A 56944-nucleotide genomic window follows, 5' to 3' on the forward strand; every position below is an offset into this window, starting at 1 on the left:
TTGCATGTATTAGGCACGCCGCCAGCGTTCGTCCTGAGCCAGGATCAAACTCTCCAAGAAAGTTGATAGCTCATTTTGAAACTGACGAGATGTAATGAAATTTTGAATTAAGCAATGCTAATCAAAATATTCATTAATGTTAATCTCATTTGTGCTCAATCATCGATTCAGACAAGAAGTCTTGAACCCGATGATCTCGCGTTTCGGCTTTGCAAGCAAAGCCTGTATCTCACTCGTTGTTCAGTTTTCAAAGATCAAATTCTTTCTCGTTTCCGCTTCAACATTTTGTATCAGCAGCAACTCTTATAATATATCACGCTGACCATCATTTCGTCAAGCACTTTTTTTCGAGCTTTTTTTCAGCTCAACTTTCGAGCTTGTCGAATCCTCAGTTTCGAAAAAATCAGAGGTTTAATGGGGCGAGTTATAATTTAACACATAAAACAACACAGAGTCAACCTTAAATTGAAAGTTACCGCAACCTCTATACGTTACCCTGAAATACCGCATCTATACATTAAAAGGGAAGGTGTCCTTCCCTTTTGTTTGTGCTGCATTTAACACGGAGCTACCCAGCGGTATATCGTATCCCTTGACTCCCATAACCGGAAAACTCCGACCACCCGACGGTTTCCTTCACTAATGATCTGTTGACCAGTTTGCGCATGACCAGAGGCAGTTCATTTCTCACCATAATCAGTTCCGGATGATGAATCAGTTCTTCAATGCTCCATGGTTTAGGTCTGCTTCTCAATATCTGCAGCAGAAGGACGGAGCATTCGGCCATTTTTGACATAACAGAGAATTCACAAGCAAGCAGCACCAGTTCGACACGCTGCTGGATGGTTTCCGTACTCTGGGTCAATTCCTCATATAGCTTATGAATAGCCGTATTCAGCTCTTTCACTTGCTCCCAAACGGCCTTATCAGGCAGGACACCACGTTCAATGAGCTCAATTCTAGCCCAGTGTTTCAACGAGTCCAGAACACATTGATATGCATCAATGACGTAGCCGGACTGCATATTGCGCTTGGCCTCAACATAAATGCAAAGGAACTGCGAAAACTCGTACAGCATTTTACGATCCCGAAGTGGTTGTTCAAATTCTATATACTCCCGGCGCAGCATAGCCAGTCTGTCACCATGGTCCTGGACAAGTTCACCTTCCATAAAACAGCGGACCAAATCCCCCTTCTCACCTGCAATAAGCCAGCATTGAAGCGATTCAGTCGTGACATGAAGCACCTGACAAGGCAGATCGCCAATCAGCGTATGCTCAACAGTCAATTCCTCTTCCTGCTCTTCATGGACAACAAGAACGATGAAATCGAAGTCATGAAGCAAAGATCCATCAAATTTATGGGCTTCCTGACGATAAACAATAGTACCTATGGCATCGACATCAACCGACTCTCCATAAAAAAAAGACAAATTGGACAAATCCATGTCTCCCTCCATGCATTCCTTGGCGAAAAGCAGCCAATTCAGTTATAATATACTTCTACATGTCCATGTAAGTTCCTTCTTTTTCGAATACAACTAATTGATGATAGGAGCTAGTAATCCATGATCTTTAAAACAGCAAAAATCAATGCCTTCCGCACTTGGGGTCTGCTGCTTACGATGATTGGCATGGGACTTATGGTCCTCGGCACGGCAGGAATTGTCTTCTGGGGACAAGCCGGAAAAATCGTAGCGGCCATTGGTCTCGTCATTGGACTCATTTCCATGATGGGCAGCCTCGGTATTTATTTTTGGGCTGGAATGCTCTCCACCAGCGTTAAATCAATCGAATGTCCGGAATGTCATAAACCGACGAAATTGCTCGGGAAGACAGACCGCTGCATGTTCTGTCGAACCATTCTGACAACAGATATTCAACAGGCGAACATTACAGATGATGAACTGGAGGAAGCCCAGAAGCTTCAGGAAACACAACCCGCTCCGCAGTCGGTAACTCATCATCACTAGGCAATCAAAAAAGAACCGGTCACCTTTTAAAGGATGACCGGTTCTTTTGTTCCGTATGAGTGCAGTATGCATTAAGATGAAATATCTTTGAGCACGTTCCAAGCTTCTTCTGTCCCAAAGCTGCGGGTCCATGCGGCAACTCCGCCCAAATTAAGCTCCTTCGCCAGCTTTACTCTTTCCTTAAGAGAAGTCTTATCTTCAATCCATATCTTCTTCACTACGCCGTCCTCGGTATACTCGACATAGTTTTGTTTAACATCCTCCAGATACTTCGGTTTCAGCTTCTTTTCGGTAAGAATATCATTTACGGTTTTCATACCAACCGCCTTCGATGAAACCTTCGTTTTCCCGTCCTTAAGTTCCTCGGACCAGATCCGGGTATACAGCGGCACAGCCAAAATGAGCTTCTCGGAAGGAACCGCATCCTCCTCCAGTATCTTGCGGACAGCTGCTTCCGACCAAGGCAGGGATGAGACGGATCCGGCTTTCGGGCTGGCTGCCCAGTGCTCATCGTATGCCATCAATACTATAAAGTCCGCCGTTTCTCCAAGCGAGCGCCGGTCCAAAAAACGCGACCACATTTCACTACCTGACTTCGGGGTAACATCGACTGATACAATCAATCCCGCGGCCCGGGCGAGCGGTTTCAGCTCACGGACAAACTGCGATACGTTTTCACCGTCTTTGGTTTTCACATTTTCAAAATCCAAATTGATGCCGTCCAAATGATACATTTTCGCGAACTGCAGCGTCTGGTTAATCGTATTTAATCTCGTTTCGTAGGTAGCCATCGCGCTTGTGGTCAGGTCAGGGTCGAAGCTGTTGTTTAAAAGCCCCCATACCTCCATCCCTCGGGCATGGGCTTTCGTGACATAGGCGGTATCCGCATTGCTGCGAACATTCCCCTCGCCATCTATGATGCTAAACCATGTAGGACTAACCACGTTTACCCCGGATAGCTTATCAATCACTGAAGGATCCGGCTTTTTCTGATAAACAGCTTCCCACGCCAAATTCACCGGCTTGCCTTTCCAGCTGCGTTCCGCCTGAGTAGGCTGCTGCGGTACTGCATCCACCGTTTTCCTTTCGCCCAGCGTCACCTTAGACTTTGGCACATAACCGGCATATCCGTTATCCATTTGTACAAAATACCATGATTCATCGGTTTCCCAGACTCTAATGGATGTGCCGCCAGGCATGTCTGCCAAAATAGGTTCATGCTTGGACGGGCCCTTGCGAAGAGATGTTTTGGAATCCGCTGCCCCGTTAACCCTGCCCATCTGTATGGTGTCTCCGGCTTTCATCAACAGCACAGCACCTGTATCCGAATCCTCGTGAATGGCTATGCCATATAGCTCCTTAAGCGGCTGAACCGGCATATACAGCAGGCTATTCTTTTCTTCTGGCGCAAACCGCAGCTGTACCTGCTTGTTATTCAATCGTGCTTCCGTCTCTCCTGTCTGCAAATGCATGACTTGCACAGGTGTCGTGAGAATCAGCGACTGTGTACCCTTTTCATAACGAATATTCGGATCTACTGCCTCCTGAAGGACAGGGAGCGGCAGCTTCAGCTGTTCACCGGAACCGGCGGCAGACTGGTCAAGCAGTTTTCCTTTTACAAAAATGGGCTTGTCCAGCCCCTTCCAATCCGGCTTCTCATGCAATGGATTCGGAAGAACCTGGGTTACTGTTATATATGCACCGGCCACGATCAAACACAATCCCAGCACGATGGCAAAACGCCTTTTTGCCGTGGAACGGTGCCTGCGTCTTCTTCTAGTCAAAAGCAAATCCTCCGTTATCGTATTGTGTCATTTTTCCTTGCGATATTTAGGATGCAAATTTTTTCGGTTCCATGCATTCTTAACTCTTAAGCAAAAAAACGCGAGGAGTCCATTACAGGAATCCGCACGTTTTATCAAAACAGACCGCATGAAACGGATGCTTTACTTATTTTTGCAACTGCTGCAAATCCCGTACAATTCCATACGCAGCCCCTGAATCTGAAAGCCCGTGCTCTTCTCAGCCGTGTGCTCCACATCCTCCAGGGAAGGATAACTGAAATCCTCAATCTTACCGCATTTCTGACAAATGACATGAAAGTGATCAGACACATTCGCATCAAAACGGCTTGAATTATCTCCATAGGTCAGCTCATGAACCATTCCGGCTTCAATCAGCATCTTCAAATTATTATATACAGTTGCTACACTCATGCTCGGAAATTTAGGCTCGAGCGCACGATAGATCTCATCCGCAGTCGGATGACTCATGGAATCCATGAGATAAGCCAGTATCGCATGACGCTGGGGCGTAATCCGAACACCACTCGTTTTCAATTGTTCCAATGCATGCTCGACTCGCGTAGCCATCTTACCCACCGCCTTATTATTTAAGCAAAATTTCTTATTACTTTATTTTACGTTCATCGTTTCAACTTTGTCAACGAAAGGCCGCCTCTTGAAAAAACTTGGAATTCGAAAAGATATCGATTCAATACTTATTCACTTTCAGATCACTGTTGCCTTCAATATGAACCGTGTATTCTCCAAGACCTATTGTACCCGTTATATTCTTTTTATCCACCGTAAATTCCGGGAATTGGTTGCGAATATCGCCATAGCTGATCGTACCGTCCAGGTTATAGCTTCCCGTTTCAGGGAGGCTGACTGTCAGCTCACCTACCGCACTATATATATCCCAGTTGCCCGCTACAAGGCTGGAACGTGCGGTTATACCGCCATTCAGTGATTCTGCCTTGAGTTCGGAACGGATCTCATCCACATAAATATTCCCGTTTTTAGTACGGGCATCAATTTTCCCCAGCGCCCGGATGATGGATAGATTCCCCACCTGGGTTGTGAGTGTAGCGGCATCTGAAATATCAACAGCTTGCATATTTCCCTGGTTCGTGTTGAGGTCAATCGATCCTATGACATTGAAGGCGCTGACTTTTCCGTTTAGCGTACTGCCTTTAATATCCCCGGATACATGATCCAGCTTCAGTTCACCACTCGCTGTCTCCATTGAAATCTGCTTAATGGCGTCCACATGCTGCAGGCTGATACTCCCATTCATGGTCCGCAAGGATAGATCGAATCGCCGATCCTCCGGCAGCGTGATCGTCAGCTCCATCCTCGGCTGTCTTTTTCCGGATTGCCCGTAGGACTTGCCTTTGGTCTGAATCGTAATCGTACTGTCACCGCTGACTTCCAGGGCTGACTCTCTTCCGATTACTTCAGCCTCCGGGCCTGTAATTTGATCGACCCAGATTTCCGCCTGCACCCCGATATCCGTCACGGGTCCGCGCTGCACGATTATATCTCCATTAATGTTGTCCACATTGATATTTTTGGTCTCCATGGTTACCGGATAGGCAATCATATCCTTGGCAACGCTGTTTCCTTCCTGCTCGCCGTAATCCACACCCGCTGCAGTCAGATTCAAGCTCACCTTATTCCATAGATGCAAATAGTGCTTCTGTTCCGTCACGATAAACACAGATGCCGACAAAACGACAGCCAGCAGGATACCGCGCAGATCGAGCTGGAAACGACGGCCCGTCCCCTTCGGCTTCCGCGACACCAGATACAGCACCACGGATTCCAATCCCCAAAGCACAGCTATGAGCGGCCACCATTTCAGCAGCAGCAGCAAATGTTCGGTACCATGCAGCGCATCATCAAGAAGAAGCACTCCTGTTGCTACAAGCAGCAGGACGGCTGTAAACCTCCCCACCCTCATTCTCCGTTTGCGATTCATGATATCCCCCCGTTCACCTTGCGAATATGATCATCCCTCTCTTGTTTAAATCTTTTCGGAACGGCGTTGTCTCCAAAGAATCCAGATTTCACGGGTTCCTGCCCAGAGACCTGCCGCAATCAATACGATGGAAACCGTGATTTTACCGTAGTGTTCCATATAAAACTGCAGCCAGCGAGGCTTTTGATAAAAAGCAAACATCATTGCTCCGCCAATGATCAGCATAATTCCAAAAAAAGCGCTCCGTTCTACAGTAAAAGGATTTCGGTATGCAGCCGGTTCTTCAATGTCTGTCTGACTGGATGTTTTTACTCTGCGATAAATGACATAATCTGCTGCTTGAAGCACATCATACACATTATAAAAATAGGCCACCGGAATAACCAAAGCCAGCAAGATCAGTAAAGGTACATTGATCTGTATGCCGATGGACGAGAAGTACAGGAGCGCCGAAGCATCCAGAAGCAAAGTAAAAATAAAAGCAATGCCTTTACGATATAAACCAAGATAAATATGACCCAGACCCGGGCATAAGGCAGCCAATAATCCGGCAGTGAATTTTCTTTTTCGGGAAAACAGACGCCGGGTGCGGACTTCAGCATCTTTCTCTCTGCGCTTGTTGTGATCACTCTTTGCCGCTTTGTCCGTTCCGCCCGTTCGTTTGACGCTGTGCATCCTCCCAGCTCCTTTCCCTCTCAAAAATGAATCGATCGGCTTACGCTTACTTTTTATATAATCTTAAATAAAATTTATTTGTCGACTTCCCCCATCTTGTATCTCTTTAAAAAGGGTTGCTTTATCTTTTCTTTAGTTCATTTTATTTAGATAGTACCCTATATGATGTGGACAATAACAGGTAAATATCTGGATGTTCGTCCTTTCCAAACAAAAAAACCCCCGATTTTCCGGGAGTTTTCGGATATCACTCTAATCGATTGAGACCATGGAAATCCCTTCAAGCTTACGGATACGGGATGTCAGCATAAGCGGGTCAAAGGCTCGTTTACTCAGTACATTCAATGATATCTCCATCGTGGTTGAAGGCGGCTGAAGCTCACCATACGCCGCGTTGCTCCGTTCATTGACTACGGCCCTTTTCACAGTGATGTCTTCCCCCTCAAGCAAGCCGGATATGGATTCCAGCAGTCCAGGAGCAGAGATCGCATAAATCGTCACCAGATGAAGCTTGCTGCCGCGAATATAACGCTGCTCTAGTTTATTGAACACAACGAGGGTGAGCAGGATCAGAAATGTCGCCGCGATGGAAGCGAAATAAAAACCTGCGCCAATGGAGAGTCCGACTGCTGCAATGACCCACACAGAAGCGGCAGTTGTCAGTCCGGTAATCGATTTCCCCGTAAACAAAATCGTCCCGGCTCCCAAAAATCCAACACCCGTAATGACGGCCGAAGCCAATCTCGCGGGATCAATACGAATGTTAACCTCATGTACAAATTCAGAAAAACCGTAAATGGACAGCATGATGATTAAAGTTGACCCCATACAAACCAAAATGTGAGTTCGGAGTCCAGCTGCATGATTGGAGCGTTCCCGCTCCAATCCTACGAGTCCGCCCAGCAAAACAGACAGCAGCAGTCGCAGCAAAATATGCACATTATCTATATACCATGGATCCGCCAAAAGCATATCTCTCCCTATTATGCAATCTGCAGCCTTAAGGCAGGGTTACTTCCATAATGAAGTGGACTTTTCCGCTTGCCTGTGAAATGTCGTGAGCTCAACGCCCGGGGCGACCTCAAACGTATCGAAAGGTATGAATCCAAATTTTAGATACAAGGCCACTGCCGGTTCATTCTTGGCACCCGTTGACACAATAAACAGCGGAATGTCGGCGTGGTCATCCAGCACATGACGAATCAGATTCCCGGCAATCCCTTTGCGGAAATGATCCGGATGAACCATCATCCGCATCAGTGTCAGTGAATCCGGCGCTTCCTTTTGAGTCGCAACTGCTCCGATGAGTTCTCCATCCTCCGTTAAACAACCATAAAAAATTTCGCCGCAATTTTTCAGCGTCTCATGGGTATCCAGCAGCGGAGGAATATCATAAAACCCGATTTTTTCAGCTTCTAACCGGTAGGCGATATGCTGCAGCCGCCAAATTTGATCCACCATGTCGTTGTCCTGCAATGAAAGCTTGGTGATCATAGGCTTCCCCCTTTTCAAGCTATACGCAGTAATTCAAAAAAAGACCATTGAACGCAAAATAACCACATATAAAAAGGGCCTGTCCGGTGGACAAGCCCCAAGACCCGTACCTCTTGCTTACTGAGCGAGCACTTCTTCCAGCAAATTGTTAACCATCGCCGGATTGGCTTTGCCTCTACTCTCTTTCATCACTTGGCCCACCAGGAATCCGATGGCTTTTTGCTTACCTGCTTTGTAATCCTCTACGGATTGCGGATTGGCAGCAACCACCTGTTCAACGATTGCTTTAATCGCACCCTCATCACTGATTTGAACCAAGCCCTTCTCCTCAACGATTTGCTGTGGAAGCTTGCCGCTTTCGAGCATTTCCTTGAAGACGGTTTTGGCAATTTTCGTGCTGATTGTTCCCTTTTCAATAAGGCCAATCATCTCACCCAGTCCCTGCCCGGTAAGTTTCACTTCCGAGAGTTCCAGGTTGCTGCTGTTCAGATAGCCGAGGAGCTCGCCCATCATCCAGTTGGATACGGTTTTAGCGTCCTTCGTATATTTCAGACTGTCCTCGAACAAATCTGCAAGTGGTTTGGAGGAAGTAATAACCTCCGCATCATAGCTTGGCAGACCGTATTCAGCGGTGTAGCGCTCTTTGCGGGCATCCGGCAGCTCGGGTATCGTCTCACGGATGCGGTCCTTCCATTCCTCATCAATGTATACCTTAACCAGATCCGGGTCCGGGAAATAGCGGTAATCATGCGCTTCTTCCTTGCCGCGCATCGAAAGAGTTTTCCCCTGCGATTCATCCCAGCGGCGTGTTTCCTGTACGACAACACCACCGTCATCCAGAATTTCAGCCTGCCGGTATTCTTCATACTCAAGGCCCTTCAGCACCCCGCGGAAGGAGTTCATGTTTTTCAGCTCGGCGCGTGTCCCTAGTTCCTTCTGTTCGTAGGGACGGATACTGATATTCGCATCGCAGCGCATGGAGCCCTCTTCCATTTTCACATCCGACACTTCACAGTACTGCATAATGGCGCGAAGCTTCTCCAAGTAAGCACGGGCTTCTTCAGGAGAAGAAATATCAGGCTCCGAGACGATTTCCACGAGTGGCGTTCCGACACGGTTAAAGTCCACTAGTGATGCATATCCTCCGTCGACATGCGTCAGCTTGCCCGCATCTTCCTCAAGATGGAGACGGGTAATACCGATCCGTTTGGTTTTACCGTCGATTTCTATGTCGATCCATCCGTTCAGCCCGATAGGCTGATCGAACTGGGAGATTTGATAAGCTTTCGGTGAATCGGGATAAAAATAGTTTTTGCGGTCAAATTTGCTGACATCTGCAATTTCGCAGTTAATGGCCATCGCTGCCTTGATCGCGTACTCCACGGCCTGTTTGTTCAGAACCGGCAAAACACCGGGATGCCCCAGGCAAATCGGACAAGTGTGAGTATTGGGCGGAGCGCCGAACTCGGTTGAACAGCCGCAAAAGATTTTGGAATGGGTGCGCAGTTCAACGTGGACTTCGAGTCCAATCACAGTTTCGTATTTTGATGATGACATGTTTTACGTTCCCTCCTTTTCCAGCCGATTCTACAGGTTTGGCCGCTGTTTATGATATTCGGTGTTTTGTTCGAAGGCCTGAGCCACGCGCAGCACCGTTGCTTCATCAAAGGCTTTGCCGATAATTTGTAATCCGACAGGAAGGCCTTCCGCAAAACCACAAGGTATGCTGATCGCCGGAACACCCGCAAGGCTTACCGGAATGGTCAAAATATCGTTCAGATACATGGTCAGCGGATCATCTACCTGCGCTCCCAGCTTAAATGCTGTTGTTGGCGCCGTTGGTCCGACGATCACATCATATTTTTCAAACACCTGATCGAAATCACGCTTGATCAGGGTGCGTGCCTTCTGAGCTTTCAGATAAAAAGCGTCATAATAGCCGGAGCTTAGAGCATAAGTGCCAAGCATAATCCGGCGTTTTACTTCAGGACCAAAACCTTGGCTGCGGGATTCGAGATACAGATCCAGCAGGTTTCCGGACTGTCCTGCACGTACGCCATAACGCACTCCGTCAAAACGTGCGAGGTTTGAGGATGCCTCGGAAGATGCCAGCAGATAGTAAGCGGCCACCGCATATTCCGTATTGGGTAGTGATACCTCTTCGATCACAGCACCCATGCCTTCCAGCACTTTCAGGGCTGCTTGTACATTCTCTTTGACAGCCGCATCGACGCCTTCTCCCATATATTCCTTAGGAACCGCAACACGCAGTCCTTTCACATCTCCGTTCAGTGCGCTCAGATAATCCGGCACTTCCACGTTGGCAGAGGTTGAGTCCATATGATCATAACCGGCAATCGCCTGCAGAACATAGGCAGCATCCTCTACATTTTTCGTAACCGGACCGATTTGATCCAGCGAAGAAGCAAATGCAACCAGACCGAAACGGGAAACTAGACCGTAGGTTGGTTTCAAGCCTACAACACCGCAGTAAGAGGCTGGCTGGCGGATGGAACCGCCGGTATCCGAACCAAGGGCAAAATAGGCCTCGCCTGCAGCTACCGAAGCCGCAGAACCGCCGCTGGAGCCGCCGGGTACACGTTCGAGATCCCATGGATTATGCACGGGATGGAAGCTTGAATTCTCGTTGGAACCACCCATTGCAAATTCGTCCATGTTCAGTTTTCCGATGGTTACTGCATCCGCATCACGGAGCTTGTGCACAACGGTAGCATCATAAACCGGGTTGAAATTGGAGAGGAATTGACTGGCACAGGTTGTGCGGATCCCCTCCGTCACGATGTTGTCCTTGATTGCGGCGGGAAGGCCGAATAACAATCCGCGCTGCTCACCAGCTGACAACTTGTCATCCAGGCGGCGTGCAGCACTTTTCGCACCCTCTTCATTCAGAGTCAGATAAGCTCCGACGCGGGCATCGCGCTCGGAAATAACACGAAATGTGTCTTCAACAAGCTCCAGTACGGATAGCTCCTTATCATGGAGCTTGCTATGTATCTCTTTCAGGTTTTGATTTAACAGGCTCAATTGCCGCTCCTCCTTTCATCTCAAAAACATTCTATTCAAGTACAGCCGGAACTTTAAATTGTCCGTCTTCTTCTTCCGGTGCGTTCGCCATAACCTTCTCGATCGGCAAACTTTCACGCTCCACGTCCTCACGCATCACATTGCTGACTGGGAGTACATGGGTTGTCGGTTCGATACCATCCGTATCAAGTTCATTCAATTTTTCGGCATATTGTAAAATAGCTTTCAGCTGCTCGGTAAACATCTGTTCTTCATCCGAACTCAAATTAAGCCGGGCAAGCTTGGCCACATGCTGAACGTCTTTATTGGTGATGCTCATAATTCTAATTCCTCCTTATTCCTTCTTATGTTTAAAGGATTAAAGCCTCAGGATAACGTTTCTAATTATATTGTAGAACCTGTGACAATTCAATCCATGGCTGCAAGCTTACAAATAACAAAAAAGAGCCGGCGCTAGGCCGACTCTTCTAAATCCAGGCTCGCAAATTAACTTGCTTGATAAATTCCGCCTGTGAAAGCACCTCAGGTGCAATCTCTTCTTCTTCCTGCTCGAGTTCACCGTTCATAACTTGATGAAACAGCTTCTCGTTATATGTCGCAAGGGCGTAATCGATCAGCGCTTCCCGCGTGGTCATCTCCACTTCATGTTGAATGAGCAGCTCTTCCGGCTGTACATCATCCGCTGGCACGAAAAAGTTCCGGTTAATCTTAGGTATCCGGATCACATAATCAAACGCATTATCCGGATTCCGGTCATAGGCAATCAGATAACCGTATTCCCCTATAGGAAGGTTCTGCTCAAAGGCGTCCGAGACGATTACAATCTTTTCCCCTAGTTGCAGCATCGTCAACCTCCTAGATGTCTGTCATTGTCTGTATAGTCTACTAAAAAAAAATAGGCCTGTCTACGGAAACACATAGAAAACTAAGCAAAAAGACACAAATCCATGATCCCGGTACCTAGAATTTGATAGATCCGGAAAAATCAGAATATGTCGCAAATAAAAAAAACGCCACAGTGGAGCAATAGAATAAAAAGAACGCAAACCGGGATTCATCCACAGCTTGCGTGCTTCGCGAAAGTAAATGTAGCATTAAATTAGCATTATTGTATCAAGGCTGTTACCGCTTGTCCATCCTTTTTTCCCGATTTCTGTCGAGAAAACAAATCATTACGGGGATTCACTCAGGAAATATAAGGATTATGGACACGTTCATATCCGATTGTGGTCTTTGGACCATGCCCTGGGTACACCTTAACCTCATCCTTAAAAGTAAAGAGCTTGTTCTGAATAGAATCAAGCAGATCACGCTCTCTTCCTCCGTAGAGATCTGTTCTGCCGACGCCTAGTTTAAACAAGACATCGCCCGAGAAAAGATCATCCCCACAAAGGAAGCTGACACTACCCGGCGAATGGCCAGGGGTGTGATATACCGTAAAGGTATGGCCGATAAGCTCCAGCTTCTGCCCTTCATCGAGACTGTACTCGGCAGGAGCTGTCATGAGCGGAGGAGAAGCCTGCGGCCAATTCTGCGATCCGTTCAGCTTCGGGTTTTCAAGCCAATCCGCTTCAAGATCATGCAGATAGACCGGACAGTTCTTCAGCTTCCGAATTTCATCCACGCCCCCCATATGGTCGAAATGGGCATGGGTCAGCAGGATGGCTTCAATCTCAAGCGGCTGTATTTTTTTGATCAGGGAACCGGGATTCATCCCCGGATCAATAATCACCGCACGGCCGGGGTCCGCTCCTGTAAGCAGGTAAGCATTCGTCTGGAGTGGGCCAAGACAGAAGGTTTGTATATTCAGCATAAACGATCAAAATCCCGAAATCAGTTCACGCAGTTCCTTGATGATAACGGCATGATGATCGGTTCCTTCCCCATAAGCTGCAATCAGTTCCTTCCGGCATACGGCCATCTTCTCCTGGTAATCTGAAGCCTCACGGTCGGGATTCTCCTGCTTGAACCGGACCATAATCTGCTGGACATGGTCTGGACGCGGTCCCCACTTGCCAAGCACATAGCCGCCTGTGTCCGTAAAAATCACCACAGGCACGCTGCGGCCGCCCATGGTCAGGAACTGGTCCATCACATCGAAGTTTTCTTCAAGGATCAATACCTCGGTTGGAATTTCAGCGGTCTCCAGCGCGTGGAATACAACCGGCACATTACGGACCACATCGCCGCACCAGTCAGCGGCCAGTAGCAGCACGCGCAAATCGTCTCTGAACTTTAAGCTTTCAAAAAACTCGCGGTCGCTTTCATTTTCCCATGTAAACTGTTCATACCCGGACTTGAACTCATCCTGGTTCTTCTGCATTCCGTCCATAAACTGCTGCGGGGAAATCCCCGTATCCAGCTTGTCTGCCAAATTTACTGCCATTTATTTCGTCCCCTTTCTGGATCTTGCTTTCACCATTTTGATTACAAAATAAATAATTAAAAGCGCAAGCGCAATGAGTAATATCGGAGTGATATAGGGTCCTGCCTTTTCATCCACATGCTCCCACTGATCACCCAGAATATAGCCAAGATATACAAACAATACGGACCAAGGAATAATTGCGAGTGTCGTAAGCGTAATAAACCGCCATACGTTCATCTTGGATATTCCAGCCGGGATCGAAATGGCATGACGGACTACCGGAATAAACCGCGCAGTGAAAATCACGCCCGTACCGTATTTGTTAAACCACTCTTCCGCATAATCGATATGCTTCTTATGAATAAAAATGTATTTTCCGTACTTCTCAAGCACAGGTCTGCCGCCATAGCGACCAATCCAATAGACGAACAGCTGCGCAATTACGCCGCCTACGATTCCGAACAACACGGCGCCCAAAAAGTTGATATGCCCGGAGGATACCAAGAAACCCCCATAAGCCAGTACAATTTCGCTGGGAATAACTTCAATCATCAAGCCCAGCATGATTCCGAAATAACCCAGACTTTGAATCCAATGAAACAATTGACTGATGATATCCGATATAAAATGCACCCTGGCCCCTCTTTCTGTATGTACTTTTTCGTTCCTATCCAAAATCTATTCTAGCACAGGAGCGGACATGACTTCTACTTGCGCCCAATTGCTCAGGGCGGGTGTCCTCATCAGAGCCTCAAGCATATGGTGTGGAATAAAGGAGGTCGTTCAAATGCCGCCGATTTCACAGAAAAAACAAGCCCCGCTGCCCTCGGCCCGCGGCATACGCAGAGCCTGCAATAAAGAACTCTACCGTACGGTCAAACGGCTAAAGGTCTATATCCCAGACGAGTCTGTCCGTGAAGGAGAATCGCTCTACTACCGGAAAGTCATTGAAAATCTGATCTGGATCCATGAAAACCGCAGCAACCGAAAACTGCTTTGCGATTGGTGGGTTAAAGCCGTTCTCGCCGAGCTAGCCGAGCTTTGGAAGGTAGAGGAAGCTCATTTGGGAAAGGCTTTTCGAGAAGCCTTTGGCGGGTGAGTATGATTCGGGCAGCACAGAATGAAAATATTATCCGGGGAGCAGCCGAAAGCCCCATATTACAGAAGCCTCTATGGGATTGGATCAGGGATCGATTGTTCAAGGCGTGCCAGCTGGCTGCCCCACTCTTTCGCCTCGCGGGTCAAGCGGAAATCGCGGTCATTGCGTAAGAGCGCCCCGCGATGATCTGAGGCCCTGTGGGCATATTCGTTATAGAGCGCAAGCCCGGCCTGCACGATCCTGCGTGCTTCCTTCACGTTGCCGGCCGAAAGCTTGCTCTTGGCGAGCCTCAGCAGCCGCTCCAGGCTTTTCGTCTGCTCGCCCGCGTTGTACTTGTCCCGGCTGAAGCCCGCCTCGGTCCAGTACGCCGCGGCGCGGGCATCCCCCCGTTTGACTGCATTGTCCGCGAGCGCAAAGATCAAAGCGGGATGCCCCGGCGTGTAGGACAGGCTGCGCTGCAGGATCATCTCAGCAGCCGTTGGAGACAACCTCCGGGCCAAATCAAGCGCAGTACCGGCATCCGCCGGATTCCATCGGAGTGAGGATTGTAGAAGTATTACAGCTTCTGCCCTCGATGGCTCATAGAGCGCCTCCTGATACAGCCGATATCCTACTTCTCCCCGCAGGGCAAGGAACACACCTCCTCCGCTTATACCGAGCCAAAACAAAATCAGCAATCTACGCGAAACTGGACCCATTCTGAACGCGAAGCCGAAATGGTGTTTTACAGCTGACACTTCCCTGCCCGTTTGTACTTGTAAAGCCTGATCAGGCTCCACTGCGCTAAATGATTGTCCCCATGCCACAAGCAGAAACATCAAAAGCCATACAAGGCCGAAGCTCCAATCAATATCCGCAGCACTGTGCATGACAAATACAGCAAATACCGGCAGAAGCTCGCGCCGGCTGCGGTACAGAAGCCACCCTGCCGCGCCAAGCAGCATAAACAGAAATGCCGTTCCGATGATACCTGTATTCAGCAGCATGTCGAGATAGCCACTGTGCACCTGGCTGCCTACATAGGGATTCGACTGCACGGCGCGATAGGAAAGCCGCCATGTCTCTCCGCCATGTCCAAACCAGGGCGAGTGCCAGAACAGCCGCCAAGCGTCGCGGTATATGGCGCCCCGCGCGGAGACCGTGCTGAAGTTTCTGACGATGCGCTCCTGCGCCGCCAGAAACACCGCGGCCGCACCTACGGCCGCAAGGATGCCGCCTGCCGCCCAAGCCAGGCGGCGAAGCCCCGCCGCCACGCTGCTTTGCGCGAGGCGGTAAAGCACCAGGCCGGCCAGCATGCTGCCGGCCCACACCACGGCCAGCGTGAGCAGGCCAGGCCAAGGCTGCGGTGCCAGCATGGCGGATGCCAGCTGGCGGTACAGCAGCGCCGCGCCGGCTAGGGGCGCGGCCGCAAGGAGCAGCGGCGCCAGGCTGCGCCGCCGCTCCAGGACCAGGCCGGCGGCCATGGCTAAGCCGGCCGCGAGCCAAGCGCCGCGCGACTCGCTGAGGAGGAGCGCGGCGGCATAGGGGAGCAGCGGGAGTGCGCCCCGCAGCAAACGGTTCATTCCGGCTGGTTCCTTAAGCCGGAATGAACCGGGCATCGCAAATAGCCGCTCCAGCAGGAAAGCGGCCATCAGCATGCCAAACGTGTTTGGATATTCGAGAAGACCGGCGAGCCTTGCCCCCGTGGCACTAATCCCCGGGTTTGCCGTATACGCAATGGCGTACGGCAGATGAAGAATGCCATAGACAGACAGCAGCGCCGAGACACACAGCAGTCCTCCTGCTGTATGCCAAGCCGCTGCCAAAACAGCTCTACCTCCTTGCCGCCGCGCAATGACAAATGCAGATACAGCAAAAAGACCGTAGAGCCCCCATCTCAGCAGCTGGTTTACACTCCCCTGAACGGATAGTGATCCCAGCAACCAGTGTACGGCATAGACGGTCATCAGCAAAAAAGGACTAACCAGCAGCATGAACTCGGGTAAAGAGAATGTGGCTTCCGGAAAAACCCTTTTCTCTGAACGTATAATAACACGCAGCATCAGAGCAAAGGTACCCATAAGGAAGCAAAGCAGACCGAATCCGATCCAAACCGGATACATATCCACCGTAAAATAAAAGCCGGATTTCAGACAAGAAACCAGTAGCGCAGCAATGAGTGCGGCCTCTCCCATTCTCTGAACCCAACGTTTCACGCTCTGCCTCCTATCATCTTAAAATCATTCCGAATCGGCGGGCAGCAGATCCGCACATGCTTTTTCCAGATACGGTTTAGCGTTCAAGAAATCACGGAACTCTGTATACTCGCGCCATAACTCCTCTTTGCGGCCGCTTTGTCCTTTGACCGCCCTGATGAGAATATTTTTCGGAGTATGCTCCAGATCAATAAACTCAAGCAGCTGGGTTTTGTATCCGAGAATGTCCAGCAGCTTGGCACGGATGCCGTCCGTTGCCAGCGCAGAAAAGCGCTCCTTCAATATGCCATGAGACAGCAGCGGCTCCATTACCGGACTATCGATCTGAGCGAACAGCTCATGCTGGCAGCAGGGAACCGAGAGAATAACGGAGGCGTCCCAGCGTATCGCTTTCTCCAAGGCAGCGTCCGTAGCCGTATCGCAGGCATGCAGCGTGACAACCATATCAACCTGTTCCAGTTCGTTGTAGTCGGCAATATCCCCGACAAGAAAGCGGAGGTTGCTGTAATTCAGCCTGTCGGCCAGTTGATTGCAGTGTTCGATGACATCTGCTTTAAGATCCAGTCCCACAACGTTCAGCGTTCTGCGTTCCTGAATGGTCAAGTAATGATACAGCGCAAAGGTCAGATAGGATTTCCCGCAGCCGAAGTCGACAATCGTGATTGGCCGGCCTTCCGGCAATGAAGGAAGTACATCCTCCACCATCTCAAGGAAACGGTTGATCTGTTTGAACTTGTCATATTTTCGTGCAAGCACCTTGCCCTGCTCATTCATGATGCCCAGCTCGACAAGGAATGATATGGGATGACCTTCCTCCAAGACATACTGCTTTTTGCGGTTATGCGCCAGATCCGTACTTGTTTTGGAAGGTGATTTGGTGAGAATAGACACTTTATATTTCTTGCTGATCAGAATTTGATAGTCAGCATCCGGTGTGCAGATCATTCCCTGGCGGAAGGTTTGCTCGAACAGCTGCATAATCGCTTCTTCCGCTTCCTCCGCCGGAATATTTTGATGGACAACCTTATTCGGATGAACATATGCGAACTGGTAATGTATTTTTTTCTTCAGCTCCACAGGTTTGATTTGAACCTTGGTATAAGGCACGCCTTCCCGCTTGCGAAGCTGGCTGAGTGTTGCCGTAATCAATGTTGTTTCTTCCGTTATGTCATGGATGAGTTTGCGTAAAGATTCCAAGAGAGTACATCTCACTTTCTCATATATTCAAGGCGAAGCTAACCCTTCACTTTCCGCTGCAGCTCTTCCACGCCTTCTTCCACCTCAGTGCGGGGAAGGCCGCCTGCCTTAAGTTCGTCATCGCTTCGCATTAGAAGTCTTTGATAGAAGGTCAAGCCCTCTTCTTCAGTCATTTCATGTTGGTCCAAAAGACGGAATAATGCATTCTCCGCTTCATCGTAATGTCCCTGTTCCTCTTCATAGCCTAGCAGCAGTTTGTCCGTTTTTGCCGGAAGCCTGTAGCCTTTAAGCTGTTCCTTCAAATCGGTCACGCGATCCGGCAGCTTCAACATCGAATGGTCGGCACCATGAAGATCGGCATAAAGATACAGATGCAGCGACTTCATCAATCGCGTCAGTCCTTCATCCTTGTAGCCCATATCAAGGTACACGCCGCCTTCTTCTTCAAGAAGTCTTGCGATGCTCTGCAGTTTGTCAGCCTCGATTGCGCCGCCCAGACGAAACATATCTATCATATCCTCGACGGACAGGGAATTCAAAAGCTTGGAGTTCAGACGGAAATCTTTGCTTAGCAGATCATCGATTTCCCATAAAGCCTCAGCGTATTTTTTCTGCTGCTTCAGTCCGAATACCTTCCCCACCATTTCAACCATGTCTTCCACCATCTGCAGTATATAGTCTTTCCGGAACATAATGCGTCTCAGTCCTCTCCCATGCAAAATGCTGTGAATCATTCAGGTAGGGCTATTGTTCTAACTGATTGTAAGCCATTCGGCAGGCCAAAGCCAGCGGAACCATTGCAATGCAGAGAGAAAGGCTATCAACACCTTCTAAGTTCGTCCGGATTTTAAAATATAATTAAAAGCCGGATACCCTGTTGTCGGGCCTCCGGCTGCTAATTAACATCATGAACTTCTAATCGGGTAAAACATCTTTATTGAAGCTTATTCTTTTCCGCCTTCATTCAGCGACTGTTCCAAAAAACGCTTCATCACTTTGACCAGCTCTTCCGGAGCTTCCATCATGCTCATGTGGCCAGCTCCCGGAATAGTTGCCTTCGTGATATTCGGGTGATCCGCTGTAAATACTTTCTCTGCCGGGATCACCTGATCCTTTTCCCCGGCTACCAGCAGTGCAGGAAGCGTAGATGCGGAGATCACATCTCTGCGGTCCGGACGCTCCCGCATGGCCAAAGCCACACCTGCTGCCCCTTGCGGAGGAGTTCTATATCCAATCTCCTTCGACTTTATGATCATGTCCTGGTGAGATTCAACATTTTCCGGTGCGAACAATCCAGGAACCAAACCGTCGATAAATGTAGTAATTCCCTCGGATTGGATCGTGCTCACTGCCTTCAGACGCTTTTCCTTGCCAGCCTCGTCATCCGGATAGCCTGTGGAATGAATAAGACCAAAGCCATTCAACCGGGATGCGTAGCGCTGCGTAAAGGAAAGCGTTACATAGCCGCCCATGGAATGACCGATCAAGGTAACCTTCGGCAGATTGAGCTCATCCAAGAGCTTAAGGACATCATCTGCCATCTGTTCGATGGAATAAGCTCCAAGCGGCGCATCCGAAGAACCATGTCCACGTAAGTCAGGCACGATGCAGCGGTAGCTGCCAGACAAGAGCGGTACCACCTTATCCCAATACTCGGAGCTGCCGCAAAAGCCGTGGAGAAGTACGATTGGTTCACCCTCTCCATGTTCGGAATAACAAAGCGTGTATCCGTCGCAAACTAATTTTTCCATGATGATATCCTTCTTTCTTTATATCGAATTGAATTTTTCACAGCATTATTCTTATTCTGGTTTACTGCATGATCTCAATTATGTATATTATTAATCCAAAGGCCGGCCGTTGAAACGTAAAGCCTGAACTTGGGAATGAATACCGAACGCATCCGCGGCTGATGAGGCTATTTGCCCGGCCATGGTCATCACATGAAAAAGTGACGTCATTTGAAGTGTGGCATAAGGCTTGGGACCTTTGACATTCACAACTGCGGCGACACTGTAATGTCCAACCGCCGGCAGCGCATACCCTACCGATTGGGCAGGAAATAGCGGCTCATCCGAGACCAGAAAACTCCCCACAGACAGTGACTGCCCCAGGCAGGCGTCTACAGCGATGACAATATGATTCTCGGGGATGGCCGCGATGCAGGCTTCCAGGCTGGATGCATCACATGGTGAGGATAAGGTGCCCACGACATGTGGAAAACCATAGGCTCGTAACTCGCTGCCCGTTAACGGTCCCAATGCATCTCCAGTTGAGCGGTCCGTTCCGATACATAAAAAGGTGATTTGATCCAGTTCATAGCGACTGTGAATCTCCACAAAAAAATCACGGAGCCCATCAGCATGAATTCTTTTGCAGCTTCCGCCTTTTCCCCTGATCAGATGAGGATCTTGAATAGACATGGCTAACGGCCCTCCTTTGCTGCCTTCCGCAGCCGTTTTCTTTTGATTTTACTGCAAAAATGATTGTAAGAAAAATCATTTTCCTGTATTGAGAGAAAAGACATGCTACAATGATTACAACTTGTTTCAAGAATAGAATCTGGAAAGGATGAAGCATCTCCATGGACTTGTCCCAAAAAAATGCTGAAAATATTGAATATATGATTGAACAGATTAAAGCCAAGCTGAGAATGGCCAGTGGCGCAGCGATGAATGCCTCTGCGTTCTCGATTGATCAGTATGAGGATATCCGCGATGTGTATGAACTCGTGATGAATAAATCAAATCTGAGCATTTCGGAAGTAGAAGCTCTGGTTTCAGAGCTTGGCCGGCTTCGCAGCAAGTAAAACTGCTGGCATATCACAACCCAAAAGCCCCCTGGTATCCTTTCGTCCGTAAATTTACGAATGATGGAATATCAGGGGGCTTTTCATTATGGCGTCTCATCCTAGGGGATATCCACGAGCACAAATTCCGCGTCACCTTCACTGCTTGTACCTTTGATATGAAGGTCGCAGTTGTTGCGAATACGTGCCGCGTCTCCCGGTTCGAGTTGGAATGTTCCATCATTGCAGCCTATTTCAAGATTGCCGGTAATGAGGAACAAATAAGTCCTTCTTTCATCCTTTTGCTCAAAAACGATTTCCTTCCCTGTTTCCAGGATGGGAATATAGAGTGATATATCCGATTGGATTTGCAGTCGCTCTTCTCCACTTTGTTCATTCATTTTGCCGGTCACTACAGGTTCAAGCTTGTTAAGCCGCTCCTCTCTGGAGAATGAACGGGATTTCCATGTCGGCTCCATGCCTGGCTCCGTTGGTAAAAACCACATCTGCATAAAGCGTACTGGTTCATCCTCAGAGGGGTTCGTCTCCGAGTGGTTAATTCCCGTTCCTGCGCTCATCACTTGCACGGTACCTGCAGGAAGCTGGGTAACGTTGCCCAAATTATCATTATGCTCAAGCGTACCCGAAATTACATAACTGATAATCTCCAAATCATGATGAGGATGTTTCTTAAAGCCTTGTTTCGGACTTAACTGGTTATCATTATGTGCGAGCAGACAGCCAAAATGCGCATTGCTCGGATCATCATAGTCTGCAAAAGAAAAGCTGAATTCGCTATGGATCCACTCTTTCTCCGAGGTATGTCGTTCCGCTGAAGTCACTACTTTAATCATTTTGCATCCACCTCCATGAACAACTGTTTTTGGAAAGCTTGATCTTGAATATGTAATTCTTACCCCCAACCTCAAAGCCTCAATCATTCCTGCAATCAAATATACCAAAAAGCCTCCCTTGTTAAACAGGGAGACTGAATCTCTACCATATATGGGCCGGTATTAAAACCGAGTGATCTGCAAGGTATAGATTTACCAACCGCAGGAATAGCGCCAGGCTTTAAAATTACTGTGATTGCAGTTGGAACACGGTTTCGGCGTAACCGACATGTTTGCCGGCATCATTGTATATGTCATGCGTAAAGGATTCTTTCATTTGTTCAATCAACGGTCTGTTGCTGTAGCCGATTTGTACCAAAATGGATTCCACAATCCAGCCCCACTCTTCTTCGGAGCCGTCCAACACCTTAAAGGCAATGCCAAGGCGTTCCTTTTTGAGACCAAAGCAGTACACACCCTTGAACCCGCCCTTGGCCACAATATTCGGATCCTGCAATATAAGGGAATCCACGCGTCCGCTGCCTCCGACCATTTCCGGGTACCGATTCATAGCTTGGGTTATGGTCTTGACCGCTTCCCTTGTGGGTTTATCCACAATCAGATCCGGACAGGCCAGTTTGGCATACGCTGCAGCCATCGCAGATAGCGGCAATGCAAAGACGGGAAATCCGCATCCATCTGTGCCAAGTCTGATCTGCTGCGTTTCAATGCCGCACATCATCGACATGATCTCAATAATCTCCTGCTGCACCGGATGCTCCGGTTCTGCATATCCTTCTAGCGGGTAACCTTTCATTTTACAGTAAGCGAGCACCCCCAGATGTTTGCCGGAACAATTATGGTACAACCGCCGCTTGCTGCCGTTATGACGCAGAACATCCTCTTTACTTTCCTCATTCAATGGAAAACTCGGTGCACAGATCAGTTCCATTTCCGACAGGCCTGTCTTTTGCATGATGCTCTCAAGTACTTCCACATGGTCTGGTTGTGCCAGATGGGAAGCTGTCATAATTGCGATTTCTTTCTCGCTGAGTCCGTAATGGGATACAATGCCTCCACGGATCGCGCTGATCGCCTGAAGCGGTTTGGCAGCCGAACGGGTAAATGTTACAAAATCCGGGTTGCCTGCGGCTGCCGCGATCTCTCCTTGATCATTGACAATGCATATATGTCCATAATGCGCGCATTCCATGATGCCCGCGCGATATTCTTTGACTAGTACCGATTCCATTAACCCATCTCTCCTTTAGCTTATCGCTTATCCATCATACAACTTATTTTAAAGAGTATAAAGACTGCCTTATGGAAGAGAAAGTGAATTGTCAACCTGCAATTATATAACAAATCACTTTTGTAAAGCTTCTAAATGATTCATTTTTGCAAGTAAATAAGCATCTTATTCTACCATCCTATAATTATCACCCATTTACTCCCATTATCATCCTTATTGTTTCATGAGATTCTCTCCCGTTTAAATACGAAGTAAGCAAGACGAACAAGAGACTTCATCTTCAACATATAAGAAAGGGAGGTGATCGTCATGTGGGCAATTATCATCACAATTGTCATGGCCATTATCATTGGTATTATCGGTGACGCGTTGGTGGGACATGAGATGCCGGGTGGTATACTAGGTGCCATGATCGCAGGTTTTGTAGGTGCTTGGGTAGGTGCTTGGCTGTTTGGAGACTGGGGCCCTCATCTCGGAAACTTCGCTGTCATACCCGCGATTCTCGGGACTGCAATTTTCGTATTCCTTCTTGGCCTCATCAGCAAATTGTTTACACGTTCAACCTAATTATAAATAATAACTAAGAACAAGGAGTGATTTCAGATGAATAAAGCAGAAACTGAATATCCAGTACAAAGTGGCAGCACGTTCTTTAAAGGAGCACTCATCGGTGGATTAATCGGGGCAGCAGCAGCATTATTGTTTGCTCCAAAGCCTGGCCGCGAGCTCCGTGGCGATTTATCCGAGAAAATCAGCACCATGACGGATAAGTCCAAAGAAGTCGCTTCCGTCGTTGGTGAAAAAGCCACTGATCTGGCCAAAACGGTATCTTCCAAAACTACAGAGCTGGCCAAATCGGTAAGCGAAGGTAAAAACAACATTATGGAAAGCGTCAAGCAGGCTTCTGCTGACGTGTCGGATGATGCGAAGGATGCTTCCAAGGATATCAAAGATGCTTCAGAAGACGCTTCCCGAGACGTCCGTAAGGAAATGAATAAGACATCTTATTAAATTGGATGAACTAAGGGGACACTGGCAAGTCAAACTTTAGTTCAATCGATACCGATGGACTATTCACAAAAACAGCCAGCTGACCAAGCTGGCTGTTTTTGTGTCAAGACTACTACAATCGGCTGCAATGAATGCCGAAGAAAGCAGGGATGAACCGTGAGCAAAGCGAATCCGTACAACGTGGATGAACATCCATTTGAGCTAAGACACGAGGTTAAGAGGCTTAACAAACGCCTGGATCAGATCGCAGACTCGCTGGAAAAGTCACAAGTTAAGGATATCATCGAGAATTACTCTAACCCCAAAAAAAGAATCATCTCCAACTTCACGTCAGGATTGGCACGCGGTCTCGGCTTATCCCTGGGTACATTCGTCGTTCTGGGCCTTCTCGGTTATATTCTTAGCTTGTTTGTCAGTATGCCGGTCATTGGTGATTACATAGCCAGACTCCAGCATTACATTGATGCCTATAAGTAATAAGCCCAATGCAATTGTACATTCTTATATCGAAAAAGCCTGAAAGACTCTGAAATCTCAGATTCCCTCAGGCTTTTATTATGTGGAGATCATCTTCAGATCTTTGAATTTTTGGTCTTCACGCTGAGCAGATCGCCAGTCCAGCCCTTCCGGTGCATCCACCAATACATCCCGCCGCTAAACAGGAACGTTCCGAGCATGACACCGATAAATCCCCAAGGCGTTTTAATGGCAGGCAAATTATCAAAATTCATGCCCCATATTGCCCCTACCACTGTTGCAGGCGTGAAGATGGCGGTCAGGATCGTCAGTGTCTTCATAATTTCATTACCGCGGAAAGCCGACACTGCATCATCGATGGCGATCAGTGTATCAATCTCGTTTTCGTAATGGCGAAACGCCCGGTCCATACGTTCCATCCGATGCACCAGCTGCATGAAAGAACGGCTTTTTTCCAGCTTGTCCAGATATCCTTCCTTCGAGGCCGCTAAAAACTCCTCGAACGGAGTAAACATATTGCTCCAATACAACAACACAAACCGGGAACTGAGGATTTTGTCCATCAGATTACGTTCGTTATTCATTTCCATAGCGCGCTCAATCTCCCGCAAATTGACTTCAAAGAGATCCAGTCCCAGGTGGAAATAATGCAGAAGAGTCCGGGTGAGCACGAACATGCCTTCAACGGCATGTTGACACTGATGCAGCATCGCTGTCCGTTCTTCCGTTGCCATGATTTCTCTCGTGTTCTGGTCCAAATTAATCGTAACCAGAATATTACTCTGCACAAAAAAATGGAGCCGATCCATATAACCGCTGTCTGTAACTTCATCCTTGATGGAATATGGCAGCGTGCCAAAAATAACGGCATCCACCCCATTCGGGAAGCGAACCGACATATAATTTTCCCCGATCTTCGGAATCACGCTGATCCATTCTTCCATGATCGGGAATTGTTCCTGCAGCTGCTGAAGCATTTCGCAATTTATATCGTTCAAACAAATGTCATACCACTGCCAATGCCCTGCAAACGATAACACGTTGTTCACAGATGCATTCGTGATCTCATTTTGCATCGGTTCCGCTCCTTCCCAATCCAACTTAAAGTTGTAATCTGGATTTCCTTCCACCATAAAAGGACACGCAGCATATTCTCAAGGAGAGAACATGGCGTGTCCTTACGAACTTCCAGTCATGAGCACAAAACAAACGGGAAGCTTGTCCTTCATATGGATGAATTAGACATAATTTCTTTGAGTTTTTCAGTTGCTCTCTTCTGAATTCTTGATACGCTCATCTGCGAAACACCCAGCTTTTGCGCAATGGAACGCTGCGACTCCCCATCCTGAAAAGCAAGCAGAAGCACTTTTTGCTCCTGTTCTTTCAATTGGCTGAGGGCCTGCTGCAGATCCATTCTTTTCTCTACAGAGTCGTAATCATTGACATCAGAGCTGATCAATTCACCAAGCGTTGCTCCTGTCTCTTCCTGCGAGAGAGGAGAATCCAGAGAAACATAGTGATAGCATTCGCGTCCGGCGAGTACTTCTACCGTCTCTTCAGCGGATAGATCAAGGAATGCAGCAATTTCATTCACATTCGGAGAACGTTCAAGCTTTACCGTCAGCTCATCGATGGCATGCTGAACTAGAGCTCCTTTTTCCTTAATCCGCCGCGGAACCTGGATGTACCAGGATTTATCGCGGAGGAAATTTTTCATGTGGCCAATCATGCTTTTCATGGCATAAGGCTCGAAAGGAATGCCAAGGCTGATATCGTACTGCTGAAGCAAACGAATCAGCGCCATTTGGCCAACCTGATATAAATCCTCGTACAAATCCGGGCGGTTGCGGGCAATTTTGCCGGCAGCCATTTTCACCATGGGCTCATATTTTTTTATTAGAACGGTAGCGATTTCGTTATCTTTGGTCTGCTGGTATTCCCAGATCAGACCAACAGCCTCGCTCATGGACTCAGGGGGAGTCACGTTTTCGTTCATACTTTCTCCTCACTTCTCATGAGGCGTTTCGTCATAACAACTTTGGTTCCACGCCCTGTCTCATTCTTGATGTTAACCTCATCCATGAGAGCTTCCATCAAATAGAAACCAAGCCCGCCTATTTCTACATCATGCAGATCTTTATCATGCAGAGTTACGCTGTTGCTGCTCTGAGTAACTCTTTCAAAACTTTCCCCTTCGTCCGAAACCGTAATGGACAATAAATCTTGGTTCACTTCAAAAACAACTTCAACCATACCGTCCTGTTGATTATAAGCGTAAAGCACTGAGTTATTGCATGCTTCCGATACGGCTACCTTCATATCCTCAATGTCCTCATACGAAAAGCCCATTTTCGAGGCAATTCCATATAAATTCAATCTAACAATATCTACATAATCCGCTTGGGCTGGTAGAGTAATAACGACTCTTTGCACTTCAGCATTCATACTTTCTTCGATCCTTTCCTATTGGGAATTCTCATTAGGGCTGAAAAACTTAGCAATACCCGTCATGTCGAACAGCTTCTGAATTTGAGTAGGAACCTCTACCACAACAAACCGGGCATTCATCCCGTGTCTGGCTTTCAGGATAGACAGCAGGATACCGATACCAGTGCTATCGATATATTTCAAATCCCTCATGTTGATCAACAAATCAAGATCAGAATCCCCTACAAGTGGTTCCATGACAAGCCTGAAATCAGGAGCAACCGATAAATCCAGTTCTCCGCTTAAATAAACGGTGCAAGATCCTTCATTCCGCTCAGTTGTTGCATTGAATTTCTCATTTTTATTTGTATTCATAGACACTCTCTCCCGAAAATTGTTTTCTTTATCAAATAACCCCGAATGCATCAGCTTGAATCACCACACGTCCTAATATTGCGAGGTAATTATTTCCTAGGCATGATTGATCCTCATATCTGGCGACTGCATGGCTTCACGAGACATCGGAATGGGATAACGTGTCAACACCTGCTTGACGCTGCTCATCTTGACGGGCTTGCTGATATAGTCGTCCATCCCCGCTTCCTCGCAGCGTTCCTGGATCCCTTCCATCACATTAGCTGTCATTGCGATGATGACCGGTTTGTGGTTAGAATTCTGCTGCTGCTGACGAATGAGCTCTGTAGCCTCAAGCCCGTCCATTACAGGCATCTGCAGATCCATAAATATAAAGCGATAGCCGGGATTAGACTGCGCCTTCTCAACGGCCTGCTGTCCATCCTCAGCTACATCGGCTTTCAGCCCAAGCTTGCCCAGCATGCTCACCATCAGCTTCTGGTTCACTGGATGATCATCTACCACCAGAATATCAGTCGGAGCATTCTGATCCCGGTCTACATGGAGGCGGAGTTCATCACAACGGCCACTCATGTTCTCATCCTGTTGCGGCTTTTTTACGATTATATTGAAAATGAACGTGGCTCCCTTTTCTTCCGAAGACTCCACGTTGATATCTCCACCCATCATTTCGACAAGTGATTTACAAATGGCAAGACCCAGTCCGGTCCCACCATACTTGCGGGTCATTGAAGAATCCAGCTGGGAGAAGGGCTTGAAGAGACGGTCCATTTTTTCTGCGGAAATGCCGATACCGGTATCCTTAACGGCGAATTCGATGTTAATTGAATCGCCTCCCGTTTGTTCCTTGGGAGAAATCATGAGGTACACACCGCCCTGATGCGTGAATTTCACCGCATTGGCGATCAGGTTAATCAGCACCTGGCGCAGCCTTGCCATATCCCCAAAGACCACATGAGGAATATGCTCATCAATGAAATACACAAGCTCCAGGTTCTTTTTGCCGGCCTCGACCGAAAAAAGACTAAATACCTCCTGAATGCAGTTCTGAAGATCAAAAGGATGCTCCTCAAGCTCCATTTTTCCAGATTCCATCTTGGTGAAATCCAGAATATCGTTAATCACTGTCACAAGTGCATCGGCACTTCTGCGGATAATCTCGGAGTATTCCTTTTGCTCTTCCTTCAGATCCGTCTCCATCAGCAGGTCCACCATACCAATGACGCCATTCATCGGCGTACGGATTTCATGGCTCATCATCGCCAGAAATTCCGTCTTGGCTTTGGCTGCGATCTCCGCAGCCTCCTTGGCTTTGACCAGCTCATGGTTGATCTTCTCCAGTTCTTGCGTCTTCTGCTGAAGCAGCATCGTCTGAGTTTTATGCTTTTTGTTAGTCAGGTACATTTCGACGAAGCCTTCAATTTTTGATTTCAGAATCTGAGGAATAAAAGGTTTTACCATATAGTCAATGGCACCTGCGGAATATCCTGCGAACAGATGCTCCGCTTCCTTGCTGTTTGCCGAAATAAAAATAATCGGAATGTCCTTCGTCTTGTCCCTTGCCTTAATTAGTTTGGCCGTTTCAATCCCATCCATGCCTGGCATTTGCACATCCAGGATAATAACGGCAAACTCATCTTTCAGGAGGCAGCGTAGCGCTTCTTCACCCGACGTTGCCTTCACCAGATTGTACTGCTCACTCTCCAGCACGGCTTCCAGGGCAAGCAAATTCTCAGGACGGTCATCTACCAACAATATATGAATCGGTTCTTCAACCCCCATGGAATCCTCCCATTACTCTATTTAATCTTCCGGTATATTTTCTCCACACGGTCCAGCGGTTCGTAGCAATCACTGTATTCCGTAAATTGAATGGATTCTTTCGATCCGAGAACCAAAATACCGAAACGGCTTAAACTTTCATGAAACAGCCCATGAACTTGGTCTCGAAGCGTGTCGTTAAAATAAATCATAACGTTCCGGCAAAAAATGACGTTGAATTCATTAAAGGAACGGTCCGTTGCCAGATTATGCTCAGCGAAAATTATATTTTTTTGCAAAAACGGTTTGAAAATCACCGAATTATATTTAGCCGTATAATATTCTGAAAAGGAGCGGGTCCCCCCCGCTTCGATATAATTTTTAGTGTACAGCTTCATTTTTTCAATCCCGAATATCCCCTGTTTGGCAGTCTCCAGCGAGCGGTCACTCATGTCCGTCGCATAGATCCTCGACTTCTCGTAAAGCCCCTCCTCATGCAGCAGAATAGCCATGGAATAGACTTCTTCACCTGTCGAGCAGCCTGCATGCCAAATCCTAATGTACGGATAGGTGCGAAGCAGTGGGACGATTTTCTTGCGAAAAGTATGAAACAGTCCAGGATCTCTAAACATTTCCGTCACAGGTATCGAAAGATTATGAACCATACGTTCAAAAACCGGTCTCTGATGGAGCACTTTTTCCTGCAGCGCAGAAATATTTTTCAAATTTTCCGAATGGATAAAGTGCCATATTCGCCGCCGTAGGGAAGGAAGCGCATAGTTTCGAAAGTCATAGCCGTAAAGCCGATGCACGCCTTCAAGTAGCAGTTCGAGTTCGATATCTTCTCGCTCTCGGTCCCCGGTTTCAGGTAATCTGTCGTCATAATCATCTGATATGCAAAAATCCATCCAAGTTCCTCCTGGTTTTGTTTCCTGTTACGGATATAACGTTCAAAATTCTGTTTTTTGATATCACATTATCTATTACCCAAAAATCAGGTTTACGAATACAACCATACGCGCATTAAAGAAAGAAGCTGTTCAGTTTGAATCGGTTTTTTGACATAATCCGAGGCTCCGGCTTCAATGCACTTCGAGCGGTCTTCCTTCATGGCTTTGGCCGTCAGCGCGATAATTGGAAGCTTGTGGAATTCCGGGTTCTGACGGATCAGGCGCATAGCCTCGTACCCATCCATTTCCGGCATCATCATATCCATCAAGACGAGGTCAAAGCTTTTGCCGCTGTTCAGAATTTCAATGGCCTCACGGCCGTTTTCCGCAAATGTCACATCCATATCATAGCCTTCCAGCACACTCGAAAGCGCAAAGACATTACGGATGTCGTCATCGACAAGCAAGATCCGTTTGCCTTCAAACAGGACTTCCTTGTTATGCAGTTTTTGCAGAATCTTGCGTTTATCCTCAGGCAAATTCGCTTCTACCCGGTGCAGGAATAACGTCGTTTCATCCAGCAGGCGTTCTGGCGATTTCACATCTTTGATAATGATGGATTCGGCATATTTGCGCAGCATGGTCTCCTCTTTACTGTTCAGATCCTTGCCGGTATAAATAATAATCGGTAGATCCTCCAGCTCTTCATCCTGCTGAATTTGATCCAAAAGCTCAAACCCGGTCATATCACTCAGCATTAAATCCAGTACCATGCTGTCATACCGCTGATTCCGCAGTTCATTCAGTGCATCCCTTCCGGTAGAAACCGCCGTGATCGCAACGTCATCATGATCAATCAGTTCAATGATCGAGCGCCGCTGTATTTCATCATCCTCGACGATCAGAAGGTGCTTAACCGAATTGTCTGTATACGATTCAATATGAGTAAATGCCCTTTCCAGCGAAGTCTTGGAGGAGGGTTTTTTCAGATAGGCAATAGCCCCCATCTTCAATCCCTGCTTAACCTCATCCACCACTGAAACAATGTGAACCGGTATGTGACGCGTAGCCGATTGGCTCTTGAGTTCTCCAAGAATCGACCAGCCGTCCATAACCGGCAGCTGAATGTCCAGGATAATCGCATCCGGCAAGTAAGATTGAGCCATTTTCAGGCCGACATCCCCCTGCATGGCTACGAGTCCCTTGAAGCCCCGTCCTCTGGCCATATCTAACAGAATATTAGCGAAATTGATATCATCCTCAATAATGAGGAGCATCTTATCTTTTTCGCCAATACGGTTCCGGTCATCTTCCATGAGAACCGCAGCTTCAGTCTCGGTTTTATCAGCTTTACTTTTCGTCGCTGGTTTATTGTCCGTATCATTCTGGATCAGCAGCTCTGAAGAGACTGCGGCCTCGGCATGTGCAATCTCGGTGGCTTCAGCCGATGTTTCAGGCAGATACAGCGTAAAGCAGCTGCCTTCTCCTTCTACCGATTGAAGCTGTATTCCGCCTCCAAGCAAGCGAGCCAGCTCGCGGCTAATGGAGAGTCCAAGCCCTGTACCGCCATATTTACGACTTGTGGTACCATCCACCTGCTGGAAGGCTTCGAAAATAAGATCGGTCTTATCCTTCGGAATGCCAATGCCGGTATCCTTGACGGCCAAAGCAAGATAGGATTTTTCCGGATTTAAATACGAAGGCAGTTTGCTGGATTCAGCACGTTTGACGCTAAAGGATACCGAACCCTTCGTAGTAAATTTAAAGGCGTTCGACAGGAGGTTACGAATAATTTGCTTCACTCTGTATCCGTCCGTCACAATCGATTCCGGCAGATCCGCTTCATAATTAACCTTCAAACCAACCTGCTTCTTGTTAGCCATCGGCATAAAGTTCTGATGAACGAAACCTTTCCAATCCTTGATAAGGATATCTTCTCGGTTGATTTCCATTTTGCCTGCATCGACCTTGGAAAGATCCAGAATCTCATCAATCATCTTAAGCAGATCCGCACCAGACATATATATCGTATGGGCGTATTCCTTCTGCTTGTCGTTCAGGTTGCCATCCTTGTTCTCTGACAGCAGCTGCGACAGGATGAGTAGGCTGTTCAGCGGAGTACGCAGCTCATGCGACATATTCGCCAGAAATTCCGATTTATACTTGCTGGTCACTGCAAGCTGCATCGCCTGCTGTTCCAGTCTCGATTTGGCATCTTCAACCTCGATGTTCTTTTCTTCAAGCTGCTGCATCTGTTCTTCGAGCGCTCGCGTTTTGGCAATCAACTCGGTGTTGAAATGCTCCAGCTCCTCTTGTTGACGCTGCAGCAAATCCTCGGAGTTTTTCAACGCTTCGGTTTGCTCCTCCAAATTATAGTTCGAACGTCTCAGTTCCTCCTGCTGCGTCTGGAGCTCTTCGGACTGACATTGAAGTTCCTCGGTGAGTGCCTGCGATTCTCGAAGAAGCTCCTCGACCCGCAGCCTGCGGTTGATGTTGTTGATCACGATTCCAAGATTCTGCGCAAGTTGGGCGAACAGCTGCTGCTGCAGCTCCGTAAATGGCTCGAATGAAGCCATCTCAATCACACCTAGCAGTTCCTCTTCGAATACAACCGGATGTATCATCAGATGAGCCGGCTTGGTTTGTCCAAAAGCGGAGGAAACAGACAAATACTCTCCAGGCACCTCAGTCCTAATCGGCTTGCGATCCATCGCACTTTGCCCGATCAGACCTTCTCCGACTTCTATTTTCTCTCTTGTAGCTTGTTCTCCTTCGCCGGCATAAGTACCGTTAAGAATGAGCTTATTCGGATCCTTATCTTCATCATGAATATAGATTGCCCCATACGTTGCTCCCAATACGGGGGTGAATTCACTAATGAAAGCTTGTGATACTTGTTGTCTGGAATTCAGGCCGCGCAGCAGTTCCGTTATGCGGCTCACATTGAAACTCAGCCAATTTTGATCCTTCTGAGCCTGCAGGTAGCTGAGCTCCAGCTGCTGCTTTTCTTCCAGATCCTCGGCCATCTCTTTGAACACAAGGGCTATCTGGCCGATTTCATCCTTCGAGGTTACCTTAATCCGGCGGATCGTTCTGATCCGGCCTTTTCCAAAACTGTTGATCATCATCGATACCACATTGAGACCTTTGGTGATGCTCGGGATAACCCACATAATCACAGCGAGACCCAGCAGTAATCCGGCAATCATAATCGAAGTGGTCACTTGAATCGAACGGTTATAGCTTGCTTTCGCGTTCGTAATCTCACTATCAATCTGCAGATCCTGGAATGAAGCCAGTTCATTCATGCTGTTCAGAGCTTCCATCTGCAGAGACAATCCGCTCGTATTTCGATAAACGTTGGCCTGATCCCACAAGCCTTGAGATGCAAATGCTATTTGCTTCTCTTCATATTTCTTATAGCCTTCCCAGGCACTTTTCACCCGAGTCAGCATTTGCTTCTCTTCCGGGGAATCACTGCTTGCGATCAGCTTGCTTAAATTCAGATCCCCATTCGCTACCATATCCTTGATCTGATCCTTGCTATCATCCAGGGAATTGTCCTGATTGAGCATCTGATTAACCAGCACGCGTGAAATATTGTTCACTTCTGCACGTACGCCGCTGGAGTATCTGACCTTCAAATATCTTTCCTGATAGATCTGGTCAAGCTGCTTATTCATGTAATTTAATCGGTCATAGCCGACCATCGTCAGCGCGACTAAAATAATCATCAACGCGCTAAAACCAATGACCAGCTTGGATTTTAATTTCATTCAGCAGCTTCCCCCTCTTTTAATGAAATCCACACCAGGCATTTATCGTCCTCTCGTTCCTGGGTGCCATTATCCTCAAAAAATGCCTTGAACATTTTATCTTCATCCCACTGGTGGGAGTCCTTAAGATGACTGACCAGAAAATCAACCTGATCTTCATGCTCTCCTTGAACGAGCTCCAGCAGCCCGTCCGTATAGAGCGCAATATGCCCTGCTCCTTCGTAATAAATCGTCTGGGGCTCGATGTCCATCTTATCAAACAGACCTACCGGGCAGCAGGCCTTGTCCAGCATCACCATTTTCTCATGATCCTGGAAAAAGAGCGCCGGAGGATGTCCTGCATTAACATAGTCAATTCTCTTCACCACCGTGTCCACGACCAAATAAATCGCCGTAAAGTAATACTGGACAAGCTGATTCTCGATGTAGAGTTGATTGAACCTGCGGTTTAGTTCCTGAATAACCTTCTCAGGTTCAACATAGGTCGTAACGGTATCCTTCAGTACCGATGCAATGAACATCGTAAAAAGAGATGAAGAGATTCCGTGTCCCATCATATCCAGCAGTAAGACACCATAGCGTCCTCCCCCCAGAGGATACCAGGCGTACAGATCCCCGGCGAGCTCAGCTGATGGCTGGTAAATGGCATGCACTTCAAATGTTTCATCTTCAATGGCCGGGCTGAGCACTGCATTCTGGACAAGCGCAGCCAGCTTCAGTTCGTCCTGAATGCGCTGATCTCGTTCCTTATGCCAATCATTCTCCTGCTTCAGCCGTAGAGCCAATCGAATTCTGGCCATCAGCTCCACTTTATTAATTGGTTTCGTGACATAGTCAACGGCTCCGGCGTCCAGTGCTTCGGCCAATTTCTTGGAGTCTCCTACTGCCGTAACCATAATAATAGGAATGTCCTTGAGATGTTCATAGTGCTGAATTAGACGGCATGCTTCAATTCCATCCATTTCAGGCATCATCATATCAAGCAGAATCAGATCAATGTTAATATGCTTTCCCGGTTTGGGTTCGCTAGCATAGCCTTCGACACCCAGCACTTCAAACATTCCTCTGGCGGACGAGGCTGTATCTATATCCCGGTAGTTTTCCTTTTTTAGAATTTCCCGAATTATAATGACATTTGTCGGATTGTCATCCACGATTAATATTCTCATAACACTCTCCTTAATATGAATTTGAGTTTTATGAAATCTCTCTCCCTATACTATATAACATATAAGATCGACTTTTCAGCCTCAAACTCTAATTAGTAGTTGGAACATCGTACATGAAATGCCACCTGTTCCAAAAACATAGATAAGGAATGGGACCCATATGTCCCATTCCTTATCTATGTTTTTGCTCCATATCTAATCAATATATTAGCGTCATAAATTAGGCTTTCTTGGCGATGACTAGCACTTTGCCGAGGTCAAGTTCCTTCTCATAAAACTGCGCTTCCGCTTCAGTAAAGCCAAGCGAAGTAATTTTGGCACGAAGTTCGTCGCCACGTGAACGGAACAAATTAGCCAGAGCATCAAACATGCCTTCTTCTTTAATGCCTATTTTATCTGCATTGGCTGTTTCAGCGATCCGTTCGGACCGATCACCGTCATGGGCCAAAACAAAGATATCATCGTAAACGTATCCGCTGCTGCGGAGCTGGTTCACTTCCTCGACGGCTTGGATACCATTTTCCACGACTTTCGCATACGATTTTGCATTGGTTGATGAATTCATGGTTTTCACTCTCCTCTTATATTTGTAAACTCGCTCATATTACTTTTAACCGGGTGAGTCAGCAGTGAAACGCATATCCTGTAACTTCCAGTCTATTCTGTCGTGCTGTCGAAAAAGTCTACTCCCTGCAGCGCCCCGGTATCGGGATTGCTATAAACTTTAATTGCGTGAAAGCCTCTGATAAAAACCTTGCCATCTTCAGCCATAAACTGCGGCTTTCCAAACGTATGCTCAATCTCACTTGCTTTCAGATCAATCCAGGCTCCATTCACCTGCATCTTCCCTGCAGCTGCCGCGATGTGAACGTAATCGACAGTATCGTCGCATATTCCTACTACAGCGTCTTGATAATGATACTCATAACAGCCGGTCAAACGGTCTTGTGCGACCTGAAGCGGTTTCCCCTTTTTGACGAGCACTTCCTTCTTCGTATCGCTAAGGGAGATCCCGTTCATCGTTTCAAATTTGTTCATCGAAACCTGGGACCGCAATGCTCGTCCCTCTGCGTAATGAACCACCGCCTGCCGGACCGTTGGCTCTGCTGCAAGTAGATTAGCAGTATCAGGCTGAACGGCGGACATGGAGGACAAGGGAGAAATCATACCTATCAGTAATGCGAGGATTTTCAACATCATTCTCACCCTTTCTACAGTCTTTCAATCAGCCCTTTACCTGCCCTGTTTAGTGGCGGACCTTCTGCCATACGGTGGCAGCAATATCCGCCCATTTCATCCAGCTTGAATCGGATTTCCCCTTGCCAGTGCTTCCATAAGTAGAGGCATACGATTGAATCGTGCGCTCTTCTGCTGTTGAAGAAGAAGGCAGGGCAGCATGCTGATTAGCACTCACTCTTGGATTTGGGCTTACCTGCTTGAATTTGTGAATCATCGTTGTCGATGCCTGCTTGGCGGCAAGGGTCACTTCGCTGAGGACCTCACCCAAATTTTTAACCGAGGTCATGATCGGATCAATTTGTTTCATCTTGTGTTGAACATCCACGGTAATATCACTGGCATGTCTCACAATTTGTTTGACCTCGTATCCAAGTTCATCAATAGTTTGCTGAACCTCCTGCAGCGTTTGCGTTGTTTTCTCCAGAGAATCTTTTGCAGCCAGAAGGGTCTTGATCAGATAAATGACCAGTACGGCAAAGGCAACAGCGATGATGGCAACACTTATTCCTACGAGCATTGCAAAACCTCTCTTTCTATATAGATTGAACCTGCTGTTTTCGTATTTAAGAATAGCAGCGTGTTCAGTCCATATGGCTTAATTTAATGTCCTGATATGCCATAGTTACCCTATCCTCCAAAGCACGAAACAAGGCTTATTTTACCGTTCGCTGAAGCTGTTTCATTTGATTTTCACAAGGTTAAGAAAACTACAGGATGGGGCGGACACATGAGCCGCCAGGTATGATCCTCATACTTTCAAACGCAAATGAGGACACTTATGAATACATCCAAATATTCAGAAAGCTAGGTGATTCAAGATGTTGAAATGGTCAATTATCTTTTTAGTAGTTGCTATTGTCGCAGGCATCTTCGGTTTCTTCAATATTGTTGCGGCGGCAGCCACCATCGCCAAAGTATTGTTCTTTATCTTCCTGGTACTCTTTATCATTTCCCTCTTTACCGGCCGCAGTCGAACGCTTTAACGAGGGGAACATATGACTTGCAGCACCCCTATAAAAAGAGATATTCAAAAGGTTAGAACTATAAAAAAGGGGCTGTCCCAAAAGCCATGAAATGGCTGCTTGGGACAGCCTTGTCTTTTACGTAGGATATACTTAGACTTTTTGGGTGGACGCTGCGCGAACGGACCATTGTTCCAATCGCTGTGCTCTCCGGATTTTTTTTCATTCCCCTTAGCGGTGAAAATCCGGAGATCAAGGCGAACGCTGCCGCTTTTCCACAATCCGTCCGTCCTCTCCGCTGTTTATGCGGGGAATGGATCTTCAATCTTTAAAAAAACACAAAAAAGAAACCTTTCTTTTGGTAAAATGGAAGTGTGACCAACCATTTCAAAGGAGAGGTTTCTTTGTACATTCAATATACCATGGACCAACTTTGTTTGCCAATGGATCTGGAAGAAGATATTCCAGAAAACCACCTCGTTCGTGTCGTGAATGCTGCCGTCAATCGATTGGACGACGCCATTTTTGACGCTGCCTATCCCGGCGGCGGCCGTGACAGTTACCATCCCAAAATGCTCACCAAAGTCATCATCTACGCCTACACACAGCGCATCTATTCCTCAAGACAAATCGCCAAAGCCATCCGGGAACACATCCCCTTTATGTGGCTAGCCGGACGGCAACGTCCGGATTTCCGCACGCTTAACCGCTTCCGTTCTGAGCGGATGAAAGACGTCCTCGAAACCGTGTTCTCCGCCGTACTTCAATTTCTTGCAGATGAAAAGTACATCTCCTTGGAACATTATTTCGTAGATGGTACCAAGATTGAGGCCAATGCCAATCGTTACACCTTCGTCTGGGGTAAAGCGGTCAGCAAACACAAGACCAAACTGCAAGAGAAGGTACATGCACTTTTCTCCACCATCGAAGCCGCAGAGCATCAGGAAGAGCGCGAGCATCACGGCAAAGACCTGACCGAACTCGGTGAGGCTTCCGAGTTAGATAGCAGCAAGCTCGAACAAGTCACGCAGCAACTGGAAGCTCAGCTGCTGAAACATCCCAAGGATAACCCCTTAAAGAAAGCCGTTCGGAAGCTTCGGAAGGACTTGCTTCCAAGACTTGTGAAGTACGAACATTACCAAAAGTTGCTTGGAAATCGAAACAGCTTCAGCAAAACCGATACGGACGCCACCTTCATGCGGATGAAAGAAGACCACATGCGAAATGGACAGTTAAAACCGGGATACAATGTGCAGATTGGCACGGAAAATCAGTTCATTTTAGCCTACAGTGTCCACCAAAGACCCACGGATACCCGTTGTTTAGAGCCTCATCTGGAAATAGCACGGCGGATCTTGGGGCAACATCCACAGACAATCATTGCAGATGCAGGCTATGGAAGTGAAGAGAACTATGCCTATCTGGAAAAGGAAGAGATCACAGCAGTCGTTAAATACGGCAGTTACCATAAAGAAAAGAGCAAAGCGTGGAAAGCAGATGTGAGTAAAATCGAGAATTGGACGTACAACGCAGCCGAGGATAACTGGACGTGCCCCGCCGCGCAAACACTGCATTTCCACAGAGAAAGCAAGGAAACACTAGAAAGTGGATATGAGATTCGCAGGCGTCATTACCGAAGTCAAAGCTGTGAAGGCTGCCCGCTGAAAGATCGGTGCACAAAAGCAGCAGGGAACCGGGAAGTAGCGGTAAGTCTGGAAAGGCTGCGATACCAAAGTCAGGCCCGGGACCTCCTCCGAAGTGAGGAAGGCTATGCCCTGGCCGTACGGCGAATGATTGAGCCGGAGAGTGTGTTTGGCCAACTGAAAAACAACCGGGGCTTCCGGCGGTTTCTGCTTCGCGGCATGAAGAAAGTGACGCTGGAGGTCGGATGGCTTTCGCTTGCCCATAATATGCTGAAGCAAGCCGGAGTAGAGCAAAAACGCAAAGGAGCGATTCTCCAATAACGGGAGAATTGCTCCTTTTTTTGGATCCCAAAATAAAACGGAGCTGTCTCTGTCGTGGGAAATCCACTTATGAGACAGCGCCTTTTTTATAGTTACTTTGCGGCATCCCTTACTTCAAAAGAAGAGATGGCAGGGAAAGCCAATCCAGCTTGAACGTCAGCTTGACGCCATCCTGCAGAAATTCCATATGATCTACCGTAAGCATGTCTGGCAAGTGATCCTTAAGCGGTACCGTTATGGTTCCAAGACCAAGCCGCTCAGCCGGAATATGAATAGATTTAATCCGTGTCGACTCATGATTCAGTTCCAGCACGCTTCCACTAGCTTCCATGTGGAATTTCAATTCTGCTCCAAATGGAATTAAACCGCCCCATTTGCCGTTGATATCAGCCGTTACCTCTTGACCTTCAAAATGAAACTCCGCACCGGTGACGGTAATTTGCTGCGGAATATCTCCCATATGCTTCAGCAGTTCTTTTTTTGCAAGCTCATTCAGCTCGCTGCCGCTCAATGTAATTTCCGGCTTGCGGGTTTTCAGCATTTGGACCGCCTTGGCCTTGATGTCTATACTCTGGTAATTCAGATCCAGCTTCTGATCCGGCGAAATATACCAAATCACAATTCCGCATCCAATCACGACCAGTATGAGCAATGTGATGACAATCCGAAGAAGTACTTTCATATTTCGCCTCCTGTTCACCTTCAGTGATCTCTTTCAACGCATATTCTTTTATTATACTGAAATCGGCTATGAATAACGAATAGCTCAAAAAATAGAGGCTTACAGCCCCTAAATAAAACAAAAACGGCCCCCTCATTACTATGAAGGAGACCGTTAGTTATAAGATTATCTAGATCATGCCGTTTTGTAATGCAACGTCAAGCCAGCGTCTCGCAATGACATCATGACCCGCTCCTGAAGGATGTACACCATCAAACAGCCAGTAAGAGGGCTCTGCTCTTTGCGCGGCTTCGTCAAACGCATCCTGCAGCGGTACGAAGACCGTCTGGAACTCCTCTGATAACTGGCGGACAATACCTTGGTATGTTCCGACCAACTTTTGCCACTCATCCCATTTTTCCTCGGTCGCTGATCCTTTGAGAACAAACGGCTCGCACAGAATCAGACGCGTATCCGGCAGGATTTCCTTCGTCTCCTCCAGCAGATGTCTGTAAGCTCTTTCAAAACGGTCCGTCACGCCGCTTGGTTCACCCGATACCGTTCTCCATGCATCATTTACGCCAATCAGAATACTGATCACATCCGGATTTAGGCTAAATGCATCCTCATTCCAGCGGGCGTATAAATCAGAAACCCGGTTTCCGCTAATGCCCCGGTTAATAAATAACGGATTCTTTTCTGCATTGTCATTCGCCAGTTTGGCCGAAATGAGATAAACATAGCTCTGTCCAATAAAGTGTTTTTGATGAAGTCCTCTGTCCCGGTTCGCATCCGTGATCGAATCCCCCTGGAACAAAATTACAGTATTTTCTTTTGCCAGCATCTGCATCACTCGACTTTCAAGGTAGGATTATGAAGAAATTTACTTTTCATTATACTCGATAAATCGGCGATTTTTGAGATTCTCAAAAAAGTTTTATAATCTTGGAAATTCGGGCATGTGGGATAATTATCCTATATTTTGCTGAGTGTATTGGTTCAATTTACCACACAGAGGTTATTTTTAGTGTAGAAACAACAGAACATATACCAAGGAGGAACACACGAATGAAAAAAATAGTTACTTTTGCAGCAGCTTTCGGATTAATGGCTTCCATGGGAACCGCAGTATTTGCCGACGCAGATACGACAACGGCAACAGGTGAAACGTCGACCACTGTTTCAGGAACTTCGACAACCGTGGCTGAAGCTACCAAGCTGGTTGATGAACCGCTTATCAAGCCGGCCGATATGAATACAATGGATACAATTCCGCTGATACTCACCGAGAATACGCCATTCTACTTCGAGCCAGGCGGTAAAATGGCAAACATGCTGGCGCCTCAAACCGTTTTCAGCACAGGAAACCGTGTAACTGATATCATCGGCAATGGCGAATGGGTTGAAATTTATACATGGCTTGGCAAGGCTTGGGTGCATGTAGTTCCAGCAATGTAAGTATTGTTAGCTAGGAAATAGAATGGACTAAAGACCAGGGTCCTTTCAGCTGATAACTTTAGTTCCTTCTATACATAACAGCAAGAATATACATCACACTAAATATAGCTATCCCACACTTTCTTGCAATTTAAAAAGGGATCGGAGTTCTTCTCCGGTCCCTTTTCGCATGCTATTTAATCACACTTCCGCCATATAAAAAGCGGAGCTTCCAGGAGCTGCTGAAATCAGTCACGACGACTCCCCCCGCTTTCTCTGAATACGTATGCAGCAATTTTCCATCACCGAGGTAAACAGCTGCATGGGAAATCCGTTCCTGATTGACATTAACCCCATCATAAGCGGAAGCCTTTGAGCCCTTATAATCCATAAAAAACACAAGATCCCCACGTTTGAGGTTATCGGCATTGTAGACAGCACTGCTGTTTTGCTTCACCCATGTTCCCTGCTGGCGGGAATCCGCAGGCAGTACAATGCCTGCGGATTCTTTGAAAATCTGGCGGGTGAATGCCGAGCAGTCGAAGGTATTCGTCTGGTTTCGGTCCGAACCGTATTCGTAAGGAGTTCCGAGGTATTTCATGCCCGTCTGAATGACTCGATCAATGGTAGCGCTGACATCGGAACTGGCCGGTGGCACTACTGGTGCAGGCGAACTGGAACCGTTATCCGGTTTGGTAGTCGATCCAGAACCAGAGCTGGAACCTGCTCCTGAACCCGAATTCACGATTATGTATTGATCGGCGGAGCTGGTATAACCAACTTGACCAGACAAGGTTTTTACTTTATAAAAATATAATGTGCTTTTCTCAAGTATCGTTACTTTTTCTCCACTTTTCAAATATCCCATTACCTGACTCGACATGGATGGCTTGTCCCTTAATCTGACACTGGCCTGAATAATGCCGGTTTGGGACTGGACACTCTTTTGTGTAATCGCTGAAGCAGCCTCAGCCTTAGAACCTGCAGGCAGTATGATGGCGGTGGAAACCGCAGCGGAAACAAGCAGGCATCCGAGCAAGCTTTTCTTGATGTTAATCATGTATTTCCTCCTTGTGATGACTGATAATGAGTGTTTATGTCCCCATTATAGTCAGAAGGAAGGATATGCCACATGCTCCTTTTCTCACAAAATAATTGTCCAAATTTTAGCACTATGCAGGTCTAAAGTCTCGAATTGTCCTGATATTATGCTTTAAAGGGATTTTAAGGAAAAATAGTAACAAGCAGCCGTTGTTCTTCTCAAACAAACGGGGTTGTCCCAGCAGCTAAATATATAGCTTTGGGACAACCCCTATTTTTTCAGAACATTGCTGTGCCGTCCCGGCTCAAATAGATCCAGATCCTTCGGCTCCACATGGACATGTACGTTCATAATGTTATGCATATCGGTGAGCCGTTCCTCGATTTCATCGCTGATCCGGTGTCCTTCGATAATGCTTAAATGAGGATCGACTTCAATGACGACATCCACCAGAACATGATTCCCGTGAACTCTTGCCTTTACGTCCTTGATGCCCTCTACCCCCGGTGTGCGACCAATCGCACTTCGGAGATCTTTCAGTTCAGCCTGGTCAAATCCATCCGTCAAACGATACGTCGAATCTCTGAAAATATCCCATGCCGTCTTACAAATCAGCAGGCCTACCACAAAGGCCGCAGCTACATCAAGCCAAGGGAGCCCAAACTGGGCGCCGACAATGCCGACCGCCGCTCCAATACTGACCAAGGCATCGGAAAAGTTGTCTTTGGCAGCAGCCATGAGTGCTTGATTGTTAATTTGTTTCGCCAATTTTTTATTGTAACGGTATACCCCGTACATACAGACCGCACAAACCACCGCTACCCCCGCTGCCCACAGATTAGGCTCAACTTCCCGGCCTGCAAATAAGGAGCGTACCGCATCGACAAGAACCTGAATGCCGACCATCGCCATAATGAATGAAGCAATGAGAGCTGCAACCGTCTCTGCCCGAAAATGCCCGTAGGCATGGTCAGAATCCGGCGGCTTCTGGGAAATTCGGAGCCCGATCAGGACGGCAATGGAAGCTACAATATCAGTCACATTGTTGAAACCATCGGCAAGCAGCGCACTTGATGCGAATACATAACCGCTCACAAGCTTGAAAGAGGAAAGAACCAGATAAGCGGCTATGCTGACCCAGGCTCCCCGCTCCCCTTTTCTTATATCATCATATATGTCCACAATCCCGAAGCCACCTTTTACATAAGGGTTCCTAAAAGCATCTACTTATCCTAGCAAACGTATACCGTGTGGGTCTAGAGAAACATAGTTGCCACAGGCTAAGAGGTTTTGTCCATCCCATCTCTTGTGGGGAACCGCAAAAAAAGATAGAATAAGGACACAACCTAAAGGGAGGGCTACCCATGTCCGAAAATAATAAAAAGGTCAACCTTGCTGATGCCATCCGTGCGAAGCTGGATCAAAAGAAACAGCAGTCCGGTTCGCAAAAGCCCGGCGGATTCCAAAGCAATTCTCCGCATGCAATGAAAAGCCAAAACAATAAAAAGCCGAATAATCAACGCCGCCGTACCGGAGGCTCATGATCTGAAAACCATGGTCCTTGGGCCACAAAAAAGCTGCTTTCCCTCATCGGGAAAGCAGCTTTTTCAATTAGCGTCACGGCTTACAGGCCGTTTGGATACATTTTTTCACGTAGGCCTTTGACCTCATCACTCTCAAGATACTCGTCATAGGTCATCGATTTATCAATGATGCCTGTCGGCGTAATCTCGATGATCCGGTTGGCAATCGTCTGAATGAACTGATGGTCATGCGATGTGAACAAAATCGTTCCATCAAAGTCGATCAATCCGTTATTCAGTGCCGTAATCGACTCCAGATCCAAATGGTTCGTCGGCTCGTCAAGCAGCAGCACGTTAGCGCCATTCAACATCATCTTGGCAAGCATACAGCGCACTTTCTCTCCCCCGGAGAGAACGCTGGCTTTCTTCAGGGCTTCTTCCCCGGAGAAGAGCATGCGACCCAGGAAACCGCGCAGGAAGGTTTCATCCTGATCTTTGGAATACTGACGCAGCCACTCGACCAGGTTCAGATCAACCCCATCGAAATATTCGGAGTTGTCTTTCGGGAAATATGCCTGAGTCGTCGTTACACCCCATGCGTATTCGCCAGCTTCCGCTTCAGTACGTCCCATCAATACTTCAAACAAGGTGGATTTCGGCAAACCATTAGGGCCAACCAAGGCGATCTTATCACCTTTGTTCACCACGAAGCTCAGCTCATCCAGTACCTTTTCACCCTCAAGCGATTTGCTCAGGCGGTCCACTGTCAGCAGCTGCTTACCAGCTTCACGCTCGGGTTTGAAGTGAAGAAACGGATATTTACGGTTCGAAGGACGAAGATCATCCAGGGTAATTTTATCGAGCTGCTTTTTACGCGAAGTAGCCTGCTTTGATTTGGAAGCATTGGCTGAGAAGCGCTGGATAAATGCCTGCAGTTCCTTGATCTTCTCTTCCTTCTTCTTGTTGGCATCCCGCTGAAGCTCAAGAGCCAGCTTACTGGACTCATACCAGAAGTCATAGTTGCCGACGTACATCTGGATTTTGCCGAAGTCGATATCCGCAATATGCGTACATACCTTGTTCAGGAAGTGACGGTCATGGGATACAACAATAACGGTGCCTTCATAATCCATCAAGAAGTTTTCCAGCCATTGAATCGATTCAAGATCCAAGTGGTTGGTAGGTTCGTCAAGCAGCAGGTTGTTCGGACGGCCGAACAGGGCTTGTGCCAGGAGCACGCGGACTTTCTCGTTGCCGCTCAGCTCTACCATTTTCTTATCATGCAGTTCACGCGAGATGCCCAGACCAATCAGGAGTGCAGCAGCGTCCGGCTCTGCATCCCATCCGTTCAGCTCGGCAAATTCACCTTCAAGCTCGCCGGCACGAAGTCCATCAGCTTCCGTAAAGTCCGCTTTGGCATACAAAGCATCCTTTTCCTTCATGATGTCATACAGACGACTGTGGCCCATAATAACCGTTTCCAGAACCGGATATTCATCATATTCAAAATGGTTCTGCTTCAGCACCGCCATCCGTTCGCCCGGTGTCATGTGAACTTCGCCCATATTGGCTTCGATTTCACCGGAGAGAATCTTCAGAAATGTCGATTTACCGGCGCCATTGGCACCGATCAGACCGTAGCAGTTGCCCGGTGTAAACTTTATATTTACATCTTCAAAAAGTGCGCGCTTTCCGTAACGGAGCGTCACGCCGCTTGTACTGATCATTAAGCATTACCATCCCTTTCACATTAGGCTTCAGCACATTATAGCATAAATAAACGTCCTATCGAAGCCCATTCCAAGAAGGAAGGACTTCGGTAGGACGTAAAAAGTAATTCCCACACATCCAGCTAGCGGCGCTCGGGGTGAATCCTCAGCGTCTCCCCATAATGCATCACCTTGATTCGTTCCTTGTCCAGCCCAATCCGTTTCCGCTCCGCCTCCATCCGATCCAGCGCTTCCTGCGCGGTATCATCTGCCAGACGAAATGTGCCATAGTGCATCGGAATCATGGTTTCCGCCTTCACATCCAGAAAGGCCTGCAGCGCTTCTTCAGGGTTCACATGCTGCGATGTCATGAACCATTCCGGTTCATATGCCCCGATGGGCATCAATGCGACATGAATGCGATAGCGGTTCCCGATATCCTTAAAACCGTTAAAATACCCGCTGTCACCCGCAAAATAAAGATTCGGCGGCAGCAGAGGCGCCGGTTCTTGTTCTCCTTCGGAGACAGGCTGAACGGTATGATTCGGTTCAAGAATATACCCGCCCCAGTGCGAGGTGTTCGTATCGAACGGCGTCCGCCGCGTCCAGTGCTGCGTGGGCACGAAGGATATTTTCACATCCCGGATGACCATATGATCCCACCACTTGAGCTCGTGACAGTTATGGAAACCCTTGCGGATCATTTTTTTCCGCAGCCCAACCGGGACGATGAGAGTTGTCTCCGCGCGGTACAGCTGACGAATCGATGCCATATGCATATGATCATAATGGGAATGCGAAATCAGAATAACGTCAATGGGCGGTACATCGCTGATTCCGATTCCCGGCTCTCCCAGTCTGCGTTCAAATCCCATCCGTTTAGCCCAAACCGGGTCCGTCAGTATGTTTAACCCTTCATATTGAATAAAAAACGTCGAATGTCCGATCCATGTAATGGACGTATCCAGCCGGTTCGCATGCAGATAATCGAGCTCGGGAGGCATGTTAGGTACCTGATAGGAATAATCCTTTTTCTTCTGTTTACGTTCCTGGCGCCACTGCTTAAACTGTTTCAGCGTGTGATCCGTACTGACATTGTCCATATTGTCATAACGAATTTTGGGCAAGAGCTCCCCCTCCTTCTCATACAATCCATTAGTTCCATTTTACCCTGAATGAAACCCGGTGTACCAGCTGGAGAATGAACACCGCCTCTCAAGCAATACACCACCCGCTAGTCATCTCTGGGATCTTTGTATTTTACAATGTAGATGGCGAGAAACAGGATCGATACTACCACAATCCCCATCGGCGCAACAAATATTGAGAAATCCTCCATAATCCATTATCCTTTCTTGGCAGAGCTTCCGCGGACGTATTTGGCATCAAACAGAAAGAGCCGCAGGATCAAAATCAGTGAAGGGACAAGCACGATCAGCCCCAGGACAAAGGCGGTAATCAGCGCGATCGCCATCGTATCATTCGTGAAATTCTCGTAAATGTTGATCTGCTTGTACAGAACATAAGGCAGATGGGAGCTGCCGTAGCCGAACCAGGCAAACGCAAACTGCAGCATAACCAGGATAAAGGACCAACCAAGATGCTTTTTGCTCCATATCAGATACACAGCAATCAGGAAGCAGAGGAACGATGCCACAAACATCCACGCATGATTCAACATGCCTTGAAAATGCTCCGGATTTTGCCGGTTGATCTCAAAAAAGGCCAGCAGCGAGGCTGCAATCGTCGGGCCGCTCCAGGCGAGGGCGTATCTGCGTAAAATTTCAAAGGCTTCCTCATCCCCGCTTTTCTTCGCATAAAAGCTGAGAAACATTGCGGATATGTACAGCACGCTGACAAGCGCCAACAGAATAACGGACCAGGTATACGGATTCGCAAAAAAATCAGTCCAACTGATCACCACCTTACCTCCCCGGACCGAAATAATACCACCTTCCGAAATCGCCAGGATCGTCGACAAAGCCGCCGGAATCAGAATACCCGTTGCTCCATATAGAGCCATATAAACTTTGTTGTTCTCCTTGCTGCTGCCATAGGTATTAAAGGCATAATACACCCCGCGGACAGCCACCAGAACAATCACAAGACTTCCGGGAACAAGGAGAGCCGTACCATAGTAATAAGCCACATCCGGAAAAAATCCGATCAGTCCGATATAAAAGAATACCAGAAAGACGTTCGTGACCTCCCATACCGGTGATAGATAGCGCTGAATGATGTTATGCACCTTGTTCTCATGCCCGAGTACGACGCTGTAGAAGCTGAAAAATCCCGAGCCGAAGTCAATTGAAGCCACGATAATATACCCGAACAAAAAAATCCACAATACGGTTATGCCCACGATTTCGTAGCTCATTTAAGGTTCTCCTCCTTCCATTCCGAGCGCTCTCATCTCTTCCATCGCGTCTTTATTGCGGAAAAGCTTGCTCAGCACCTTAACACAGGAAAAGCATAATACCAGATACAAAATAATGAACAGCACCAGCATCCAGCCCACATAATCTGCCGTTGTCGCTGCCTCCGCCACCTTCATATAGCCACGCATAATCCAAGGCTGGCGCCCGATCTCCGCGTACATCCAGCCCACCTCAATCGCCGTAAAGGACAGCGGCCCAAGCGCCATGATTCCGATTAAGAGCCATTTCGGATAAGCTTTCTTGCCGGGCAGCCATTTACGGAGCATATATAGGAGCGGAATCACCACCAGCAGCCCGCCAAGCGTAACCATCGTGTCAAAATAATAATGGATCGAAAGCGGTGGCCGCTCATCCTCGGGAAATTCATTCAGACCGATCACTTCCGTGTTCGGTGCGTTTCCGGCGAGAATACTGAGCGCATAAGGGATTTTCAGGCCATACCGCACCTCATTGTTCTCGTCCAGCACTCCGCCATACACCAGTGTCGCATAAGGCTGGGTTTCAAAATGCCACTCTCCTGCGGCCAGCTTCTCCGGCTGGTACTTGGCCAGATATTTACCTGAAAAGTCACCGATCACTGCGGTTGCCACGGCAAATACAAAAGTGGAGACCACCGTCAGCTTCAGCGCTTTTTTGAAATATACATGCTTTTGTCCGCGCAAAATGCTGTAGGCCGCAAGGCCTCCCAGCACGCCCGCACATAGTGTGTAGGATGATACGAGCACATGGGACACCTTGGTCGGTGCCGCTGTGTTCAGCATGGCCGCGATGGGGTTAATATTCGTCAGGATGCCCTCCGACAGCGTAAAGCCCTGTGGTGCATTCATAAAGGAATTCACGGTCGTGATAAACATCGCGGATGCCGAAGAGCCAAGAGCTACCGGGATCAAAAGCAGCAGATGTGTGAGCTTGTTTTTGAACCGGTCCCAGGTATATAGATAAATGCCAAGAAAAATGGCTTCAATAAAAAAGGCAAAGGTCTCCAAAAATAAAGGCAGCGCGATAGCTTGTCCCGCAACACGCATAAAGGTTGGCCACAGCAAGCTGAGCTGAAGTCCGATCGAGGTGCCTGTCACGACGCCTACCGCTACCGTGATGACGAACCCCCGGGCCCAGCGGCGCGCCAGCAGTGTATAATGCGGATCATTGGTGCGAATGCCTCTCCACTCCGCCAGCGCAATCATGACCGGAATGCCAACGCCCAGCGATGCAAAAATAATATGTACAAACAGCGTAAGACCGGTCAAAATCCGGCTCAGCAGCACGGGGTCAAGCGAGGACATGTGTTCATCAGCTCCTTCAGCATTTTTCGGGCACTTTTATCCAAAATAGTCCATGTAACGGCTAAAGCCTTTGATTGCGCCGTACAGGCAGACCGCGGCAACGATGAGACAGATCATAATCAGGATCCGCTCCTGCTTTTTGAACATCAAGGGAACCTCCCGGCCTCCAGCATTTTTTTGCAGCAGTGGCATACTTTAATCAGTTTGGCTAAAAAAAACCTTTCATATCCAAAGAGCTTTTCGTTTGGAAACAAAGTAAGGTACACTATAATGAGGTAAAATAAGATCAAGCCGTAATGATGAAGGAGGTTTTTTCATGAAAATTAAATTCATAGAACCAACGCCGAGTCCCAATTCCATGAAGCTGCATCTCGATGAAAGCCTGGATGCCGGGATCCGTAAAACATATACCCTCGACAATGAGCGGTCCGCCCCTTCCTGGATCCGGGAAATGCTGCATATTGACGGCGTGAAAAGTGTATTCCATACGCTGGATTTCGTCGCTCTTGAACGTAAAGGCAATGCCGACTGGTCGGTTATTTTGGGCGAGGTACAGGAACGTTTCGGTCAAGAAGGGATGCAGAATGCCCTACTTGAGGATGAAGCAGGTGCTGGAGAACATTTCGGCGAAGCGGAGGTGCTGGTGCAGTTCTTCCGCGGCATTCCGATGCAGATCCGGGTGAAATCTGGAACGCTGGAGGAACGGATGGCGCTATCCCAGCGCTTCACGGAAGCGGTTATGGAAGTAGCGGCGGCAACCATGATCAAGGAGCGCAAGCTGAAGGATTATGGCGTTCGCTACGGCGAGCTTCAGGAAATCGCCAAGGAAGTTGAGCAGGAGCTCGAGGCGGCCTTTCCGGAAGAACGCCTGAAGCAGGTTATCTCCCAGGCCATTGCCCATGGAGCGAGCAGCGAGGAATTCGAGGAGGAACGCCGCGAACTGAGCCTGGAAGAACTCAAGGAAGCGATGAACAGTGCGGACTGGCGTGTACGTTATGCCGCAATGGATAACATGACCCCTGCCGAAGAACATCTTCCAGTCATCAGCAAGGCGCTTCACGATGAGAAAATGCAGACACGCCGTCTAGCCGTTGTATATCTCGGCGATCTGCGTACACCCGAAGCGATGGAGCAGCTGTACGAGGCACTCAGGGACAGCTCTCCAACGGTGCGTCGTACAGCCGGGGATACACTTTCGGATATCGGTGATCCGGCGGCTACACCAGCGATGCAGGCCCTGCTTAAAGACAGCAGCAAAATTGTCCGCTGGCGCGCTGCACGTTTCCTCTACGAAGTCGGTACCGAAGAAGCCAGAGACGCTCTGGAGGATGCCGTCAATGATCCAGAGTTCGAGGTCAGTCTGCAAGCGCGGATGGCATTGGAGCGGATCGAATCCGGCGAACAGGCTGCCGGTACCGTATGGCAGCAAATGGCCAAGCGCAACCAACCCTGATCCCTGCATCCCTCTGACGTTATTACCATAATTGTCCATTGTCAGGCGTTTTACATTGCTTTACTATATAGGAACGAATTAAATACCGAAGATAACCTCATCCTGCAAAGGTGAGGTAGAGGTTGCGAAAGCGATGAGTAGCTGCAAGGAGGCGTAAGAGCCGCCGATGACTTGCAGCGAAGGGCGCTTTCGCCGAAGTGTGCGTATCAGCCCTTAAGGTCCGCATGCTGGGGCTGTATCCGAAAGGAACAGAACTGTCGCGGCCCATGACATTGTATGTCTGCCGGCCGTGGTGAGCTATCTTTCATGGATGCACGGATGCGGAAGCCAGAGGTTAACATATAAGGCCCGTAGGTACTCCATACCTGCGGGCCTTTTTGCTGGTAATCCCCTCCATGATATGCAAATATTTGAAATCATTCAGAAGGGAAGTATATTTTTTATGAGCAACAAAACACCTGCGACCTCGCTGCGGCAGAGCCTGAAAGCCCGCCATATGACGATGATTGCCCTCGGGGGCTCTATCGGCACCGGGCTTTTTCTTGCCAGCGGGAGCGCGATATCCTCCTCGGGTCCCGGCGGTGCCATTCTGGCTTATGCCGCCATTGGACTCATGGTATATTTTCTCATGACCAGTCTCGGAGAAATGGCAACCTACATGCCGGACTCCGGTTCCTTCAGCACCTACGGCAGCCGTTTTGTCAGCCCGGCCTTCGGCTTTGCTGTCGGCTGGAACTTCTGGTACAACTGGGCAGTAACGATTGCAGCCGAGCTGGCTGCCGCCACAGTTATTATTAAATACTGGCTGCCGGACTCTCCCTCTCTCTTGTGGAGCTTTCTGTTCCTGGCGTTAATGTTTGCCTTGAATGTTCTCTCCGCCAAAGGTTATGGAGAATCGGAATACTGGTTCGCTATTATCAAAATCGTCACGGTTATCATCTTTCTGGTTCTTGGCGTCATGATGATCTTTGGCGTTTTGGGCGGCAAGCCCGTCGGATTCAGCAACTTTAATCTGGGCGGCAGCCCATTCCATGGGGGCTTCTTTGCCATCATTGGCGTATTCATGGCTGCAGGCTTCTCCTTCCAGGGTACCGAGCTGATCGGTGTCGCTGCAGGGGAAAGTGAAAATCCGCGAAAGAATGTACCGCGCGCCATCCGTCAGGTTTTCTGGCGTATCCTGATTTTCTACATTTTTGCAATTGTGGTCATTGGATTCCTGATTCCTTACACCAATCCGAATTTGCTCAAGTCAGACCTGAACAACATTGGCGTCAGTCCCTTTACGCTGGTATTTGAAAAGGCGGGTCTTGCCTTTGCCGCATCCGTCATGAACGCCGTCATCTTGAGTTCTGTTCTTTCAGCCGGCAACTCCGGTATGTATTCCTCCACTCGCGTGCTTTATGCGATGGCCAAGGATGGACTTGCCCCCAAGCTTCTCGGTAAACTGAACAGCCGCGGTGTTCCGATCAATGCTTTGATCATGACGACCCTGGTCGGCATGCTGGCCTTCCTCGCCTCCCTGTTCGGAGACGGTGTTGTGTATAATTGGCTGCTGAACGCCTCCGGGATGTGCGGCTTTATCAACTGGCTCGGCATTGCGATCTGCCATTACCGGTTTCGGCGCGCTTTTATCGCTCAGGGTCATTCACTTGATGAACTGCCGTACCGGGCAAAATGGTTCCCTCTCGGCCCGATTCTTGCCTTTATTTTATGTATCATTGCTATTGCCGGCCAAAATACCGGTGCCTTCACAGGTTCGAGTATCGACTGGTACGGGATTCTGGTGTCCTACGTCAGCGTTCCGCTCTTTATCGTCATCTGGCTGGCCTATAAGTGGATTAAAGGCAGCAAGCTGATCCCCTTGAAGCAATGTAATCTGAACACGAATGAACGGCCAAATCGCTGATTTCGATAAAAAAGGGTCCCTTCCCGCTGCCATATGCAGTTCTTGAAGGGACCTTTTATTTATTCTATTTCCAGGTGACATACACCCGAAGATCATTTGTCTCATCAAGCTCGCTTTCCACATACGAAATGGAGTTGACGCCCAGCCGGTACAGATCCTGCAGATCATCCATCAAATCCTCATGGCCTCCATGATACCGGAATAATAAGGAATGTCCTTTCTCCTTAATGACTCCACGCACCTTGGTTCTCAATTGGGAGCTTGAACTTACAATCTCGGAAGGCTCATACAGCTGATATTCGAGCGCACGCTCCAGCTTCTTGTAGAAGCCTTGATGGCTGTCCTTTTGAACGATTAATTTCGTCAGCGTGTTTCTGTAGAGCGTACTCGCTGCAGGGTAGCTTTTCGTCCAGCTGTGATCCTTTTTCATCTGCACATCCGTGCGAAGGTAATAGCCCGTTCCAATCTCCCCCGCTTTGTCCGGAGCCGGGTCGTCCCAGGTCGTATCGAGATGATACCACTTCCCGTCAAGCAGAACGAGATTCCACGCATGAAGCTGGCTGATTCCCGTATCCCGCGGGGCGGCGGTCCCTTCCACAATCCGGTTGGCTATTCCGGCGTCCTTCAGCATTTTGTAGGTTAAAAGGGAATAGCCTTGGCATACCGTACTTCCGGAGCTGAGACCATCATAAGCCGTATATTTCCGCAGTGTCTCGTCATATTTCAAGTTGAGAACAATCCAGTCGTGAATCACTTTGACTTTCTCATGGTCATTCATTCCCGGCTTGATGATGCTGCCCAGAATGCTCTGAACGCGCCGGGAGACATACGCCGTCTGGGCTGCCGTTTCCCGGTAGCTCAGCTGCACACTCACATTTGCCGATTTCGTACTTCCACTGTAAGAATAGCCATAGCTCTCAATCGTGTAGTTCATGTAAGGGTCGCTTTCCAGCGCCTGTTCTAAAGCATCCTTCAGCTGTCCCTTTAACTGATTGGTCTTCCCTTGATACACAAACTGGACCTGGCTCAAACGCTGGTTCATCGCACTTAGCAATGTTTTCTGAAGCTCCTGATCGGAACGGACCACATTTGCGCTGGATGTCGTGGAAGCATACACCATTTCCCAATCAATACTAGGGGGTAACACCGCTGCGATGAGCGTACCGGTCAGCACTACCTTTGCTACCGATCTGCGTTTCCATCTCATACAGTACCCTCCCTTCTCTACATATAGGCAATGTTTGTTCGAAAACCACGCAGCCGCTTATTAGCCCTTCGAAATGACTCTATTCCTGTCTTGAGACATATATGACTTAATACGTAAATTCACCGCTTATGGGTTCATCCGGACTGCTGCTTGTACAAAACGCGCGGCGCACTGGGCAATCTCTTCCGTATTCCCCTTGGCCAAGGCCTCTTTAGGTAATAGCGAGCTGCCGATTCCGACTGCACTGGCTCCCGCCTCAAAATAATCAGCTATATTTTGAAGCGTGACACCACCGGTTGCAATCAGAGGAATATGGTTCAGCGGTCCCCGTATTTCCCGTAAATATCCTAGCCCGAGACTGGCCATCGGAAAGAGCTTGACGACCTCAGCTCCGGCATAAAATGCAGCCGCGATTTCGGTTGGTGTCATCGCCCCGGGCCATATATCAATTCCCTGCTCCAATGCAAAGCTGATTACATTCATATCCACATTCGGAGAGATTAAAAACTGGGCGCCCGCTGAGACCGCTTCTTTTGCCATATTCACATTGAGCACCGTACCGGCTCCAACATAGGCCTGTCCATCGTATGCCGAGCGCCAATCCTGTATAAAATCCAGTGCACCCGCTGTATTCATAGTCACTTCCATCAGCTTGACTCCGCCAGCTGCGAGTCCGGCCCCTGCTGCTCGGGCCTCTTCACGCTTAATTCCTCTCACAATGGCGACCAGCCTGGATGACATCAGTTCATTCGTCAGTTTCATATCTTAAGCCCCCTATCTGCCTATCTATTACAATAATTCGCAAGTGCGCATCCGTTTCCCTTCAACAGCCAGCGAAAAACCCGGATCACTTGGACGTAAAATCGCAACATTTTTTCAGCTTTTTATACGGAAATTTCTCAAGCATTTCGGTATAATAGATATATTGCTTGTGATTTTAGTCATATCCATACCTAGCGAAATGGAGCGAATGTCCGTGACTTACGTGGATACTTCCAATATATCGGCAGAAATGTTCATTACTGTGCTTTTATTTCTGATTGTCATTGCCCCTCTCTTCAGCCTAGCGATTCTTCGTTTTTTTCAGGGCAAGAAAAAAGCAGGACTGCTGCTGATCATCTCCGGTGTAGCCGCTTATCTGGTATTCCAGGTAATCATGAAATTATTTTTTGATTAGCCTTCCGGTTGGCTGGCTTCTCATAGATGAGCTAACGAAAAAAGGCAGTGTCCAGCGGACACTGCCTTTTCCTTTACAGCCGGGTCAGAGCCCGGCTTCTATGATCATTCTACCATTTCGAAGCAAGAAACCCGGAATCTCTTAAACCTGTTCGTTCAGATGCTTATCGAACTGCAGCTTGTTCATTCCAAGAACGCGGTGCTCGCCAATGACGGTCACAGGAACAGCACGCATCCCCATATCCCATACTTGCTGCGCGAATTCATCGCTTTGCTCGATGTTGCGCTCTTCGTACTCTACGCCCTTTTCTGCCAGATAACCTTTAACCTGCTTGCAGTGCGGACAGTTGGTGCTTGTATATACGATCACTTTTTCCATGTGTTTATTTCACCTCGTTGTTCATTTGCTGAATCATTTAGATCATTAAAGAACAGCTGCGTGATGCTCCAGGCTTTCGATGTACTTTTCACAGTCCATCGCTGCCATACATCCACTGCCTGCTGCTGTAATCGCTTGTCTGTAACGGGTATCCTGTACGTCGCCGCAAGCGAAGACGCCTGGAATATTGGTTTCCGAAGTTCCTGGCTGTACCGTGATATATCCATTCGCATCCGTTGTAATTTGTCCGCCCAGGAAGCCTGTGTTCGGATGGTGGCCGATCGCAACGAATACGCCGCTCGCTTCCATCAATTCCTCTTCGCCAGTCTCGTTATTCAGCACCTTCAATCCTTTTACACCACGGTCATCAGCGATAACCTCAATCGGTGTACGGTTTAGTGCCCACTCGACCTTCTCATTGCTGCGTACGCGGTCCTGCATGATTTTCGAGCCGCGCAGCTCGGTACGGCGGTGAACCAATGTCACCTTCGATGCAAAACGGGTCAGGAAGCTTGCTTCCTCAAGCGCTGAATCGCCGCCGCCAACAACCACAATTTCTTTGCCGCGGAAGAAGAATCCATCGCAGGTTGCACAAGTGCTGACACCGCGGCCAACATTATCCTGCTCGCCCGGAATGCCAAGATATTTTGCTGTAGCACCGGTTGAAATAATCAGGGTTTCAGTCTCGAACTGACCCATACCCTCCACATCAAGCTTGAATGGACGGCCGCTCAGTTCTACGCTGTTCACCCAGCCTGTACGGAATTCGGCGCCAAAGCGTTCAGCCTGCTTGCGCATATTATCCATCAATTCGGGTCCCATAATGCCTTCAGGAAAACCCGGAAAATTCTCCACTTCAGTTGTGGTCGTAAGCTGCCCCCCAGGCTGTGGCCCCTCGATGATGAGCGGGTTCAGATTGGCGCGTGCCAGATAGATGGCTGCAGTCAAGCCTGCAGGTCCTGTACCGATAATTACGGATTTATACATAAGATTTCCCTCCAAGCTCCCAGTGCCCGGAAAGTAGCCCCGCATAAGCCGGACGTACCAGGTTCACTTTTTATTTAATTTAAAATAATTATTACCTGATAATTATTATCATATAAATGGACACTTATGTCAATAGCACAAGTATACATGGGTTGATGTCGATTGTTAACAATTAAATTTATACAAATAAGGGTGGCATATACGGAATAAATTCCTCGGGTCTCCTACTCAACATCTTTATTCAATGAATAAAAGGAACTCCCGGGCAGGCTGACCGAAAGTTCCTCTCTTTTAGGAAATCATATGATTATCTTAATAACCGCAGGGCATTAAGGATGACAAGAATCGTGCTTCCTTCATGACCAACTACGCCAAATGGCAGGGCAATACCCGTCAGAAAGTTCCCGCTCATCAGCAGGACAATAACGGTGATTGCAAACACCATGTTCTGCTTGACGATCCGGCGCGCGCGGCGGGCAAGCTTGATTGTGCCGGCAATTTCTTCAATGTTATCATTCATGAGCACCACATCCGCGACCTCGAGCGCTGTGCCGCTGCCGCTCATTCCCATGCCCATCCCTACGGTCGCTGTAGCGAGTGCAGGTGCGTCATTCACACCATCACCGACCATGACGACATGCCCGTATTCCTCGCGCAGCTTTTTCACATACGTTACCTTTTCTTCAGGAAGCAGATCAGAGTAAATAAGATCGACACCAGTTTGCCGGGCGATGACCTGAGCCGTTTCGCTGCGGTCACCGGTCAGCATGGCCACCTTTACACCGATGGCTTGGAGCTTTCGCACAGCAGCCGCAGCCTGAGGACGAACCACATCCTGCAAAGCGACAAGCCCGGCTACCCTTTCCCCATCCAAAATAACTGATACGGTTTTCCCTTCCGCACCCAGAACGGTGCGCTGCTGTTTCCAGTACACGGACTCCTTGCAGTCATCCATCCGGTCCAGCACATCTGTTTTGCCGATCCGCCACTGCTTTGACCCCACTCTTCCTTC

At 48.1% G+C, this 56944-nt stretch carries 59 protein-coding genes, 1 rRNA gene and 1 riboswitch (1 of these 61 cut by a window edge); of the genes, 13 read left to right on the forward strand and 47 right to left on the reverse strand.

Annotation, left to right across the window (positions count from 1 at the left end):
* A 16S ribosomal RNA gene (locus E6W40_RS28235) occupies positions 1 to 60 on the reverse strand; the annotation flags it as partial.
* 508 nt (positions 61 to 568) lie between these two features.
* Positions 569 to 1447: a nucleotidyltransferase-like protein gene (locus E6W40_RS28240; protein WP_168929089.1), complete on the reverse strand. Its 879-nt coding sequence runs from the start codon at positions 1445 to 1447 to the stop codon at positions 569 to 571.
* Positions 1448 to 1567: 120 nt separating this feature from the next.
* Here E6W40_RS28240 and E6W40_RS28245 point away from each other — a divergent pair, with 120 nt between their 5' ends.
* The gene (locus tag E6W40_RS28245) at positions 1568 to 1972 is read left to right on the forward strand and encodes a YgzB family protein (protein WP_136608957.1); all 405 of its coding nucleotides are present in this window, start codon (positions 1568 to 1570) and stop codon (positions 1970 to 1972) included.
* 71 nt (positions 1973 to 2043) lie between these two features.
* On the opposite strand, the gene E6W40_RS28250 is transcribed toward E6W40_RS28245, so the two are convergent.
* From E6W40_RS28250 to uptA, 13 genes are all read right to left on the reverse strand, one after another.
* Positions 2044 to 3756, reverse strand: coding sequence for a glycosyl hydrolase family 18 protein (locus tag E6W40_RS28250; RefSeq protein WP_246073240.1), 1713 nt, complete (start codon positions 3754 to 3756; stop codon positions 2044 to 2046).
* 162 nt (positions 3757 to 3918) lie between these two features.
* On the reverse strand, positions 3919 to 4344 hold the full coding sequence (locus E6W40_RS28255) for a Fur family transcriptional regulator (protein ID WP_136608958.1): 426 nt from the start codon (positions 4342 to 4344) through the stop codon (positions 3919 to 3921).
* A 121-nt stretch (positions 4345 to 4465) separates the two neighbouring features.
* On the reverse strand, positions 4466 to 5734 hold the full coding sequence (locus E6W40_RS28260) for a DUF4097 family beta strand repeat-containing protein (protein WP_136608959.1): 1269 nt from the start codon (positions 5732 to 5734) through the stop codon (positions 4466 to 4468).
* 45 nt (positions 5735 to 5779) lie between these two features.
* Positions 5780 to 6409: a hypothetical protein gene (locus E6W40_RS28265; protein ID WP_136608960.1), complete on the reverse strand. Its 630-nt coding sequence runs from the start codon at positions 6407 to 6409 to the stop codon at positions 5780 to 5782.
* Positions 6410 to 6661: 252 nt separating this feature from the next.
* Positions 6662 to 7375, reverse strand: a complete 714-nt coding sequence (locus E6W40_RS28270; RefSeq protein ID WP_136608961.1) for an MgtC/SapB family protein — start codon at positions 7373 to 7375, stop codon at positions 6662 to 6664.
* A 45-nt stretch (positions 7376 to 7420) separates the two neighbouring features.
* Positions 7421 to 7903: a GNAT family N-acetyltransferase gene (locus E6W40_RS28275; protein ID WP_136608962.1), complete on the reverse strand. Its 483-nt coding sequence runs from the start codon at positions 7901 to 7903 to the stop codon at positions 7421 to 7423.
* Between the two features lie 117 nt (positions 7904 to 8020).
* Positions 8021 to 9460 carry an Asp-tRNA(Asn)/Glu-tRNA(Gln) amidotransferase subunit GatB gene (gatB, locus tag E6W40_RS28280; RefSeq protein WP_136608963.1) on the reverse strand — a complete coding sequence of 480 codons (1440 nt, stop codon included), beginning with the start codon at positions 9458 to 9460 and terminating at the stop codon, positions 8021 to 8023.
* Between the two features lie 30 nt (positions 9461 to 9490).
* Entirely contained in the window at positions 9491 to 10948 is a 1458-nt protein-coding gene (gatA, locus tag E6W40_RS28285) for an Asp-tRNA(Asn)/Glu-tRNA(Gln) amidotransferase subunit GatA (protein WP_136608964.1), read from the reverse strand.
* 31 nt (positions 10949 to 10979) lie between these two features.
* Entirely contained in the window at positions 10980 to 11267 is a 288-nt protein-coding gene (gene gatC, locus E6W40_RS28290; protein WP_136608965.1) for an Asp-tRNA(Asn)/Glu-tRNA(Gln) amidotransferase subunit GatC, read from the reverse strand.
* A gap of 148 nt (positions 11268 to 11415) precedes the next feature.
* A complete protein-coding gene (locus E6W40_RS28295; protein ID WP_136608966.1) occupies positions 11416 to 11793 on the reverse strand; it encodes a protein kinase family protein in 378 nt (125 codons plus the stop codon).
* Positions 11794 to 12134: 341 nt separating this feature from the next.
* Entirely contained in the window at positions 12135 to 12761 is a 627-nt protein-coding gene (locus E6W40_RS28300) for an MBL fold metallo-hydrolase (RefSeq protein ID WP_136608967.1), read from the reverse strand.
* A 6-nt stretch (positions 12762 to 12767) separates the two neighbouring features.
* Positions 12768 to 13334: a thioredoxin family protein gene (locus E6W40_RS28305; RefSeq protein WP_136608968.1), complete on the reverse strand. Its 567-nt coding sequence runs from the start codon at positions 13332 to 13334 to the stop codon at positions 12768 to 12770.
* Complete coding sequence (uptA, locus tag E6W40_RS28310; protein WP_136608969.1) at positions 13335 to 13949, reverse strand: undecaprenyl phosphate transporter UptA; 615 nt, start codon at positions 13947 to 13949, stop codon at positions 13335 to 13337.
* Positions 13950 to 14103: 154 nt separating this feature from the next.
* Here uptA and E6W40_RS28315 point away from each other — a divergent pair, with 154 nt between their 5' ends.
* Positions 14104 to 14415 carry a hypothetical protein gene (locus tag E6W40_RS28315; protein ID WP_136608970.1) on the forward strand — a complete coding sequence of 104 codons (312 nt, stop codon included), beginning with the start codon at positions 14104 to 14106 and terminating at the stop codon, positions 14413 to 14415.
* Between the two features lie 71 nt (positions 14416 to 14486).
* On the opposite strand, the gene E6W40_RS28320 is transcribed toward E6W40_RS28315, so the two are convergent.
* The 5 genes from E6W40_RS28320 to yyaC all read right to left on the reverse strand — a co-directional run bounded on the left by E6W40_RS28320 (position 14487) and on the right by yyaC (position 20230).
* Positions 14487 to 16610, reverse strand: coding sequence for an O-antigen ligase family protein (locus E6W40_RS28320; protein ID WP_136608971.1), 2124 nt, complete (start codon positions 16608 to 16610; stop codon positions 14487 to 14489).
* 24 nt (positions 16611 to 16634) lie between these two features.
* The gene (locus tag E6W40_RS28325; RefSeq protein ID WP_136608972.1) at positions 16635 to 17807 is read right to left on the reverse strand and encodes a class I SAM-dependent methyltransferase; all 1173 of its coding nucleotides are present in this window, start codon (positions 17805 to 17807) and stop codon (positions 16635 to 16637) included.
* Between the two features lie 38 nt (positions 17808 to 17845).
* The gene (locus E6W40_RS28330; protein ID WP_136609066.1) at positions 17846 to 18499 is read right to left on the reverse strand and encodes a DUF6483 family protein; all 654 of its coding nucleotides are present in this window, start codon (positions 18497 to 18499) and stop codon (positions 17846 to 17848) included.
* Between the two features lie 252 nt (positions 18500 to 18751).
* Complete coding sequence (locus E6W40_RS28335; protein WP_136608973.1) at positions 18752 to 19558, reverse strand: alpha/beta fold hydrolase; 807 nt, start codon at positions 19556 to 19558, stop codon at positions 18752 to 18754.
* 90 nt (positions 19559 to 19648) lie between these two features.
* Positions 19649 to 20230 (reverse strand): spore protease YyaC, encoded by a 582-nt coding sequence (gene yyaC, locus E6W40_RS28340; RefSeq protein WP_136608974.1) that lies wholly within the window; start codon positions 20228 to 20230, stop codon positions 19649 to 19651.
* A 161-nt stretch (positions 20231 to 20391) separates the two neighbouring features.
* On the opposite strand from yyaC, the gene E6W40_RS28345 reads away from it, so the two are divergent.
* The gene (locus E6W40_RS28345; protein WP_136608975.1) at positions 20392 to 20616 is read left to right on the forward strand and encodes a DUF1128 domain-containing protein; all 225 of its coding nucleotides are present in this window, start codon (positions 20392 to 20394) and stop codon (positions 20614 to 20616) included.
* A 101-nt stretch (positions 20617 to 20717) separates the two neighbouring features.
* On the opposite strand, the gene E6W40_RS28350 is transcribed toward E6W40_RS28345, so the two are convergent.
* Complete coding sequence (locus E6W40_RS28350; RefSeq protein WP_136608976.1) at positions 20718 to 21449, reverse strand: pirin family protein; 732 nt, start codon at positions 21447 to 21449, stop codon at positions 20718 to 20720.
* Between the two features lie 226 nt (positions 21450 to 21675).
* Positions 21676 to 22680, reverse strand: a complete 1005-nt coding sequence (locus E6W40_RS28355; protein ID WP_136608977.1) for an asparaginase — start codon at positions 22678 to 22680, stop codon at positions 21676 to 21678.
* 309 nt (positions 22681 to 22989) lie between these two features.
* Between E6W40_RS28355 and E6W40_RS28360 the strand changes: the two genes are divergently transcribed.
* From E6W40_RS28360 to E6W40_RS28370, 3 genes are all read left to right on the forward strand, one after another.
* Positions 22990 to 23247, forward strand: a complete 258-nt coding sequence (locus E6W40_RS28360; protein ID WP_136608978.1) for a GlsB/YeaQ/YmgE family stress response membrane protein — start codon at positions 22990 to 22992, stop codon at positions 23245 to 23247.
* A gap of 36 nt (positions 23248 to 23283) precedes the next feature.
* Positions 23284 to 23691, forward strand: a complete 408-nt coding sequence (locus E6W40_RS28365) for a YtxH domain-containing protein (RefSeq protein WP_136608979.1) — start codon at positions 23284 to 23286, stop codon at positions 23689 to 23691.
* A 156-nt stretch (positions 23692 to 23847) separates the two neighbouring features.
* Positions 23848 to 24168 (forward strand): DUF5665 domain-containing protein, encoded by a 321-nt coding sequence (locus E6W40_RS28370; RefSeq protein WP_136608980.1) that lies wholly within the window; start codon positions 23848 to 23850, stop codon positions 24166 to 24168.
* 95 nt (positions 24169 to 24263) lie between these two features.
* On the opposite strand, the gene E6W40_RS28375 is transcribed toward E6W40_RS28370, so the two are convergent.
* From E6W40_RS28375 to E6W40_RS28425, 11 genes are all read right to left on the reverse strand, one after another.
* Complete coding sequence (locus tag E6W40_RS28375; RefSeq protein ID WP_136608981.1) at positions 24264 to 25244, reverse strand: magnesium transporter CorA family protein; 981 nt, start codon at positions 25242 to 25244, stop codon at positions 24264 to 24266.
* Positions 25245 to 25393: 149 nt separating this feature from the next.
* Complete coding sequence (locus E6W40_RS28380) at positions 25394 to 26164, reverse strand: sigma-70 family RNA polymerase sigma factor (protein ID WP_136608982.1); 771 nt, start codon at positions 26162 to 26164, stop codon at positions 25394 to 25396.
* Positions 26161 to 26613 (reverse strand): anti-sigma B factor RsbW, encoded by a 453-nt coding sequence (gene rsbW, locus E6W40_RS28385; protein ID WP_136608983.1) that lies wholly within the window; start codon positions 26611 to 26613, stop codon positions 26161 to 26163. The genes E6W40_RS28380 and rsbW overlap by 4 nt, the downstream gene beginning before the upstream one ends.
* Positions 26614 to 26631: 18 nt before the next feature.
* Complete coding sequence (locus E6W40_RS28390; RefSeq protein WP_136608984.1) at positions 26632 to 26970, reverse strand: STAS domain-containing protein; 339 nt, start codon at positions 26968 to 26970, stop codon at positions 26632 to 26634.
* A 96-nt stretch (positions 26971 to 27066) separates the two neighbouring features.
* Positions 27067 to 28752, reverse strand: a complete 1686-nt coding sequence (locus E6W40_RS28395; protein ID WP_136608985.1) for a response regulator — start codon at positions 28750 to 28752, stop codon at positions 27067 to 27069.
* Between the two features lie 17 nt (positions 28753 to 28769).
* Positions 28770 to 29639 (reverse strand): CheR family methyltransferase, encoded by an 870-nt coding sequence (locus tag E6W40_RS28400; protein WP_136608986.1) that lies wholly within the window; start codon positions 29637 to 29639, stop codon positions 28770 to 28772.
* Between the two features lie 92 nt (positions 29640 to 29731).
* Positions 29732 to 33397: a response regulator gene (locus tag E6W40_RS28405; protein ID WP_136608987.1), complete on the reverse strand. Its 3666-nt coding sequence runs from the start codon at positions 33395 to 33397 to the stop codon at positions 29732 to 29734.
* On the reverse strand, positions 33394 to 34566 hold the full coding sequence (locus E6W40_RS28410; protein WP_136608988.1) for a PP2C family protein-serine/threonine phosphatase: 1173 nt from the start codon (positions 34564 to 34566) through the stop codon (positions 33394 to 33396). Before E6W40_RS28410 ends, E6W40_RS28405 begins: the two co-directional genes overlap by 4 nt.
* Before the next feature lie 220 nt (positions 34567 to 34786).
* Entirely contained in the window at positions 34787 to 35131 is a 345-nt protein-coding gene (locus E6W40_RS28415; RefSeq protein ID WP_136608989.1) for a YflT domain-containing protein, read from the reverse strand.
* A gap of 92 nt (positions 35132 to 35223) precedes the next feature.
* A complete protein-coding gene (locus tag E6W40_RS28420) occupies positions 35224 to 35766 on the reverse strand; it encodes a hypothetical protein (RefSeq protein ID WP_136608990.1) in 543 nt (180 codons plus the stop codon).
* A 46-nt stretch (positions 35767 to 35812) separates the two neighbouring features.
* Positions 35813 to 36322 carry a DUF948 domain-containing protein gene (locus tag E6W40_RS28425; protein WP_136608991.1) on the reverse strand — a complete coding sequence of 170 codons (510 nt, stop codon included), beginning with the start codon at positions 36320 to 36322 and terminating at the stop codon, positions 35813 to 35815.
* 301 nt (positions 36323 to 36623) lie between these two features.
* Here E6W40_RS28425 and E6W40_RS28430 point away from each other — a divergent pair, with 301 nt between their 5' ends.
* A complete protein-coding gene (locus E6W40_RS28430) occupies positions 36624 to 36788 on the forward strand; it encodes a DUF1328 domain-containing protein (RefSeq protein WP_136608992.1) in 165 nt (54 codons plus the stop codon).
* A gap of 383 nt (positions 36789 to 37171) precedes the next feature.
* Positions 37172 to 38731 (forward strand): IS1182 family transposase, encoded by a 1560-nt coding sequence (locus E6W40_RS28435; RefSeq protein WP_136604998.1) that lies wholly within the window; start codon positions 37172 to 37174, stop codon positions 38729 to 38731.
* A 109-nt stretch (positions 38732 to 38840) separates the two neighbouring features.
* On the opposite strand, the gene E6W40_RS28440 is transcribed toward E6W40_RS28435, so the two are convergent.
* Entirely contained in the window at positions 38841 to 39413 is a 573-nt protein-coding gene (locus E6W40_RS28440) for a hypothetical protein (RefSeq protein ID WP_136608993.1), read from the reverse strand.
* 169 nt (positions 39414 to 39582) lie between these two features.
* Positions 39583 to 40236 (reverse strand): SGNH/GDSL hydrolase family protein, encoded by a 654-nt coding sequence (locus E6W40_RS28445; protein ID WP_136609067.1) that lies wholly within the window; start codon positions 40234 to 40236, stop codon positions 39583 to 39585.
* Between the two features lie 224 nt (positions 40237 to 40460).
* On the opposite strand from E6W40_RS28445, the gene E6W40_RS28450 reads away from it, so the two are divergent.
* On the forward strand, positions 40461 to 40850 hold the full coding sequence (locus E6W40_RS28450) for a hypothetical protein (RefSeq protein ID WP_136608994.1): 390 nt from the start codon (positions 40461 to 40463) through the stop codon (positions 40848 to 40850).
* A 172-nt stretch (positions 40851 to 41022) separates the two neighbouring features.
* Here E6W40_RS28450 and E6W40_RS28455 read toward each other — a convergent pair whose 3' ends face one another.
* Positions 41023 to 41889 (reverse strand): C40 family peptidase, encoded by an 867-nt coding sequence (locus E6W40_RS28455; RefSeq protein WP_246073241.1) that lies wholly within the window; start codon positions 41887 to 41889, stop codon positions 41023 to 41025.
* Positions 41890 to 42141: 252 nt separating this feature from the next.
* Positions 42142 to 43056 (reverse strand): cation diffusion facilitator family transporter, encoded by a 915-nt coding sequence (locus E6W40_RS28460; RefSeq protein ID WP_136608995.1) that lies wholly within the window; start codon positions 43054 to 43056, stop codon positions 42142 to 42144.
* Between the two features lie 179 nt (positions 43057 to 43235).
* On the opposite strand from E6W40_RS28460, the gene E6W40_RS28465 reads away from it, so the two are divergent.
* Entirely contained in the window at positions 43236 to 43415 is a 180-nt protein-coding gene (locus E6W40_RS28465) for a hypothetical protein (RefSeq protein WP_136608996.1), read from the forward strand.
* A gap of 80 nt (positions 43416 to 43495) precedes the next feature.
* On the opposite strand, the gene E6W40_RS28470 is transcribed toward E6W40_RS28465, so the two are convergent.
* The 5 genes from E6W40_RS28470 to E6W40_RS28485 all read right to left on the reverse strand — a co-directional run bounded on the left by E6W40_RS28470 (position 43496) and on the right by E6W40_RS28485 (position 48824).
* Positions 43496 to 45121, reverse strand: coding sequence for an ABC-F family ATP-binding cassette domain-containing protein (locus tag E6W40_RS28470; RefSeq protein ID WP_136608997.1), 1626 nt, complete (start codon positions 45119 to 45121; stop codon positions 43496 to 43498).
* Positions 45122 to 45246: 125 nt separating this feature from the next.
* Positions 45247 to 46230, reverse strand: a complete 984-nt coding sequence (locus E6W40_RS28475) for an MBL fold metallo-hydrolase (protein WP_136608998.1) — start codon at positions 46228 to 46230, stop codon at positions 45247 to 45249.
* 107 nt (positions 46231 to 46337) lie between these two features.
* Positions 46338 to 46442 (reverse strand): cytochrome bd oxidase small subunit CydS, encoded by a 105-nt coding sequence (locus tag E6W40_RS30590; protein ID WP_411832642.1) that lies wholly within the window; start codon positions 46440 to 46442, stop codon positions 46338 to 46340.
* A gap of 6 nt (positions 46443 to 46448) precedes the next feature.
* Complete coding sequence (locus tag E6W40_RS28480; protein WP_136608999.1) at positions 46449 to 47480, reverse strand: cytochrome d ubiquinol oxidase subunit II; 1032 nt, start codon at positions 47478 to 47480, stop codon at positions 46449 to 46451.
* On the reverse strand, positions 47481 to 48824 hold the full coding sequence (locus tag E6W40_RS28485) for a cytochrome ubiquinol oxidase subunit I (RefSeq protein WP_136609000.1): 1344 nt from the start codon (positions 48822 to 48824) through the stop codon (positions 47481 to 47483).
* Positions 48825 to 49140: 316 nt separating this feature from the next.
* On the opposite strand from E6W40_RS28485, the gene E6W40_RS28490 reads away from it, so the two are divergent.
* Together E6W40_RS28490 and E6W40_RS28495 are read left to right on the forward strand one after the other, a co-directional pair.
* Positions 49141 to 50277 (forward strand): virulence factor, encoded by a 1137-nt coding sequence (locus tag E6W40_RS28490; protein WP_136609001.1) that lies wholly within the window; start codon positions 49141 to 49143, stop codon positions 50275 to 50277.
* 108 nt (positions 50278 to 50385) lie between these two features.
* A riboswitch (Lysine riboswitch) is annotated at positions 50386 to 50585 on the forward strand.
* A gap of 134 nt (positions 50586 to 50719) precedes the next feature.
* The gene (locus E6W40_RS28495) at positions 50720 to 52183 is read left to right on the forward strand and encodes an amino acid permease (RefSeq protein WP_136609002.1); all 1464 of its coding nucleotides are present in this window, start codon (positions 50720 to 50722) and stop codon (positions 52181 to 52183) included.
* A 64-nt stretch (positions 52184 to 52247) separates the two neighbouring features.
* Here the strand turns inward: E6W40_RS28495 and E6W40_RS28500 are convergent, their stop codons facing one another.
* Both E6W40_RS28500 and E6W40_RS28505 read right to left on the reverse strand, forming a co-directional pair.
* Entirely contained in the window at positions 52248 to 53390 is a 1143-nt protein-coding gene (locus E6W40_RS28500) for a transglutaminase domain-containing protein (RefSeq protein WP_136609003.1), read from the reverse strand.
* Positions 53391 to 53516: 126 nt separating this feature from the next.
* Positions 53517 to 54152: a bifunctional 4-hydroxy-2-oxoglutarate aldolase/2-dehydro-3-deoxy-phosphogluconate aldolase gene (locus E6W40_RS28505; RefSeq protein ID WP_136609004.1), complete on the reverse strand. Its 636-nt coding sequence runs from the start codon at positions 54150 to 54152 to the stop codon at positions 53517 to 53519.
* A 214-nt stretch (positions 54153 to 54366) separates the two neighbouring features.
* Here E6W40_RS28505 and E6W40_RS28510 point away from each other — a divergent pair, with 214 nt between their 5' ends.
* Entirely contained in the window at positions 54367 to 54567 is a 201-nt protein-coding gene (locus E6W40_RS28510) for a hypothetical protein (protein WP_136609069.1), read from the forward strand.
* A 141-nt stretch (positions 54568 to 54708) separates the two neighbouring features.
* Here E6W40_RS28510 and E6W40_RS28515 read toward each other — a convergent pair whose 3' ends face one another.
* The 3 genes from E6W40_RS28515 to E6W40_RS28525 form a co-directional block, all read right to left on the reverse strand.
* Entirely contained in the window at positions 54709 to 54945 is a 237-nt protein-coding gene (locus E6W40_RS28515; protein ID WP_136609005.1) for a glutaredoxin family protein, read from the reverse strand.
* Between the two features lie 45 nt (positions 54946 to 54990).
* Complete coding sequence (trxB, locus tag E6W40_RS28520) at positions 54991 to 55932, reverse strand: thioredoxin-disulfide reductase (RefSeq protein ID WP_136609006.1); 942 nt, start codon at positions 55930 to 55932, stop codon at positions 54991 to 54993.
* A 307-nt stretch (positions 55933 to 56239) separates the two neighbouring features.
* A protein-coding gene (locus E6W40_RS28525) for a heavy metal translocating P-type ATPase (RefSeq protein WP_136609007.1) crosses the window boundary here: on the reverse strand, positions 56240 to 56944 show its end. It continues 1263 nt past the right edge of the window; 705 of the gene's 1968 nt are visible here — the last part of the coding sequence; its start codon lies off the right edge, out of view; the stop codon is at positions 56240 to 56242.

The sequence above is a fragment of the Paenibacillus dokdonensis genome (assembly GCF_004916975.1).
GTDB classification, from domain to species: domain Bacteria; phylum Bacillota; class Bacilli; order Paenibacillales; family Paenibacillaceae; genus Paenibacillus_AQ; species Paenibacillus_AQ dokdonensis.

What these genes read in the sequence shown, in the direction of transcription:
- E6W40_RS28375 (WP_136608981.1), bottom strand. Translation starts at nt 25,244, where the DNA reads ATGCAAAATGAGATCACGAATGCATCTGTGAACAACGTGTTATCGTTT.
- E6W40_RS28330 (WP_136609066.1), bottom strand. Translation starts at nt 18,499, where the DNA reads ATGTTCCGGAAAGACTATATACTGCAGATGGTGGAAGACATGGTTGAA.
- E6W40_RS28260 (WP_136608959.1), bottom strand. Translation starts at nt 5,734, where the DNA reads ATGAATCGCAAACGGAGAATGAGGGTGGGGAGGTTTACAGCCGTCCTG.
- E6W40_RS28480 (WP_136608999.1), bottom strand. Translation starts at nt 47,480, where the DNA reads ATGAGCTACGAAATCGTGGGCATAACCGTATTGTGGATTTTTTTGTTC.
- E6W40_RS28365 (WP_136608979.1), top strand. Translation starts at nt 23,284, where the DNA reads ATGAATAAAGCAGAAACTGAATATCCAGTACAAAGTGGCAGCACGTTC.
- E6W40_RS28445 (WP_136609067.1), bottom strand. Translation starts at nt 40,236, where the DNA reads ATGCTGGCAAAAGAAAATACTGTAATTTTGTTCCAGGGGGATTCGATC.
- E6W40_RS28360 (WP_136608978.1), top strand. Translation starts at nt 22,990, where the DNA reads ATGTGGGCAATTATCATCACAATTGTCATGGCCATTATCATTGGTATT.
- E6W40_RS28415 (WP_136608989.1), bottom strand. Translation starts at nt 35,131, where the DNA reads ATGAATTCATCAACCAATGCAAAATCGTATGCGAAAGTCGTGGAAAAT.
- E6W40_RS28395 (WP_136608985.1), bottom strand. Translation starts at nt 28,752, where the DNA reads ATGGGGGTTGAAGAACCGATTCATATATTGTTGGTAGATGACCGTCCT.
- gatC (WP_136608965.1), bottom strand. Translation starts at nt 11,267, where the DNA reads ATGAGCATCACCAATAAAGACGTTCAGCATGTGGCCAAGCTTGCCCGG.
- E6W40_RS28350 (WP_136608976.1), bottom strand. Translation starts at nt 21,449, where the DNA reads ATGATTAAAGTAGTGACTTCAGCGGAACGACATACCTCGGAGAAAGAG.
- rsbW (WP_136608983.1), bottom strand. Translation starts at nt 26,613, where the DNA reads ATGAATGCTGAAGTGCAAAGAGTCGTTATTACTCTACCAGCCCAAGCG.
- E6W40_RS28295 (WP_136608966.1), bottom strand. Translation starts at nt 11,793, where the DNA reads ATGCTGCAACTAGGGGAAAAGATTGTAATCGTCTCGGACGCCTTTGAG.
- E6W40_RS30590 (WP_411832642.1), bottom strand. Translation starts at nt 46,442, where the DNA reads ATGGAGGATTTCTCAATATTTGTTGCGCCGATGGGGATTGTGGTAGTA.
- E6W40_RS28410 (WP_136608988.1), bottom strand. Translation starts at nt 34,566, where the DNA reads ATGAGAATATTAATCGTGGATGACAATCCGACAAATGTCATTATAATT.
- E6W40_RS28470 (WP_136608997.1), bottom strand. Translation starts at nt 45,121, where the DNA reads ATGATCAGTACAAGCGGCGTGACGCTCCGTTACGGAAAGCGCGCACTT.
- E6W40_RS28275 (WP_136608962.1), bottom strand. Translation starts at nt 7,903, where the DNA reads ATGATCACCAAGCTTTCATTGCAGGACAACGACATGGTGGATCAAATT.
- E6W40_RS28490 (WP_136609001.1), top strand. Translation starts at nt 49,141, where the DNA reads ATGAAAATTAAATTCATAGAACCAACGCCGAGTCCCAATTCCATGAAG.
- E6W40_RS28315 (WP_136608970.1), top strand. Translation starts at nt 14,104, where the DNA reads ATGCCGCCGATTTCACAGAAAAAACAAGCCCCGCTGCCCTCGGCCCGC.
- E6W40_RS28240 (WP_168929089.1), bottom strand. Translation starts at nt 1,447, where the DNA reads ATGGATTTGTCCAATTTGTCTTTTTTTTATGGAGAGTCGGTTGATGTC.
- trxB (WP_136609006.1), bottom strand. Translation starts at nt 55,932, where the DNA reads ATGTATAAATCCGTAATTATCGGTACAGGACCTGCAGGCTTGACTGCA.
- E6W40_RS28440 (WP_136608993.1), bottom strand. Translation starts at nt 39,413, where the DNA reads ATGAAAGTACTTCTTCGGATTGTCATCACATTGCTCATACTGGTCGTG.
- E6W40_RS28515 (WP_136609005.1), bottom strand. Translation starts at nt 54,945, where the DNA reads ATGGAAAAAGTGATCGTATATACAAGCACCAACTGTCCGCACTGCAAG.
- E6W40_RS28390 (WP_136608984.1), bottom strand. Translation starts at nt 26,970, where the DNA reads ATGAATACAAATAAAAATGAGAAATTCAATGCAACAACTGAGCGGAAT.
- E6W40_RS28455 (WP_246073241.1), bottom strand. Translation starts at nt 41,889, where the DNA reads ATGATTAACATCAAGAAAAGCTTGCTCGGATGCCTGCTTGTTTCCGCT.
- E6W40_RS28380 (WP_136608982.1), bottom strand. Translation starts at nt 26,164, where the DNA reads ATGAACGAAAACGTGACTCCCCCTGAGTCCATGAGCGAGGCTGTTGGT.
- E6W40_RS28465 (WP_136608996.1), top strand. Translation starts at nt 43,236, where the DNA reads ATGTCCGAAAATAATAAAAAGGTCAACCTTGCTGATGCCATCCGTGCG.
- E6W40_RS28420 (WP_136608990.1), bottom strand. Translation starts at nt 35,766, where the DNA reads ATGATGTTGAAAATCCTCGCATTACTGATAGGTATGATTTCTCCCTTG.
- E6W40_RS28335 (WP_136608973.1), bottom strand. Translation starts at nt 19,558, where the DNA reads ATGGAAAAATTAGTTTGCGACGGATACACGCTTTGTTATTCCGAACAT.
- E6W40_RS28500 (WP_136609003.1), bottom strand. Translation starts at nt 53,390, where the DNA reads ATGAGATGGAAACGCAGATCGGTAGCAAAGGTAGTGCTGACCGGTACG.
- E6W40_RS28485 (WP_136609000.1), bottom strand. Translation starts at nt 48,824, where the DNA reads ATGTCCTCGCTTGACCCCGTGCTGCTGAGCCGGATTTTGACCGGTCTT.
- E6W40_RS28405 (WP_136608987.1), bottom strand. Translation starts at nt 33,397, where the DNA reads ATGAAATTAAAATCCAAGCTGGTCATTGGTTTTAGCGCGTTGATGATT.
- E6W40_RS28245 (WP_136608957.1), top strand. Translation starts at nt 1,568, where the DNA reads ATGATCTTTAAAACAGCAAAAATCAATGCCTTCCGCACTTGGGGTCTG.
- E6W40_RS28300 (WP_136608967.1), bottom strand. Translation starts at nt 12,761, where the DNA reads ATGCTGAATATACAAACCTTCTGTCTTGGCCCACTCCAGACGAATGCT.
- gatB (WP_136608963.1), bottom strand. Translation starts at nt 9,460, where the DNA reads ATGTCATCATCAAAATACGAAACTGTGATTGGACTCGAAGTCCACGTT.
- E6W40_RS28265 (WP_136608960.1), bottom strand. Translation starts at nt 6,409, where the DNA reads ATGCACAGCGTCAAACGAACGGGCGGAACGGACAAAGCGGCAAAGAGT.
- E6W40_RS28430 (WP_136608992.1), top strand. Translation starts at nt 36,624, where the DNA reads ATGTTGAAATGGTCAATTATCTTTTTAGTAGTTGCTATTGTCGCAGGC.
- E6W40_RS28400 (WP_136608986.1), bottom strand. Translation starts at nt 29,639, where the DNA reads ATGGATTTTTGCATATCAGATGATTATGACGACAGATTACCTGAAACC.
- E6W40_RS28255 (WP_136608958.1), bottom strand. Translation starts at nt 4,344, where the DNA reads ATGGCTACGCGAGTCGAGCATGCATTGGAACAATTGAAAACGAGTGGT.
- yyaC (WP_136608974.1), bottom strand. Translation starts at nt 20,230, where the DNA reads ATGTCTATTCAAGATCCTCATCTGATCAGGGGAAAAGGCGGAAGCTGC.
- E6W40_RS28495 (WP_136609002.1), top strand. Translation starts at nt 50,720, where the DNA reads ATGAGCAACAAAACACCTGCGACCTCGCTGCGGCAGAGCCTGAAAGCC.
- E6W40_RS28505 (WP_136609004.1), bottom strand. Translation starts at nt 54,152, where the DNA reads ATGAAACTGACGAATGAACTGATGTCATCCAGGCTGGTCGCCATTGTG.
- E6W40_RS28305 (WP_136608968.1), bottom strand. Translation starts at nt 13,334, where the DNA reads ATGGCAGTAAATTTGGCAGACAAGCTGGATACGGGGATTTCCCCGCAG.
- E6W40_RS28355 (WP_136608977.1), bottom strand. Translation starts at nt 22,680, where the DNA reads ATGGAATCGGTACTAGTCAAAGAATATCGCGCGGGCATCATGGAATGC.
- E6W40_RS28425 (WP_136608991.1), bottom strand. Translation starts at nt 36,322, where the DNA reads ATGCTCGTAGGAATAAGTGTTGCCATCATCGCTGTTGCCTTTGCCGTA.
- E6W40_RS28345 (WP_136608975.1), top strand. Translation starts at nt 20,392, where the DNA reads ATGGACTTGTCCCAAAAAAATGCTGAAAATATTGAATATATGATTGAA.
- E6W40_RS28450 (WP_136608994.1), top strand. Translation starts at nt 40,461, where the DNA reads ATGAAAAAAATAGTTACTTTTGCAGCAGCTTTCGGATTAATGGCTTCC.